At 72.1% G+C, this 55,134-nt stretch carries 55 protein-coding genes (1 of these 55 running past the window's edge); 34 read left to right on the plus strand and 21 right to left on the minus strand.

The window, feature by feature from the left end; genetic code table 11:
• The 3 genes in view from atpD to ABZU32_RS03430 are tightly spaced (at most 52 nt apart) and all read left to right on the plus strand, a layout consistent with a single transcriptional unit that may run on beyond the window.
• Positions 1-568, plus strand: the 3' portion of a protein-coding gene (gene atpD, locus ABZU32_RS03420; protein WP_354841854.1) for a F0F1 ATP synthase subunit beta. The gene continues 860 nt to the left of window position 1, outside the view; only the last 568 of its 1,428 coding nucleotides appear in the window; its start codon lies off the left edge, out of view; it ends in the stop codon at positions 566-568.
• Positions 569-620: 52 nt separating this feature from the next.
• Positions 621-1,022: a F0F1 ATP synthase subunit epsilon gene (locus ABZU32_RS03425; RefSeq protein ID WP_354916508.1), complete on the plus strand. Its 402-nt coding sequence runs from the start codon at positions 621-623 to the stop codon at positions 1,020-1,022.
• A gap of 52 nt (positions 1,023-1,074) precedes the next feature.
• Positions 1,075-1,440 carry a DUF2550 domain-containing protein gene (locus ABZU32_RS03430; RefSeq protein ID WP_354916511.1) on the plus strand — a complete coding sequence of 122 codons (366 nt, stop codon included), beginning with the start codon at positions 1,075-1,077 and terminating at the stop codon, positions 1,438-1,440.
• A gap of 355 nt (positions 1,441-1,795) precedes the next feature.
• On the opposite strand, the gene ABZU32_RS03435 is transcribed toward ABZU32_RS03430, so the two are convergent.
• The gene (locus ABZU32_RS03435; protein WP_354916514.1) at positions 1,796-2,386 is read right to left on the minus strand and encodes a cob(I)yrinic acid a,c-diamide adenosyltransferase; all 591 of its coding nucleotides are present in this window, start codon (positions 2,384-2,386) and stop codon (positions 1,796-1,798) included.
• Between the two features lie 176 nt (positions 2,387-2,562).
• Between ABZU32_RS03435 and ABZU32_RS03440 the strand changes: the two genes are divergently transcribed.
• Positions 2,563-2,880: an STAS domain-containing protein gene (locus ABZU32_RS03440; protein WP_354916517.1), complete on the plus strand. Its 318-nt coding sequence runs from the start codon at positions 2,563-2,565 to the stop codon at positions 2,878-2,880.
• A 159-nt stretch (positions 2,881-3,039) separates the two neighbouring features.
• On the opposite strand, the gene ABZU32_RS03445 is transcribed toward ABZU32_RS03440, so the two are convergent.
• The 8 genes from ABZU32_RS03445 to nucS form a co-directional block, all read right to left on the minus strand.
• The gene (locus ABZU32_RS03445; protein WP_354841868.1) at positions 3,040-3,648 is read right to left on the minus strand and encodes a TetR/AcrR family transcriptional regulator; all 609 of its coding nucleotides are present in this window, start codon (positions 3,646-3,648) and stop codon (positions 3,040-3,042) included.
• A gap of 80 nt (positions 3,649-3,728) precedes the next feature.
• The gene (locus tag ABZU32_RS03450) at positions 3,729-5,216 is read right to left on the minus strand and encodes an aldehyde dehydrogenase family protein (protein WP_354916520.1); all 1,488 of its coding nucleotides are present in this window, start codon (positions 5,214-5,216) and stop codon (positions 3,729-3,731) included.
• Between the two features lie 289 nt (positions 5,217-5,505).
• Complete coding sequence (locus ABZU32_RS03455) at positions 5,506-6,123, minus strand: response regulator transcription factor (RefSeq protein ID WP_354841874.1); 618 nt, start codon at positions 6,121-6,123, stop codon at positions 5,506-5,508.
• Positions 6,120-7,499, minus strand: coding sequence for a sensor histidine kinase (locus tag ABZU32_RS03460; RefSeq protein WP_354916524.1), 1,380 nt, complete (start codon positions 7,497-7,499; stop codon positions 6,120-6,122). The genes ABZU32_RS03455 and ABZU32_RS03460 overlap by 4 nt, the downstream gene beginning before the upstream one ends.
• A complete protein-coding gene (locus ABZU32_RS03465; RefSeq protein WP_354916528.1) occupies positions 7,496-8,350 on the minus strand; it encodes an ABC transporter permease in 855 nt (284 codons plus the stop codon). The genes ABZU32_RS03460 and ABZU32_RS03465 overlap by 4 nt, the downstream gene beginning before the upstream one ends.
• Positions 8,347-9,195 (minus strand): ABC transporter ATP-binding protein, encoded by an 849-nt coding sequence (locus ABZU32_RS03470; protein ID WP_354916531.1) that lies wholly within the window; start codon positions 9,193-9,195, stop codon positions 8,347-8,349. The genes ABZU32_RS03465 and ABZU32_RS03470 overlap by 4 nt, the downstream gene beginning before the upstream one ends.
• A 142-nt stretch (positions 9,196-9,337) precedes the next feature.
• Positions 9,338-10,516, minus strand: coding sequence for a glycosyltransferase family 4 protein (locus tag ABZU32_RS03475; protein ID WP_354916534.1), 1,179 nt, complete (start codon positions 10,514-10,516; stop codon positions 9,338-9,340).
• Positions 10,517-11,140: 624 nt separating this feature from the next.
• Positions 11,141-11,800 carry an endonuclease NucS gene (gene nucS / locus ABZU32_RS03480; RefSeq protein ID WP_354841889.1) on the minus strand — a complete coding sequence of 220 codons (660 nt, stop codon included), beginning with the start codon at positions 11,798-11,800 and terminating at the stop codon, positions 11,141-11,143.
• A gap of 116 nt (positions 11,801-11,916) precedes the next feature.
• On the opposite strand from nucS, the gene ABZU32_RS03485 reads away from it, so the two are divergent.
• The 4 genes from ABZU32_RS03485 to ABZU32_RS03500 all read left to right on the plus strand — a co-directional run bounded on the left by ABZU32_RS03485 (position 11,917) and on the right by ABZU32_RS03500 (position 15,448).
• Positions 11,917-13,407, plus strand: a complete 1,491-nt coding sequence (locus ABZU32_RS03485; RefSeq protein WP_354916537.1) for a 3-hydroxybutyryl-CoA dehydrogenase — start codon at positions 11,917-11,919, stop codon at positions 13,405-13,407.
• A 126-nt stretch (positions 13,408-13,533) separates the two neighbouring features.
• Positions 13,534-13,764, plus strand: coding sequence for an ATP/GTP-binding protein (locus ABZU32_RS03490; protein WP_354916540.1), 231 nt, complete (start codon positions 13,534-13,536; stop codon positions 13,762-13,764).
• Between the two features lie 165 nt (positions 13,765-13,929).
• A complete protein-coding gene (locus tag ABZU32_RS03495; RefSeq protein ID WP_354841897.1) occupies positions 13,930-14,634 on the plus strand; it encodes an alpha/beta hydrolase in 705 nt (234 codons plus the stop codon).
• A 55-nt stretch (positions 14,635-14,689) separates the two neighbouring features.
• Positions 14,690-15,448, plus strand: a complete 759-nt coding sequence (locus ABZU32_RS03500; protein WP_354916543.1) for an SDR family NAD(P)-dependent oxidoreductase — start codon at positions 14,690-14,692, stop codon at positions 15,446-15,448.
• A gap of 18 nt (positions 15,449-15,466) precedes the next feature.
• Here ABZU32_RS03500 and ABZU32_RS03505 read toward each other — a convergent pair whose 3' ends face one another.
• The 3 genes from ABZU32_RS03505 to mce form a co-directional block, all read right to left on the minus strand.
• Complete coding sequence (locus ABZU32_RS03505; RefSeq protein ID WP_354916546.1) at positions 15,467-16,933, minus strand: AI-2E family transporter; 1,467 nt, start codon at positions 16,931-16,933, stop codon at positions 15,467-15,469.
• 182 nt (positions 16,934-17,115) lie between these two features.
• Positions 17,116-18,408, minus strand: a complete 1,293-nt coding sequence (locus ABZU32_RS03510) for a DivIVA domain-containing protein (protein WP_354916549.1) — start codon at positions 18,406-18,408, stop codon at positions 17,116-17,118.
• Positions 18,409-18,683: 275 nt separating this feature from the next.
• On the minus strand, positions 18,684-19,112 hold the full coding sequence (mce, locus tag ABZU32_RS03515) for a methylmalonyl-CoA epimerase (RefSeq protein WP_354841907.1): 429 nt from the start codon (positions 19,110-19,112) through the stop codon (positions 18,684-18,686).
• Between the two features lie 188 nt (positions 19,113-19,300).
• On the opposite strand from mce, the gene ABZU32_RS03520 reads away from it, so the two are divergent.
• Positions 19,301-20,488, plus strand: coding sequence for an acetyl-CoA C-acetyltransferase (locus ABZU32_RS03520; protein WP_354916638.1), 1,188 nt, complete (start codon positions 19,301-19,303; stop codon positions 20,486-20,488).
• 305 nt (positions 20,489-20,793) lie between these two features.
• On the opposite strand, the gene ABZU32_RS03525 is transcribed toward ABZU32_RS03520, so the two are convergent.
• Complete coding sequence (locus ABZU32_RS03525) at positions 20,794-21,273, minus strand: MarR family transcriptional regulator (RefSeq protein WP_354916552.1); 480 nt, start codon at positions 21,271-21,273, stop codon at positions 20,794-20,796.
• Between the two features lie 109 nt (positions 21,274-21,382).
• Between ABZU32_RS03525 and ABZU32_RS03530 the strand changes: the two genes are divergently transcribed.
• Positions 21,383-22,216, plus strand: coding sequence for an alpha/beta hydrolase (locus tag ABZU32_RS03530; protein WP_354916641.1), 834 nt, complete (start codon positions 21,383-21,385; stop codon positions 22,214-22,216).
• 53 nt (positions 22,217-22,269) lie between these two features.
• Positions 22,270-23,382 (plus strand): CapA family protein, encoded by a 1,113-nt coding sequence (locus tag ABZU32_RS03535; RefSeq protein WP_354916555.1) that lies wholly within the window; start codon positions 22,270-22,272, stop codon positions 23,380-23,382.
• Between the two features lie 63 nt (positions 23,383-23,445).
• On the opposite strand, the gene ABZU32_RS03540 is transcribed toward ABZU32_RS03535, so the two are convergent.
• Entirely contained in the window at positions 23,446-23,673 is a 228-nt protein-coding gene (locus tag ABZU32_RS03540; RefSeq protein ID WP_354916558.1) for a hypothetical protein, read from the minus strand.
• 178 nt (positions 23,674-23,851) lie between these two features.
• On the opposite strand from ABZU32_RS03540, the gene ABZU32_RS03545 reads away from it, so the two are divergent.
• The gene (locus ABZU32_RS03545; protein ID WP_354916561.1) at positions 23,852-25,123 is read left to right on the plus strand and encodes a histidine kinase; all 1,272 of its coding nucleotides are present in this window, start codon (positions 23,852-23,854) and stop codon (positions 25,121-25,123) included.
• Positions 25,120-25,800 (plus strand): response regulator transcription factor, encoded by a 681-nt coding sequence (locus ABZU32_RS03550; protein WP_354916564.1) that lies wholly within the window; start codon positions 25,120-25,122, stop codon positions 25,798-25,800. Before ABZU32_RS03545 ends, ABZU32_RS03550 begins: the two co-directional genes overlap by 4 nt.
• Positions 25,801-25,836: 36 nt before the next feature.
• Here the strand turns inward: ABZU32_RS03550 and ABZU32_RS03555 are convergent, their stop codons facing one another.
• Positions 25,837-26,529: a DUF4230 domain-containing protein gene (locus ABZU32_RS03555; protein WP_354916567.1), complete on the minus strand. Its 693-nt coding sequence runs from the start codon at positions 26,527-26,529 to the stop codon at positions 25,837-25,839.
• Between the two features lie 31 nt (positions 26,530-26,560).
• The gene (locus ABZU32_RS03560; RefSeq protein ID WP_354916570.1) at positions 26,561-28,045 is read right to left on the minus strand and encodes a hypothetical protein; all 1,485 of its coding nucleotides are present in this window, start codon (positions 28,043-28,045) and stop codon (positions 26,561-26,563) included.
• Positions 28,046-28,447: 402 nt separating this feature from the next.
• Between ABZU32_RS03560 and ABZU32_RS03565 the strand changes: the two genes are divergently transcribed.
• Entirely contained in the window at positions 28,448-29,068 is a 621-nt protein-coding gene (locus ABZU32_RS03565; RefSeq protein ID WP_354916573.1) for a MarR family transcriptional regulator, read from the plus strand.
• A 112-nt stretch (positions 29,069-29,180) separates the two neighbouring features.
• Here the strand turns inward: ABZU32_RS03565 and ABZU32_RS03570 are convergent, their stop codons facing one another.
• Positions 29,181-30,902 (minus strand): S8 family serine peptidase, encoded by a 1,722-nt coding sequence (locus ABZU32_RS03570; RefSeq protein ID WP_354916576.1) that lies wholly within the window; start codon positions 30,900-30,902, stop codon positions 29,181-29,183.
• Between the two features lie 171 nt (positions 30,903-31,073).
• Between ABZU32_RS03570 and ABZU32_RS03575 the strand changes: the two genes are divergently transcribed.
• Complete coding sequence (locus tag ABZU32_RS03575; RefSeq protein WP_354916579.1) at positions 31,074-32,033, plus strand: tetratricopeptide repeat protein; 960 nt, start codon at positions 31,074-31,076, stop codon at positions 32,031-32,033.
• Positions 32,034-32,301: 268 nt separating this feature from the next.
• Positions 32,302-33,711, plus strand: a complete 1,410-nt coding sequence (locus ABZU32_RS03580) for an NAD-dependent malic enzyme (RefSeq protein ID WP_354841940.1) — start codon at positions 32,302-32,304, stop codon at positions 33,709-33,711.
• 154 nt (positions 33,712-33,865) lie between these two features.
• On the opposite strand, the gene ABZU32_RS03585 is transcribed toward ABZU32_RS03580, so the two are convergent.
• The gene (locus ABZU32_RS03585; protein WP_354916582.1) at positions 33,866-34,630 is read right to left on the minus strand and encodes a hypothetical protein; all 765 of its coding nucleotides are present in this window, start codon (positions 34,628-34,630) and stop codon (positions 33,866-33,868) included.
• A gap of 177 nt (positions 34,631-34,807) precedes the next feature.
• Here ABZU32_RS03585 and ABZU32_RS03590 point away from each other — a divergent pair, with 177 nt between their 5' ends.
• Positions 34,808-35,386 carry a YqgE/AlgH family protein gene (locus ABZU32_RS03590; RefSeq protein ID WP_354841945.1) on the plus strand — a complete coding sequence of 193 codons (579 nt, stop codon included), beginning with the start codon at positions 34,808-34,810 and terminating at the stop codon, positions 35,384-35,386.
• Here the strand turns inward: ABZU32_RS03590 and ABZU32_RS03595 are convergent.
• Positions 35,379-36,095, minus strand: a complete 717-nt coding sequence (locus tag ABZU32_RS03595; protein WP_354916585.1) for a TetR family transcriptional regulator — start codon at positions 36,093-36,095, stop codon at positions 35,379-35,381. The two genes, ABZU32_RS03590 and ABZU32_RS03595, sit on opposite strands and share 8 nt — an antisense overlap.
• Before the next feature lie 136 nt (positions 36,096-36,231).
• Here ABZU32_RS03595 and ABZU32_RS03600 point away from each other — a divergent pair, with 136 nt between their 5' ends.
• The 6 genes from ABZU32_RS03600 (at position 36,232) to ABZU32_RS03625 (ending at position 42,990) form a co-directional block, all read left to right on the plus strand.
• Positions 36,232-37,803, plus strand: a complete 1,572-nt coding sequence (locus tag ABZU32_RS03600; protein WP_354916588.1) for an MFS transporter — start codon at positions 36,232-36,234, stop codon at positions 37,801-37,803.
• A gap of 96 nt (positions 37,804-37,899) precedes the next feature.
• Positions 37,900-38,151 carry a DUF3039 domain-containing protein gene (locus tag ABZU32_RS03605; RefSeq protein WP_354841953.1) on the plus strand — a complete coding sequence of 84 codons (252 nt, stop codon included), beginning with the start codon at positions 37,900-37,902 and terminating at the stop codon, positions 38,149-38,151.
• Positions 38,152-38,408: 257 nt separating this feature from the next.
• Entirely contained in the window at positions 38,409-39,305 is an 897-nt protein-coding gene (locus ABZU32_RS03610) for a zinc metalloprotease (protein WP_354916591.1), read from the plus strand.
• A 313-nt stretch (positions 39,306-39,618) separates the two neighbouring features.
• Positions 39,619-40,299 (plus strand): hypothetical protein, encoded by a 681-nt coding sequence (locus tag ABZU32_RS03615; RefSeq protein ID WP_354916594.1) that lies wholly within the window; start codon positions 39,619-39,621, stop codon positions 40,297-40,299.
• 237 nt (positions 40,300-40,536) lie between these two features.
• A complete protein-coding gene (locus ABZU32_RS03620; protein WP_354916597.1) occupies positions 40,537-42,294 on the plus strand; it encodes a DEAD/DEAH box helicase in 1,758 nt (585 codons plus the stop codon).
• Between the two features lie 120 nt (positions 42,295-42,414).
• Positions 42,415-42,990, plus strand: a complete 576-nt coding sequence (locus tag ABZU32_RS03625; RefSeq protein ID WP_354916600.1) for a nicotinamidase — start codon at positions 42,415-42,417, stop codon at positions 42,988-42,990.
• A 276-nt stretch (positions 42,991-43,266) separates the two neighbouring features.
• Here ABZU32_RS03625 and ABZU32_RS03630 read toward each other — a convergent pair whose 3' ends face one another.
• Complete coding sequence (locus ABZU32_RS03630; protein ID WP_354916603.1) at positions 43,267-44,553, minus strand: nicotinate phosphoribosyltransferase; 1,287 nt, start codon at positions 44,551-44,553, stop codon at positions 43,267-43,269.
• 45 nt (positions 44,554-44,598) lie between these two features.
• Between ABZU32_RS03630 and clpS the strand changes: the two genes are divergently transcribed.
• The 5 genes from clpS (at position 44,599) to ABZU32_RS03655 (ending at position 47,291) form a co-directional block, all read left to right on the plus strand.
• Positions 44,599-44,889 (plus strand): ATP-dependent Clp protease adapter ClpS, encoded by a 291-nt coding sequence (gene clpS, locus ABZU32_RS03635; protein ID WP_354916606.1) that lies wholly within the window; start codon positions 44,599-44,601, stop codon positions 44,887-44,889.
• Positions 44,886-45,413, plus strand: coding sequence for a DUF2017 domain-containing protein (locus tag ABZU32_RS03640; protein ID WP_354841972.1), 528 nt, complete (start codon positions 44,886-44,888; stop codon positions 45,411-45,413). The genes clpS and ABZU32_RS03640 overlap by 4 nt, the downstream gene beginning before the upstream one ends.
• A 9-nt stretch (positions 45,414-45,422) precedes the next feature.
• The gene (locus ABZU32_RS03645; RefSeq protein ID WP_354841974.1) at positions 45,423-45,833 is read left to right on the plus strand and encodes a M67 family metallopeptidase; all 411 of its coding nucleotides are present in this window, start codon (positions 45,423-45,425) and stop codon (positions 45,831-45,833) included.
• A gap of 229 nt (positions 45,834-46,062) precedes the next feature.
• Positions 46,063-46,341, plus strand: a complete 279-nt coding sequence (locus ABZU32_RS03650; RefSeq protein ID WP_354841977.1) for a MoaD/ThiS family protein — start codon at positions 46,063-46,065, stop codon at positions 46,339-46,341.
• A gap of 2 nt (positions 46,342-46,343) precedes the next feature.
• Positions 46,344-47,291: a cysteine synthase gene (locus tag ABZU32_RS03655; protein ID WP_354841980.1), complete on the plus strand. Its 948-nt coding sequence runs from the start codon at positions 46,344-46,346 to the stop codon at positions 47,289-47,291.
• Between the two features lie 190 nt (positions 47,292-47,481).
• On the opposite strand, the gene ABZU32_RS03660 is transcribed toward ABZU32_RS03655, so the two are convergent.
• Positions 47,482-49,128, minus strand: coding sequence for a DUF3352 domain-containing protein (locus tag ABZU32_RS03660; protein WP_354916608.1), 1,647 nt, complete (start codon positions 49,126-49,128; stop codon positions 47,482-47,484).
• A 181-nt stretch (positions 49,129-49,309) separates the two neighbouring features.
• Here ABZU32_RS03660 and ABZU32_RS03665 point away from each other — a divergent pair, with 181 nt between their 5' ends.
• The 6 genes from ABZU32_RS03665 to ABZU32_RS03690 form a co-directional block, all read left to right on the plus strand.
• Positions 49,310-50,101, plus strand: a complete 792-nt coding sequence (locus ABZU32_RS03665; RefSeq protein ID WP_354916611.1) for a thioesterase family protein — start codon at positions 49,310-49,312, stop codon at positions 50,099-50,101.
• Positions 50,102-50,352: 251 nt separating this feature from the next.
• Positions 50,353-51,213 carry a glutamate racemase gene (murI, locus tag ABZU32_RS03670; protein WP_354916644.1) on the plus strand — a complete coding sequence of 287 codons (861 nt, stop codon included), beginning with the start codon at positions 50,353-50,355 and terminating at the stop codon, positions 51,211-51,213.
• A gap of 204 nt (positions 51,214-51,417) precedes the next feature.
• Positions 51,418-52,170, plus strand: coding sequence for an MBL fold metallo-hydrolase (locus ABZU32_RS03675; RefSeq protein WP_354916614.1), 753 nt, complete (start codon positions 51,418-51,420; stop codon positions 52,168-52,170).
• Between the two features lie 4 nt (positions 52,171-52,174).
• The gene (rph, locus tag ABZU32_RS03680; RefSeq protein WP_354841991.1) at positions 52,175-52,891 is read left to right on the plus strand and encodes a ribonuclease PH; all 717 of its coding nucleotides are present in this window, start codon (positions 52,175-52,177) and stop codon (positions 52,889-52,891) included.
• Between the two features lie 5 nt (positions 52,892-52,896).
• Positions 52,897-53,511: an RdgB/HAM1 family non-canonical purine NTP pyrophosphatase gene (gene rdgB / locus ABZU32_RS03685; RefSeq protein ID WP_354916646.1), complete on the plus strand. Its 615-nt coding sequence runs from the start codon at positions 52,897-52,899 to the stop codon at positions 53,509-53,511.
• A gap of 148 nt (positions 53,512-53,659) precedes the next feature.
• The coding region (locus ABZU32_RS03690) for a molybdopterin-dependent oxidoreductase (RefSeq protein ID WP_354916617.1) at positions 53,660-55,134 on the plus strand (1,475 nt) is incomplete at its 3' end.

Raw genomic sequence — 55,134 nt, forward strand, 5'->3', positions numbered from 1 at the left:
CGAGATGGGCGTTCTCCAGGAGCGCATCACCTCGACCCGCGGTCACTCGATCACCTCCATGCAGGCGATCTACGTCCCCGCGGACGACATCACCGACCCGGCCCCGCACAACGCGTTCGCGCACCTCGACGCGCAGACCGTTCTGTCCCGGCCGATCTCGGAGAAGGGCATCTACCCCGCGGTGGACCCGCTCGACTCCACCTCCCGCATCCTCGACCCGCAGGTCGTCGGCGAGGAGCACTACCGGGTCGCCCAGGAGACCAAGCGCATCCTGCAGAAGTACAAGGAACTGCAGGACATCATCGCCATCCTGGGCATCGACGAGCTCTCCGAAGAGGACCGCGTCACCGTGCAGCGGGCCCGCCGCATCGAGCGCTTCCTGTCCCACCCGATGTACGCCGCCGAGGCGTTCACCGGCCAGCCGGGAGAGTTCGTGCCGGTCGAGGAGACCATCCACTCCTTCAAGGGTCTGTGCGAGGGCGAGTACGACCACCTGCCCGAGCAGGCGTTCTTCATGGTCGGCGGCATCGACCAGGCCATCGCCAAGGCCAAGGAACTGGCCCGCTGACGACGGAATGCCGGTACGGCCGCGCCGTACCGGCATTCGAGGAAGGTGTGTGATGGCAAAGCTCCGCATCGGAGTGGTGTCGCCGGAACGTGAGATCTGGTCCGGCGAGGCCGACATGGTGATTGCCAAGACCGTGGACGGCGAGATCGGTATTATGCCGAATCACGCGCCCGTGCTCGGTGTCCTCGTCGAGGGCGGCGTCCTGCGCATCCGGCGCGGCGACGGTGACGACGTCATCGCCGCCGTGCACGGCGGTTTCATCTCGGTGGCCAACAACGACGTGTCGGTGCTGGCCGAGACGGCCGAGCTCGGCTCCGAGGTGGACGTCGCGTCGGCGCGCGACGCGCTCCAGCGGGCGCTCGCCTCCGTCGAGGCCGACAACGAGGACGCCGAGGCCCAGATCGAGGCCAAACGTGCTCGGGCCCGGCTGCGTGCGGCCGGCGAAGAGGTCTGATAAATACACCGACATGAACGTGGGGGCGGCAATGGCGGCGCTTGACATACTGGTGAGCGTTGTGGTCATCGCCGCCCTGATCGTTCTGCGCGGGGTGCTGCTGGCACGATCCCGCGGGAACGTCGTATGTAGTCTGCGGACCAAAGACCGCGCATGGAGGAGTGGAGTGGCCCGCTACGCGGGCGGAGAGCTCCATTGGATCCCTTTCCTGGGACTGCGACTGAGGCCGCGCCACGCTATCGCGAGGCGCGGCCTCACCGTTTCCACCCGCCGCCCCCTCGCCGGCGACGAGGGCCCCGCCGGCTACTGGACCGTCGACTGCGCGGGCGTGTCCCTCGCCATGAGCGAGGACGCCCTCACCGGCTTCCTCGCCTGGGTCGAGTCCGCCCCTCCCAGCGCCCACCTCGACGCTGCCTAGTCTGGCTGTGCTTATTGGCCTCGCTCCGCTCGGCGGGCTCGGGGCGCCCTTGAGGCGGCGCTCTTCGTCGTCGTTCACGAGCGCTCGTACCTCGCACTCGCTCTCTCCTCCTCACAGCACCGCCGCGCCCCGAGCTGTGCTTCTTGGCCTCGCTCCGCTCGGCGGCTCGGGGCGCCCTTGAGGCGGCGCTGTTCGTCGTCGTTCACGAGCACTCGTACCTCGCACTCGCTCTCTCCTCCTCACAGCACCGCCGCGCCCCGAGCTGTGCTTCTTGTGGCCGATCCGCTGGAAGCGCTCGACGGGCTCGGAGTGCCTTGAGGGATGGGGCTGTGGTCGTCTTGACGGGGGGGAGGGGTCAGCGGGTGGCGCCGGGTTTCCAGAGGAGTTCGGTGCCGTCCGCGGTGATGCGGCACAGGATGAACATCAGGTCGCTCAGGCGGTTGAGGTAGGTCGCGGTCAGCGGGTTGACGTCGTCGTGGGCCGCGAGGGCCGCCCAGGCCGTGCGCTCGGCCCGCCGGACGACGGTACGGGCCACGTGCATGAGCGCCGTGCCGGGGGTGCCGCCGGGAAGGATGAAGCTGCGCAGGGGCTTCAACCGCTCGTTGAACCGGTCGCACTGGGCTTCCAGCCACTCGACGTACGACGGCTCGACGCGCAGCGGCGGGAACTCCGGGTCGGGCGTGACCGGCGTGCACAGGTCGGCTCCGACGTCGAACAGCTCGTTCTGCACGCGGGACAGCACCTCGGCGACCTCGGCGGGCAGGTTTCCCATGGCCATGGCGACGCCGATCGCGGCGTTGGCCTCCTCGACGTCGGCGTAGGCGGCGAGCCGGGGGTCGGTCTTGTGCGTGCGGCTCATGTCGCCGAGGTTCGTGCTGCCGTCGTCTCCCGTGCGCGTGTAGATCTTGGAGAGGACGACCGGCTTGTCGTTGTCAGCTCGCGTCATGCCGCCCAGCGTAATCCGGGTGCCCGATCCGCATGCCCGCGCGGGCCGCGCGCGTGCGGCGGTGCTCGGCCGGACGCCCGCGACGTGCGGTTTGACCAGGATCGAGGCATGGGGGGCGCCGAAGCGGGCAGGGAGACGATGCGGCCTCGACAGGTCGCCGGACATGAGGAGGCGGCATGCGAGGCCGGATGGGTCCGGGTTGCCAGGAGGTCCACGTCGGGTCCCGGCTCGATGTGGGTACCGTCGCGGAGCTGCGGCCGCGCCTGCACGAGGCGGTCGAGAGCGGCGAGGGTGACATGTTCGTCGATCTCTCCGGCCTGGAGATGATCGACTCGGCCGGCCTGGGCGTTCTCGTCGGCACGCATCGCCGTGCGCTACGCGCGGGTCGCCGCCTTGTCCTGCGGGGAGTGCCGCCGCGGGTCATGCGGGTGCTCGCCATCACCCGGTTGCACCGGGTCCTGCGAGTCGAGTTGCCCGTGGCCGCGGTGGCCTAGTCACGCGTCGGTGGCCTGGTCGCGCGTGGGTGGCCTGGTCACTCTTCGGTGGCCTGGTCACGCGTCCGCCGCGCGTCGGGGCCGACGGGCCCGGGCGCCTGGGCAAGAGAGCGGGTCGGGGGGGGCCGGGCGGGCACGGCTCGGGCGTTCGCCGGGCGCTCAGGTGCCGAACGAGCGGCGGAAGATGTGGACGGCCGTCTCGATGAGGTGGTCCAGGGGCGGGCGTTCCTCGGCCAGCACCCACTCGATCAGCAGCTCCTGCAGCGCGCCTACGACCCCGAGGGCGAGCAGGTGGGTCAGGTTCGGCAGGCCGTCCGGCAGGTCTCCCAGGCTCTGTTCGATGATCTCGGTGAAGCCCTTGACCGCGCGCTGCCGGTGGGCGGTGAGGATGTCGCCCGCCCGCCGCACCTCAAGGTGCATGATGCGGGCGCGGCGCAGGTCCCGGGTGACGAAGGTGATGTACTCCCTGATGCCCGCGCAGATCCGGCTGTCGGGGTCGGGCGGCGCCTCGCCGATGGCCTTGGAGACCGCGAGGATGGTCTCCTCGACGCAACGGTCGTACACGGCGCGCATAAGATCTTCGCGTCCCGTGAAACATTCATAGAAAGCACGGTTGGAGATGCGCGCCGAGGCGCACAGCCGCTCGATCGTGGTCGCGGTGAAGCCCGCGCCGGCGAACAGCGTGTAGGCGGCGGTCAGCAGCCGTTCTCTGCGGTCGGCTAATCGCTGCTCCGCTGTCATTCCGCGGTAGTCGCGTCCGGTCGCCACTGCTCACCTCGCGTCCTGCTGGCCCCGTAGGAACCCATCATTATGGACGCAAGATCGTTTTTCTGGAAGTATCAGGACAACTACCTTCTGCGTCGACCATGCAGGAATGTGATCAGCTTCACAAGGCGGTCCATCTCCGCGGGGGTCCGGCGGAAGGAGGTGATGGTCATCCCGGGCAACGGGAACCGCTGGCGGGCGATGGCCTTCGGCCGGGCGAACTCGCGCAGCCCGTCCGCGCCGTGGATGCGCCCGAACCCCGAGTCGCCCACGCCGCCGAAGGGCAGCGACGGCACACCCGCGAACGAGATGACCGAGTTGATCGCCGTCATCCCGCTGAGCATCGCCCGCGCCAGCTCCATGGCCCGCCGCGCGTTGCCCGAGAAGACCGTGCCTCCCAGGCCGTAGGAGACCGCGTTGGTCCTGCGCATCGCCTCCTCGGCGCTCGCGACCTTGCGCACGGTGACCGTCGGCCCGAACGTCTCCTCGCGCACCGCGCTGGAGTCCTCCGGCACGTCCGTCAGCACCACGGGATCGACGTAAGGGGGCCGCACGGACTCGGCGCCGCCGACGACGGCCGTGCCGCCCTTGGCGAGGGCGTCGTCGACGTGCCGCCGGATCACCTCGGTCTGGGCCGGCATGGTGATCGGCCCGTAGTCCTCACCGGTGCGCACCGCCCGCGCCCGCTCGGTGAGCTCGCGCATGAAGGCGTCGTAGACCCCCTCGACCACGTACACGCGCTCGACGCCCACACAGGTCTGCCCGGCGTTGGACATCGCCCCCCACAGCGCGGCGTCGGCCGCGGCGGCGACGTCGGCGTCCGCGTCCACGATGAGCGCGTCCTTGCCGCCGCACTCGGCCACCATCGGCGTGAGGTTGGCCGCGCAGGCGGCCATGACCCGCTTGGCGGTGGCCGTCGAGCCGGTGAAAGCGATCTTGCGGACGCCGGGGTCGGCGGCCAGCGCCGCTCCGGTGTCGCCGAGCCCGGTGACCACCTGGAACACCTCGTGCTCGGGCACGCTCTGGCGGAACAGCTCCGCCAGCAGCACGCCGACGCCGGGGGTGAGCTCGCTGGGCTTGAACACCACGGCGTTCCCCGCGGCGAGGGCGTAGGAGATCGACCCCATCGGGGTGAAGACGGGGTAGTTCCACGGCCCTATCACCCCGACCACGCCGAGGGGCAGGTACTCCAGGGTGGCGGCGAGGTTGGCGCCGAGCAGGCCCGGCGAGACGCGGCGCCGGCTGAGGACCTTGCGGGCGTTGCGCGCCGCCCAGTCGAGGTGGGTGATCGTCAGCACCGTCTCCAGCGTGGCGTCGCCGATCGGCTTGCCGGTCTCCTGCTGGACGAGGTCGGCGATGCGGCCGAGATTGGCGACGAGCACCGCCTTGTAGTCGAGCAGCCGGCGCCTGCGCGCCTCGAAGCCCAGCCCCGCCCACCAGCGGGCCGCCTCTCCGGCGCGCTCCACGGCCGCGTGGACGGCCTCGGCGTCGTGCCGCGGGTGGGTGCCGACGACGGCGCCCGTAGCGGGGTTCAGTGAGTCGAAGGCGGCCTGCTCGGTGGCGGTTGTCATGGCGTCTCCTCCTCGGGCCTCACGGCCGCGCTCGCGCCCGGATGCGCCCGTCCGGGACCACGCTGGTCCCTACCCGGGACCTGTGGTCACCTTAGCCGCGCCGCCACACCGGATACCATCTGCCCCGAACATTGTTCCGCGTCCGTGTCGCTCCTGTGCCCGGCCGGATCCGCGCCAGCGCCCGGGTCGGCTCCGCGTCCGTGTCGCCCCCATCCCGGTCGGCTCCGTGTCCGTGTCGCACCCGTGTCCGGGCGGCTTCGCGCCTGTGCCCCAAGGGGCCGGTGCGGGGCTAGAGGAGGCCGCGGGTGAGTGCGGTGGTGACGGCGGCGGTGCGGTCGGAGACGCCCAGCTTGCCGAAGATCCGCAGCAGGTGCGTCTTCACCGTCGTCTCGCTGATGAACAGCTCCCTGCCCACCTCGGCGTTGGTGAGGCCGCGCGCCACCAAGGCCAGCACCTCGGTCTCCCTGGGCGACAGCGACTCGGCGGCCGGCGCCCGCATGCGGGTCACCAGCCTGGTCGCCACGGCCGGCGACAGCACGGTCTCGCCCCGGGCCGCGCCGAAGACGGCCGCGACCAGGTCGGCCCGCGAGGTGTCCTTCAGCAGGTAGCCCGCCGCGCCGGCCTCGACCGCGCGCACGATGTCCTGGTCGGTCTCGTAGGTCGTCAGGACGATCACCCGGGTCTCCGGGCGGGCGGCCAGGATCGCCGGGATGGCACCGGCGCCGTCGCCGCCGGGCATGCGCAGATCCATGAGGATCACGTCCGGGGACAGCTCGCGGGCGCACACCACCGCCTCGCGACCCGAGCCGGCCTCGCCCGCCACCTCGATGCCGGGATCGGCCTCCAGCATGCCCCGCAGGCCCTCACGGACCACCGGATGGTCGTCGACGATCAGCACGCGTATCACTCGATGCCGCCCTTCTGGGGGAGCCGGACGGTGAGCGTGGTGCCGCGCCCGGGAGCGGTGTCCAGGTCCACGGTGCCGCCCGCCTGCTCGACGCGGCCCCGCATGGCGCGCAGGCCGAACCCGGCGGAGGGGGACAGGCCGTCGAACCCCGTCCCGTCGTCGCTCACGCGCAGGACCACCTCCTGGTCGAGATAGGTCAGTCCGAGCGCGGCCGACGCGGCCCCGGCGTGCTTGCGCACGTTGGCCAGCCCCTCTTGCGCCGCGCGGATCAGCACGACCTCCGCGCCGGGCGGCAGCGCCCGTGAACGGCCCTCGACGCCGAAGGACAGCGGGATGCCGAGCTCTTCGCCGACGCGCGAGGCGATGCGGCCTAGAGCCTCCTCCATGCTCGACCCGTCCAGCGGAGGCGGCCGCAGGACGGTGATCAGCCCTCGCGCCTCGTCCAGGCCCTCCTGGGCGGTGCGCATGGCCAGCGCCAGGTGCCGGGAAGGGTCGGGCTGCGCCTCCGCCGCCTGGAGCAGCATGATGATGCTGGTGAAGCCCTGGGCGAGGGTGTCGTGGATGTCCCCGGCCAGCCGTTCGCGCTCGGCCAGGGCGCCGCGCTCGCGCGAGAGCCGCTCCACCTCGGCCCGGCTGGCCGACAGCTCCTCGATCAGCTCGGCCCGGTCGGCGCTCTGGTTGACGATGCGGGTGATCCACCGCCCGGCGATGATCGAGAAGACCGCCGCCACCACGCCGGAGGCCACGAAGCCGACCAGGTCGTCCATGCGGACGCCGGGCGTCATGACGAAGCGGATCGCCGGAGCCGTGTTCAGCAACAGCACGGTGGTGACCGCCCACCGCACGGGCAGCGCCATGAACATCTGCGGGCACAGGGCGAACAGGGCGAACGTCGACGGTGGGGCGATCACCGTGGCGGGGACGAACGTCACGATCGCGAAGCCGGCGTAGAGCAACCCGAAACGGCCGTAGTGACGCTGGGCCTTGAGCGCGCGCCGCCCGACGAGCACGTAGGCGACGGCGCACGCGCACAGGGAGCCGATGGCCACGGCTTTGGCGGCGTCCCCCGCGCGCCTGTCCATGATCACCAGCGCGAGGGTCACCACGAACGCGAGCAGATAGAGCGCCTCCCACCCGCGCAGGATCTGCCAGGCGTTGGCCACCGGCCCGTTCGCGCCGCCCGACGCGCCGGGTCTGGGGCCGGCCGTGACCGCCGGCCCGCCCGGGGCCGTGACCGCGCGGCCGCCGGGGGATGTGTCCACGGGGCGGCCGGGGGAGGTGTCCACGGGGCCGCCGGGGAGCGGCATCGTGAGGCGGTCAGGGGGCGGGCCGCCCGGGCGGGTGGGGAGAAGGCCGGTGAGAGTCCGTCGCGTCATCCGTCGCGGCGGCTCTTCCAGCGGAACGTCATCAGGCACAGGGCAAGACCTCCGACGACCCACGCTGCCAGGACCATGGCCACGCGGTCCAGTTCGTAGGTGCCCGTGATCTCCAGGGCGGCCCCCGAATCGCCCAGGAAGACCGATCTGAAGCCCTGGCACATCCATTTCAGCGGGAAGAAGGAGGAGATTCCGACCAGCCACTGCGGCAACTGCGTGAAGGGGATGTAGACCCCTGAGATGAACTGCAGCACCACGAACGGCAGGCTGATCACCGCCGAGGCGCTGCGGGCCGAACGCGGCAGGCCGCTGACCGCGATGCCGAGCAGCGAGGAGGCGGTGATGCCGAGCACGAAGACCCAGGCGAAGGTCGCCCAGCGGACCGGGTCGGAGGGCAGGCGCACGTCGTAGGCGGCCACGCCGATGGCCAGCAGGATCGCGACCTCCAGGAAGGCCACCAGGAGCACCTGCAGGATCTTGCCGACGAAGTAGGCGCTGTGCGGGATGGGAGTGCCGGACAGGCGCTTCAGCGTGCCGTCGTCGCGGTCGACGGCGATGCCGATGCCGAGGTTCTGGAAGCTCGCGGCCATGACCCCCGCGCCGATGAGCCCCGCGGTGTAGAGCTGGGAGGCGGTGATGGAGGTGCCCCCGAGCCGGTCGGAGAAGATGGAGCCGAAGATCGCCAGCAGCACGATCGGGAAGGCGAAGGTGAAGACGACGGCGTCCCTCTCGCGGAAGAACATCCGGGTCTCCACGCCGGCCCTGGACCAGCCGAGCGCGAGCGCCGAGGGCAGGCGGGGCGGTGCGGCCGGGGGAGCGGCCGCGGTGGGGGCGGTGACGGCGTCGGTCATCGGGTCGTCTCCGCGATGAGGTTCATGTAGACGTCCTCCAGGGACGGTCGGGTCACGGTCAGCTCGGGGACCTCGCCGCCGAACCGGCCGGTGAGCTTCAGAATGGTCGCGGTCGGCGTGCCGGTCTCCAGGTGCCGGCGCTCGCCGTCCTCCAGCCAGCCCACCGTCGCGCGGGCGGCGGCCCGGCCGCCGAGGGTGGAGGGGCGGTCCTGCGCCACGATGCGGCCCCTGGCGATCACCGCCACCCGGTCGGCCAGCGCCTCGGCCTCGTCCAGATAGTGGGTGGTCAGCACGATCGTCGTGCCGTCGCGGGCCAGGTCCTCGATCAGCTCCCAGAACGTGCGCCGCGCCTCGGGGTCGAAGCCGGTCGTCGGCTCGTCGAGGAACAGCAGCTCCGGGCGGCCGACGACGCCGAGCGCCACGTCGACGCGGCGCCGCTGGCCGCCGGAGAGCTGCCTGATGCGCTTGCCGGCCTGCTCAGCCAGCCCGACCCGGGCGATCACCTCGTCGGGGTCCCGGGCGCCGGGGTAGTAGCCGGCGAAGTGGCGGACGGTCTCGCGCACCGTCAGCTCGGCGGTGTCGTTGGAGGTCTGCAGGACGATGCCGACCCGGCTCCGCCACTGCCGGGTGGGATGGCCGGGGTCGGCGCCGAGCACGGTGACCTCGCCCGCGTCCCGCTTGCGGTACCCCTCCAGGATCTCGACCGTGGTGGACTTGCCCGCGCCGTTCGGGCCGAGGATGGCGAACACCTCTCCCGCGGCGATGTCCAGGTCGATGCCGTCCACCGCCCGGACCTCGCCGTAGCGCTTGGTCAGCCCGCGGACCCTCACAGCTGTCTGCGTCATGCCCTCGAGCATCGTCCGCCCGGACCCCGCGCGGCACCACCGGACAACCGACCCCGTGTCCTCCGTTCGGTGGACACCGCCGCGCGACGCCGGTGCGCGACGCCGGCGCCCGCGGGGCCGGTTCCGGGGCGTCAGGGCGGGGTCAGACCGGCGTGCCGAGGGAGCACTCGGGCTGCGGCCGGCGCTCGTCCAGTTCGGCCAGCAGGGCCGTCCACTGGGCGCCGATCACCTCCATGTCGTAGGACGCGGCGGTCTTGAGCGCGTTGGCGCCCATCTCGCGCCGCAGTTCCTGGTCCTCGATCAGGCGGCAGATGCCGGCCGCCAGCGCGGCGGCCTTCTTGGACCGGACGAGAAGCCCGTCGTGGCCGTCGGTGATGATCTCCTTGGGGCCGTGCGGGCAGTTGAAGCTGACCACCGGCACGCCCTTGCTCATCGCTTCCAGGATGGTCATGCCGAATCCCTCGTAGCGGGAGCTGACGGCGTAGATCGACGCCTTGGACAGCTCGACGCCGATCTCGGGGGTGCTGCCCATGAGGAAGACCTTGTCCGACAGCCCCGCCGCGTCGATGCGGTCGCGCAGCTTCTCCTCGCGTTCGGGGGTGCCGCCGCCGTAGATGCGCAGCACCCAGTCGGGGTGGGTCTCGGCGACGCTCTTCCAGGCGTTGACCAGGCGGTCGAAGCCCTTGGCCCACACGACGCGGCCGATGCCGACGACCACCTTCTCCTCCAGGGAGGACACCTCGCCGGCCAAGTCGGGGATGGCGTTGGGGATGCGCAGCAGACGCCCGGGCGGGTTCCCCTTCAGTAACCTGGTGTACTCCTTCAGATCGGCCCTGGTGAGCGTGGTGAAGGCGTCGAGCTTGCCGTAGCGCCTCTTGATCTGGGTCTGGAGCTGCGGGCCGTGCGACTCCAGGGTGACGTGTTCCTGGCCGATGGTGAGCACCTCCGGCGGCGCGAACAGGCCCATGGCCAGGTTGAAGGCCGGCCGCGTGCCGATGACCACCCCGCCCCGCAGCGAGCGCAGGTAGCGGGCCAGCCGCAGATCGGTCAGAAGGCTCATGTTGAGGTAGGCCTTCTCCTCCTCGGGGACCAACCTGCTCGGACGCCGGGCGAGGAACTCGGCGAGCCGTCCTCGGGGGGCGATGCGGTCGTCCAGGAAGCGCAGCCGCACACCGGGCGGCATCGGGAAGAACGGCTCCTCGTTGGTGCGGGTCAGGCTGACGATCTCCACGTCGTGCTCGCGCGCCAGGTAGGCGGCCAGGTTGAGCACGGTGCGGATCGTGCCGCCCATCCCGTAGGCGTGCAAAAGCAGAATGTGCACCGATCGAGTGCTCCGTGGCGGAGCCTTCCGCGCCCGCCGCGCGTTCACCAGGTCGAGCAGCTTCACCGCCCCACGTGCGACGGCCTTGCGTCCCCTCGTCAACACCCCGAAGACCCCTCAAATCATGCGGTCATGGACATGCCCCTCGTATCCCATGTGCCATCTCGGCCGGGAAGCATCCGTGACCGCGGGTGAGAATAATGAACTACCCCGTGGAAGGTAAGGATTGCGTTAGCGCGGCCCTTACCTTGCCCTCACTCGCATGATCTAGACGCTCTCAAGGGGTGCTTCCGTTGCATCTGGTTCACAGGTAATTCACCGAGTAATGCACCGATAGCGGAACGTATGGCCACAGGGGCGGCGTGGGGTGCGGTGTCCGGTTCTGTGAAGGTGAACGGCCTTACGGTGCGGACCTCTGGCAAGGCCGGGCGGGATGTGGAGGAGGGGACTGGTCGTTCTGCGCCATTCCTTCTATGAACTGTCCCGACAATTGGCGGCGTTCTGGGTGAATGACGGGTTTCGCGATATATGTACAGATTGGGGGTTTAGTTCAGTCCGGTCGGGCGCGACCGGAACAGGGCATGGCTCCGCCCGGACGCGACCGGCGGTGACGAACGGCGCGGGTCAGAAAAGGGTGTCGGTGCGCTCGATGCCACGCAGGGCGTCGTAGTCGAGCGTGACGCAGTCGATGCCGCGGTCGGTGGCCAGCACCCTGGCCTGCGGCCTGATCTCCTGGGCGGCGAAGATGCCCTTCACCGGCGCCAGCAGGGTGTCGCGGTTGAGCAGCTCCAGATAGCGGGTGAGCTGCTCGACGCCGTCGATCTCGCCGCGCCGCTTGATCTCGACGGCGACGGTGCCGCCCAGATGGTCGCGGCACAGGATGTCCACCGGCCCGATGGCCGTCGGGTACTCCCGCCGGACCAGCGTCCAGCCGGAGCCGAGCGTGGCGATATTGTCGGCCAGCAGCTCCTGCAGGTGAGCCTCGACGCCGTCCTTACGCAGGCCGGGATCGACGCCCAGCTCGTGCGAGGAGTCGTGCAGGATCTCCTCGATCGTCAGGACGAGCTGCTCGCCGGTCTTACCGTGGGTGACCGTCCACAGCCCCTCCTCCTCGCGCAGCTTGCACGGGGGGTTCATCCAGTTGAGCGGCTTGAACGCCCGGTCGTCGGCATGGATCGACACCGAACCGTCCGCCTTCAGCAGGATGAGCCGGGGCGCCATCGGGAGGTGCGCCGTGAGCCGTCCCACGTAATCCACGCTGCAACGCGCGATGACCAGCCGCATGACGGCCAACCCTACCGCCCGTCCCGCCGTGGGGGGCGCGTTCTCGGGGCCGTCGGACGGGCGAGGGGACGCCTCTGGGAGACTTGCGGCCAGAACAGGGACGGCAGGAGGGCAGGATGGCACGCACGTTCCACACCGTCGGCGTCGTCGGTCTCGGCACCATGGGCGCGGGCATCGCCGAGGTCTTCGCCCGGGCCGGGCTGAGCGTGATCGGCGTGGAGGTGGACGCCGCGGCGCTCGAGCGCGGCCGGGACAACCTCCGGCGGTCCACCGAGCGGGCCGTCGCCCGCGGCCGGATGACCCCCGGGGAGCGCGACGACATCCTCGCCAGGGTCGGCTTCACCGGCGCCCTCGCGGACCTGCGCGACGCCGACCTGGTCGTCGAGGCCATCCCCGAGGTGATGGACTACAAGCGCGCCCTGTTCGCGGACCTCGACCGCGTCTGCCGGCCCGGCGCCGTCCTGGCCACCAACACCTCCTCGCTGTCGGTCACCGCGATCGCCGCGTTCACCTCCCGGCCGGGCCAGGTCGTCGGCATGCACTTCTTCAACCCGGCCCCGGTCATGCGGCTGGTCGAGGTCGTCGGCACGGTGGTCACCGAGGACGGGCTGACCGCGGACGTCGCGGAGCTCGCGCGGCGCGTCGGCAAGACGCCGGTCACCGTGGGCGACCGGGCCGGGTTCGTGGTCAACCGGCTGCTGCTCGGCTACCTCAACCACGCCGTCACGCTGCTGGAGCGCGGAGTGGCGGCCAAGGACGACATCGACACGGCCATGAAGACCGGAGCCGGCCTGCCGATGGGCCCGTTCACGCTGCTCGACCTGATCGGCCTGGACGTCTCCCACGAGATCTGCGAGGTGCTGTTCCAGGAGACCCGCGACCGGGTGCACGCCCCCGCCCCCCTGCTCAGGGAGCTGGTGACCGCCGGGTTGCTCGGGCGCAAGAGCGGCCGGGGCTTCCACGACCACGCCGGCGCCGCCCGGCCTCCCGCCTCCGCGCCGGCAGGGCCGGCAGGGCCGGCAGGGCCGACGGTCGGGTCGGTCCACGTGCTCGGCGACGGCGCCGGGGATCTGGCCGCCCGGCTCGCGGCCGCGGGCGTCAAGCACACCGAGGCGGAGGAGGCCGACGTGGTGATCGCGCTGTCCGGCACGCCGGTCGTCGAGCACGCCGCGCGGCTGCCGCGTCCCGAGCGCCTGGCGGGGCTCCACCTGGTGGGCGACCGGGTGGCCGAGGTGGTCTCGACGGCGATCACCGCCCCCGAGACGGCGCGCGCCGTCGCCGGCCTGATGGAGGCGCTCGGGCGCACCCCGGTGCCCTGCGCCGACCGCGCCGGGTTCGTGGTCGACGCGCTGCTCTACCCCTACCTCAACGACGCCGTCCGGATGTACGACTCCGGCTACGCCTCCATCGAGGACATCGACACCGCCATGCGCCTGGGCTGCGGCTACCCGGCCGGGCCGTTCGAGACCCTCGACGCCATCGGCCTCGGCACGGTACGCGACGGCCTGCGGGCGCTGTACGCCGAGTACCGCGAGCCGTTCTTCGCGCCCACGCCCCTGCTCGACCGCCTGGTGACCGCCGGTGTGACGAGCATCCGGGGCCGGTGACGGAAGAACACCCGCCACACCGACGTTCGTGCCGATATGAGCCCCCGCCGCGCCCGCCGTCCCGACCCGAGAGACAAGGGTCGCGGCTCCGTCGCGCCACGCCCGCTCGACGGAGTCCTGCGCGGCATGGAGCAGGTGGAGGAGGGACCTGACGGGGAGTGGAAGGTCCGCAACGTCTCCGGCGCGGGCTCTGACAAGATGTACCGCTGCCCGGGGTGCGACCAGGAGATCCGCGCGGGGCTGCCCCACGTGGTGAGCTGGCCCAACTGGAGCGGCGGAGAGGGGGAGCGCCGCCACTGGCATACCGCCTGCTGGCGCAAGCGGGTGGACCGCGGCCCCGGCCGCTCCCGCTACTGAGCCCGCCCCGTCTTCCCCGGCTCCCGCGCCGCCTGAGACGCCCCGTTCGTCACGCCCTGTCCGTCACGCACCGCCCGACATGTCCCGCCCGTCACCGCCCCGACGGAGATGCATCGCCCGTCGCCCGCCCGGTCGGCCTTTCGACCGTTACCTGAGGAGTACGCATTGGAGATCCGCTCGTCGACGGTGCTGCCCGCCGTGCGGGAGGACATCGAGCTGCACACGGCCGACGGCCTGACCCTGGTGGGGGAGCTGGCGCTGCCCCCCGAGGGGCGTCCCGCGGCCACGCTCATCTGCCTGCACCCGCTCCCGACGGCCGAGGGCATGATGGACAGCCACGTGCTGCGCAAGGCCTCCTACCGGCTGCCCGCGCTGGCCGGTGTCGCCGTGCTGCGCTTCAACACCCGGGGGACCTCCTCCGCGCGCGGCACGTCGGAGGGCGCCTTCGACGAGGGCGAGGGCGAGCGGTACGACGTGGCCGCCGCGCTGGAGTACGCCGAGTTCCACGACCTGCCCGCTCCCTGGCTGCTCGGCTGGTCGTTCGGCACCGAACTGGCGCTCAAGTGGGGCCACGACCCGCTGGTCCAGGGCGCGATCCTGCTGTCGCCGCCGCTCAAGCGGGCCGGTGACGCCGACCTCGCGGCGTGGGCGGAGTTCGGCCGTCCCCTGGTCGCGCTGGTGCCGGAGTTCGACGACTACCTGCGCCCGGAGGAGGCCCGCCGGCGCTTCGCGGCCGTCCCGCAGGCCGAGGTGGTCGGCGTGGAGGGGGCCAAGCACCTCTGGGTCGGCGAGCCGTACGTGCGCATCGTGCTGGACGAGATCGTCAAGCGGGTCAACCCCTCGGCCTTCCCGCTGCCGACCGAGGCGTGACGCCGGGCGCGCCCGCCCCATAGAATCTTGTTCGGTTCGAGCAGAGGAGGCGGTCGTGCGGGCGTTCGATCTATCAGGGCGGAAGGCGTTCGTGACCGGGGCGTCGCGGGGCATCGGCAGGGCGATCGCCCTGGCCTACGCCGAGGCGGGCGCCGACCTGGTCCTGGTCGCGCGCTCGCCCGAGCCCCTGGCCCAGGTCGCCAAGGAGGTCGAGGCGCTGGGACGGTCGGCGCACGTCATCCCGGCCGACCTGTCCGACCGGGACGCCGCCGCCGCGGCCGTGCGGCAGGCGCTCCAGGCGTTCGGCCACCTGGACATCGTGGTGAACAACGCCGGCGGCTCCAACTTCATCGTCCCGTTCAAGGATCTGCGGCTGTCCGGCTGGGACAAGATCATGAAGCTCAACCTGGACTCGGCGATGGCGGTGTGCCACGCCGTCGCGCCGCACCTGCTGGAGCGCGGGAGCGGCTCGGTGATCAACGTGGCGTCCATCGCCGCCCAGGGCGCCCCGTTCATGGCCCCGTACGCCGCCGCCAAGGCCGGACTGGTGGGGCTCACCAGGACCCTGGCGCTGGAATGGGCCGGCAGCGGGGTGCGGGTCAACGCCCTGTGCCCGGGCTGGACGGCCACCGACCTCAACCGCAGCCTCCGCGAGGACGAGAACGCCGGGCGGGCCATGGTGGCGAACGTCCCCATGGCCCGCTGGGGCACGCCGGAGGAGATGGCCGGGCCTGCGCTGTTCCTCGCCGCGCCCGCCTCCTCCTACATGACCGGGCAGGCGCTCTTCGTCGACGGCGGGCTCACCACCGCCTGAGCCGTCCAGGGGCGGCCGCTACAACCGGGCCTGGCGGGGGAGGACGACCTCCCTGATGATCAGGGCCACCGCGGCCGCCACCGGGATCGCCAGCAGGGCGCCCACCGCGCCGAGCAGCGCGCCCCCGAACAGGGCGGCGATCACCGACACCGCCGGCGCCACGTCGACCGAGCGGCTCATCACGCGCGGGTAGATGACGTAGTTCTCGACCTGCTGGTAGACCACGAAGAAGATCACGCAGGCGATGCCCAGCGGAGCGGACTGCAGGAACCCGACCGCCGACACCAGCACCGCGCCCACCGTCGCGCCGACCAGCGGGATCAGGTCGGTCACGGCGACGACCAGCGCGAGCGCCAGCGCGTACTTGGCCCCGGCGACCGTCAGGAACAGCCACGACAGCCCGCCCGCGATCACCGAGATCAGCACGTTGCCCGCGACGTACCCGCCGATGCCGTCGAGGATCTCATCGCCGATGGCCCGCGTGCGGGGGCGGCGGCTCGACGGCACCAGCAGGAGCAGGTACTCCTTGATCGTCGGCAGCGACCCGAGGAAGTAGAGCGTCAGCACCAGCAGGGTGAAGCCGGAGAAGAACGCGTCCAGCACGACCGCACCCGCGCCCAGGATGCCGCCGGCCACGGTCGCGCCGAGACCTCCGCTGGTGATGTAGCTCTGCAGGTTGGCGAGGATCTGGTAGTCGGCGTCGAGCTGCTTGATCGTCGGGTTGGCCAGCAGGCCCTGCACGTACCCGGGCACCGCCCCGACGAAGTCGCTGGTCTCCTGGCTGACCGGTGGGACGATCGCCAGGCCGAAGAGCGCGAACAGCACGATCACGCCGAGGAACACCAGCGAGATGGCCCACCGCCGGTGCATGCCGCGCCGTTGCAGCGCCTCCACGACGGGGTTCAGCCCCACCGCCAGGAACGCCGCCACCACGATCAGCACGATCACGCTGCGCGAGCTGACCAGCGCCTGCGCCAGCCCCCAGGCCGTGAGCACGCCCAGCGCCGCCGTCAGGCCCCACAGGAACGGGCCCCGGGTGAGCGGCTTGCCCGGCGCGCCGAACGGCAGGTCGGGCCCCGTCATGCCGTCGTCCGCGCCGTCGGCGTCGGCCATCTCGCGTCCTCGACGCCCGGGCGACGCCACGGCCCGCCCCGGCGACCCCATGCCCCGCCCGGGCGCCCCCTCGCGCGCGGAGAACGACTCCCGAGAGAGGGACGACTCCCGCGAGAGGGACGACTCGCGCGCGGAGGACGACTCGCGTGCGGGAACCGACTCGGGCGAGGGGGACGCCGTACGGCGTGGCGGGGCGTACTCGCGTCCCGGGGACGCCATGCTCTGCGCGGACCGTCCCCTGCGGCCGCCGGACGGCGCCGCCGCGGGCATGATGTCGGTCACCTCCGAGGCGTCGGCACGGGCGTCACGCGCGCCCTGGGCCCTCCCTGGAACATCGGACGCCGACCTCGCGTCCGGAGGAAGGTCACGCACGGTCTGCTCCTCGCCGTCGGGGGAAGTCGGGGTCGTGGAAACGGGCGGACAACAAAGGAGAGCCTAGCGACCCGTGATCGCCAGGCTCTCCCACACCGTCCTGCATCCCCTTCGCCGGCCTCGCCCCGCTCGGCGGACTCGGGCGCCTTACCCGAACCGCCGGTCTCGGCCAGGTGGGCTGGTTACTCCTGCCACCACTCGGAGTCGTCCTCGGCCGGGGCCGCGGCGCGCTGAGGAGCGAGGGCCGGGCTCGGCTTCTCGCTCACCGAAGGCGTGGCCGCCAGCGCCGGCTTGGGCGCGGGGGCCGCGACCGCCGGGGCCTCGTCCATGCCCGGCAGGGCGGCGCCGCCGAGGAGCTGGCGGAGCTGGGCGAGGTGGCTGGTGATGCTGTCGCGCTGGCGGGTCAGCTCGTCCACCTGGCGCTGGGCGACGGTCCGGTTGCGCTCGGCCTCGGACTTGGCCTCAGACACGATGGAGTCGGCGCTGGCCTTGGCGTCGGCGACCATCTGGTCGGCGTTCTTGCGCGCGTTGGCGAGCAGCTGCTTGGCGTGGGTGTCGGCCTCGCGGCGGGTCTGCTCGGCCTGCTGGGTGGCCTTGCTGGCGCGCTGCTCGGCGGTGGCGGCCCGCTGCTCGGCCTCGGCCACCATCTTCTGGGTGTTGGCCTGGGCGGTGGCGTGACGCTCGGCCTCCAGCCGCTCGGCCTCCTCGCGGCGGGCGGCGAGCTGGATCTCGAACTCGGCCTCGTCCTGGGCGCGCTTGGCCTCGGACTCCTCCAGGACGCGCTGGGCCTGCGCCCGCATCTCGTCGGCCTGGCGCTTGGCCGTGGTGAGCACCTCGTCGCGCTCGCGCTTGGTGGAGGCGCGCAGCTGGGCGACCTCGCGCTCGGTGGTGGTGCGCAGCTTGGCGATCTCGCGCTCGGCGTCCGCGCGCTTCTCGGCGACCTCGTGGTCGGCCGTGGCGCGGAGCTTGGAGACCTCGCGCTCGGTGGTCGAGGTGAGCTCGTCGGCCTCGCGCTTGGCGGTCGAGCGGATCTCCTCGGCCTCCCGCTCGGCCATGGTGCGCATCTCGTCGGTCTCACGGGTGGCCAGCGCGCGCTTCTCGGCGGCCTCGTGCTCGGCCGCCGCCCGGACGTCCGCCGCGTCCACCTTCGCCGCGGCCTTGATCTCGTTGGCCTCGGCCCGCGCGGCCTGGACGAGCTCGGTGGCCTGCTCCTCCGCGAGACGCAGCAACTGCTCGATGCGGGCGCCGAGACCGGAGTAGGTCGGGCGCTCCTGCTCCTGCAGCTGCCGCTGGGAGTCGGACAGCTCCCGTTGCAAGGCGGAGAGCTGCTCACGAGTCTGCCGCAGGTCGGTGTCGAGCTGCTTGAGGTGGTCGTGAACCTGGTGCCGGTCGTAGCCACGGAGAACCACGTCGAATTCCCGCGTGGGGGCGTCTTCAAAGAAATTGTTCAGCTGGGCGTCGATGTCGGACTGCATGAGGCTCGATCCTGGGTTGTCGAGACGGCTACACGGGCCGGACGGGGGGCGGACATCCGATGCGGGGGCCGGTGCCGGCGGGCGCGCGCGCCCAGGCACTCGCTCGCAAGGGCGCGCTGCCGCTCGCCCCTGATGTCCTCGTGCCCGGCTCGCCCGTCCACGGCGGGTCCACGTACCGGATGGTAGGCCAGCGTACTCCGGTGTTGCCGAATTGGAGGTCCCGTCCGACTTTCTGCGCGACTTGTTACGAATAAGCCATTGTTAAGTTTCGTCAGCTAGGACGGACGAGGAGGGGACTCGACCAGCTCTGTCAAGACTCCTCCCACATCTTTCGGATGAAGAAACGCGATTGACGTGCCCATTGCGCCGTGCCGCGGGTGCAGGTCGATCAAACGCACCCCCGTGGCGCCGATGGCCTCCAGTGCGGCGGTGACATCGCTCACACCATAGGCGACATGATGGATGCCCTCACCCCGCTTGGCCAGGAACTTGCCGACCGGCGTCCCGGCGTGCAGCGGTTCGAGCAGCTGGATGTAGGACCCCCCGCCCTCGCCGTCCGCCACGTGCAACATGGCCTCTTTCACCCCCTGCTCCTCGTTGACCTCCCGGGCGACCACGGTCACGCCGAAGGCCGACTCGTAGAACGCGATCTTCTCCTCGAGATTCTCGCAGGCTATGCCCACGTGGTCGATTCTCAGCAGCATTGCGTGTCCTCCGTCCGTGACCGGCCGCGAAAGCCGGAATGCCCGGCGGGTCTCTCGCGAGCCGCGCGGCGCGCGCTCCGAGAGACCTGCCTTGGGGGCGGGTGGTGCGTCGTAGGTATGGTGGCAAAGTCGCCGAAGACCCCATCATGGAGGCCCTGGTGTCCAGTTCTCCCGCCACCCCGCCCGGCATGTCGCGATCGGTCATCGTCGCGGGGGCCCGCACGCCCATCGGCCGCCTGCTCGGTTCCCTGTCCGGCCTGTCCGCCGTCGAGCTGGGCGGCCTGGCGATCAAGGCGGCCCTGGAGCGTTCCGGCGTGGCGCCCGAGCAGGTCCAGTACGTGATCATGGGCCAGGTGCTGCAGGCGGGGGCCGGCCAGATCCCCTCGCGCCAGGCGGCGGTGAAGGCCGGCATCCCGATGAGCGTGCCGTCACTGACGATCAACAAGGTGTGCCTGTCCGGCCTGGACGCCATCGCGCTGGCCGACCAGCTCATCCGGGCCGGCGAGTTCGACATCGTGGTGGCCGGCGGCATGGAGTCGATGACCAACGCCCCGCACCTGCTCCCCGGCCTGCGCAAGGGCGTCAAGTACGGCGGGGCCGACATCGTCGACGCGATGGCGTTCGACGGGCTCAGGGATGTCTTCGACCAGGTGTCGATGGGGGAGTCCACCGAGCGGCACAACACCCGCCTCGGCATCGGGCGCGAGGAGCAGGACGCCTTCTCGGCGCGCTCCCACCAGCTCGCGGCGGCCGCCGCCAAGGACGGCACGTTCGACGACGAGATCGTCCCGGTGACCCTGCCCCAGCGCAAGGGCGACCCCCTGGTCGTCTCCGCCGACGAGGGCGTGCGCGGCGACACCACCGTGGAGACACTGGCGCGGCTGCGGCCCGCGTTCACCAAGGACGGCACGATCACGGCCGGCTCGGCGTCCCAGATCTCCGACGGCGCCTGCGCGGTCGTGGTGATGTCCCGGGCCAAGGCCGAGGAGCTGGGCCTGACCTGGCTGGCCGAGATCGGCGCGCACGGCAACGTCGCCGGCCCCGACAACTCCCTGCAGTCGCAGCCGGCCAACGCCATCCGCCACGCCCTGGACAAGCAGGGGCTGACCGTGGACGACCTCGACCTCATCGAGATCAACGAGGCGTTCGCGGCGGTCGTGCTCCAGTCCTCCAAGGAGCTCGGCGTGGCCGAGGACAAGGTGAACGTCAACGGCGGCGGCATCGCGCTGGGCCACCCCATCGGCGCCTCGGGCGCGCGCATCGTGCTGGCCCTCGCCCACGAGCTGCGCCGTCGCGGCGGCGGCACGGGCGCGGCCGGCCTGTGCGGCGGCGGCGGCCAGGGCGACGCGCTGATCATCACCGTCCCCGCCTCCTGACCTCCCGTGGACGCGGGCGTCGATCGGCGGCCCGCGCAGGCGTGGGCCGTCCGTCCCATCGGCGCTCGAGGTTCGGCGGTTCTCGATGACCCCGGCCGCTTGAGAGATGGTCCATCTTTAAGGTGTCCTGCCGGGTGCAGTGAATATGGGAGTCAAGTCTCGCGGGTGCGCGCGCATTGCGCGCGGGATGCCGCGCCGGGCCCGTCCTCGCCGTGTTTCCGCGTGTCCGTGTTCGCGCTCCGGTGCGCGCGGCGTGGGCGGCCCCGGCCGCGACGACCGGGGAGTGACCTCCTCGGCGGGGGGCGTCAGGCCTTGCGGGCGGCGTACGCGCTCGCCGAGGCCGTGACTTGGCGCAGGGTGCGCTGGAGGACGGCGATGGTGGCGGCGTCGATGCCCACGGCCTCGCCGATGGCGGCCGGGATATGGCAGACCGCGGCTCCCAGGGCGCGGCCCTCGTCGGTGAGCGCGAGCTCCACCGTGCGCTCGTCGTCGGCCCGGCGCCGCCGGGTGAGCAGGCCCCGCGACTCCAGGCGCTTGAGCAGCGGCGAGACGGTGTTGTAGTCGAGCTGGAGCTGGTCGACGATGTCGCGGATGGTGCTGCCGTCGTGCTGCCAGAGGACGACCATCACCAGATATTGCGGGTAGGTGAGTCCTAGGGGCTCCAGCAGCGGGCGGTAGACGGCGGTGAGGCTGCGCGAGGCCGCGTAGAGGTCGAAGCACAGCAGCTCCGACAGGGCGCCCGGCGCGGTGTCGGCTGGTGCCGGGCCCGGTGTGCCTGGTGTCATGGAAGGAGTTTACGCCAGGCCCGGCGTTCCCGATTATCTCGCGCACGAGGTAATCGTGTACGATGCGATGACAGGCGAATGGAACAGCACCTACCTCGAAGGAAGCGTCATGGCGTACATCACCGTGGGCAACGAGAACTCGACCCCGATCCAGCTCTACTACGAAGACCACGGCTCCGGGCAGCCGGTCGTGCTCATCCACGGGTACCCCCTCGACGGGCACTCCTGGGAGAAGCAGACCGCGGCGCTGCTCAAGGCGGGCTACCGCGTCATCACCTACGACCGCCGCGGCTTCGGCAGGTCCAGCCAGCCCACCGCCGGCTACGACTACGACACCTTCGCCGCCGACCTGGACATCGTGCTCAGTGAGCTCGACCTGGACGACGCCGTGCTCGTCGGCTTCTCGATGGGCACCGGCGAGGTCGGCCGCTACCTCGGCACCTACGGCTCCACGCGGGTGAGCAAGGCCGCCTTCCTGGCCTCGCTCGAGCCGTTCCTGCTCAAGACCGACGACAACCCGACCGGCGTCGACAAGTCGGTCTTCGACGGCATCCTCGCCGCCGTGACCGCCGACCGATACGCCTACTTCGACGCCTTCTACGCCGACTTCTACAACACCGACGAGAACCTCGGCACCCGGCTGAGCGAGGCCGCGCTCAAGGCGAGCTGGAACGTCGCCGCCGGCGCGTCGGCGTACGCCTCGTCGGCCTGCGTGCCCACGTGGCTCACCGACTTCCGCGCCGACATCGCCAAGATCGACGTGCCCACCCTGATCCTGCACGGCACCGCCGACCGCATCCTGCCCATCGACGCCACGGCCCGGCCCTTCCGCCGGCTGCTGCCGCAGGCCACCTACGTGGAGATCGAGGGCGCCCCGCACGGCCTGCTGTGGACCCACGCCGACGAGGTCACCGAGGCCCTGCTGGCCTTCCTCAAGAGCTGACCCGTTCCCAGCGGGAGCCGAGTCGTTCACGCGGCGCGGATAGCATGGAAGACATGCGACGTCGATCTTTGACGTTGTTCCTCTGCGGTGACGTGATGCTCGGCCGGGGCGTCGACCAGATCCTGGACCACCCCGGTGATCCGGCGCTGCGGGAGGCGTCCGTCCGGGACGCGCGCGACTACGTCGGGCTGGCCGAGGCGGTCAACGGCCCGGTTCCCCGCCCCGCCGGTGACCGCTGGCCGTGGGGCGACGCCCTGGCGGTCCTTGAGGAGTCGTCGCCCGGCGTTCGCATCGTGAACCTGGAGACCAGCGTCACGCGCAGCGATGACTTCTGGCCCGGCAAGGCCGTCCACTACCGGATGAATCCCGCCAACCTTTCCTGTCTCGCCGTCGCCCGTCCCGACGTCTGCGCGCTGGCCAACAACCATGTGATGGACTTCGGCCGCAGAGGCCTCGCCGAGACGCTGGACGCCCTGACCGGCGCGGGGTTCCGCGCCGCCGGGGCCGGGCGGGAGATCCGCGAGGCCCGGCGGCCCGTGGTGCTCACCCCGGACGGAAGCGGCCGGGTGCTGGTCTTCTCCTGCGGGATGGAGTCCAGCGGCGTTCCCGCGAGCTGGGCGGCGACCGCCGACCGGTCAGGCGTCGACCTGGTCCCCGAGCCGGCGCACATCGGCACGGCGGAGATCGCCGGTCGGGTGCGCCGGGCCAAGGGCCCCGGTGACCTCGTGGTCGTGTCGTTGCACTGGGGTTCCAACTGGGGCTACCACGTTCCTCCGGCGCAGCGGCGCTTCGCGCACGCGCTGGTGGACGCGGGCGTGGACGTCGTCCATGGGCACTCCTCACACCACCCCCGCCCGGTGGAGGTGTACCGGGACCGGCTCGTCCTGTACGGCTGCGGCGACCTCATCGACGACTACGAGGGCATCGCCGGCTACGAGCGCTACCGGGACGACCTGAGACTGCTGTACCTCGCGTCGCTGGACGCGGACACCGGAAGCCTGCTCGGCCTCACCATGATCCCCATGCGGGCTCGCCGCCTGCGTCTCGACCGCGCCTGCGACCAGGACGCCGAGTGGCTCAGGGCCGTCCTCGATCAGGAGAGCCACGCCTTCGGCGCCGCCGTGGCCCACACCCCGGACGGCACCCTCACCCTTCATTCCCGATAGGCCTGCCTCGCCTCCCGTGCCGCGCGCTCGCCTGATCGTGCATGGCCCCAGCGTGCGGAGCGCTCACGGTGAGCGGGGAGCTGCGGCGATGACGACGATGATCCCGAGCGCGGCCAGCGCCAGGTTGGCGTACAGCTCGTAGCCGGTCAGGAAGCCGATGCGGGGGACCACCACGCGGTTGAAGAAGTTCAGGAAGATCGCCATGAAGGGCTGCACGGCCACCCGGTCGATGGCCCCGCTGATGCCCTCGGCCGCCAGCACCAGCCCGGCCACCTCGATGTTGTTGCGCATGACGGAAAGCTATGGAGCCGCCGGCCCGCCCCGTAACGGCCATGCGGATCGCCGTCCCAGGACCGCCGTATCCGGTCTCGGCGCTCTCTCCGGCGAAAGTCTCGTCCCCGCTGACTTCCGTATCGCCCGGTTCGTGGGGATGGGCGGTGCGCGGGGTCCGGTCGTAGGCTCGCGGCAGATGAACCGATCAGCCATCGCCTCCGCGCCACGGCGGCCCGTCCGCGACGCCCTCGTGGACATCGCCGTCTTCCTGCTGGCGGCGGGCTTCGGCCTGCTGACCATGGCCGAGCGCCTCGACGCGGTCATGCCCTCACCGGCGTGGCTGTTCACCCTCGACCAGGTCATCGGCGCGCTGAGCTGTGCCTCGCTGTGGCTGCGCCGCCGATGGCCGGTGGAGCTGGCGCTGGTGCTGGTCGTCCTGTCGGCGTGGTCGGAGATGGTCGCGGGCGCGATGCTGGTGGCGCTGTTCACCGTCGCCGTTCACCGGCCTCCGCGCGTCTCCGGCGGCGTCTTCGCCCTCAGTCTGGTGTCCGCCCTCATCTACACGTTCCTGCGTCCCGAGCCCGACCTGCCCTTCCCGCTGCTGTTCGTGCTGGGGCTGGCCATCCAGGGCGCGGTGGTGGGCTGGGGACTGTTCATTCACCAGCGGCGCAGCCTGGTGCTGTCGCTGCGCGACCGCGCCGTCCGCGCCGAGACCGAGGCCCACCTGCGCGCCCTGCAGGCCCAGCACCAGGCGCGCGAGGCGATCGCGCGGGAGATCCATGACGTGCTCGGCCACCGGCTGTCGCTGCTGAGCGTCCACGCCGGCGCCCTGGAATACCACCCGGGCGCGTCCCCCGACGACGTCGCCAGGGCGGCCAAGGTCATTCGCGAGAGCGCCCACCAGGCGCTCCAGGACCTGCGCGAGGTCATCGGCGTACTGCGCGCCCCCGTCGGTGAGCTGGCCCCCCTGGGCCTGGCCGACGTGCGCGACCTCGTCGCCGAGTCGCGCCTGGCCGGGATGCGGGTGAAGTTCACCGAGGAGCTGCCGGGCCCGGCCCCCGACCGCGCGGGGCGCACCGCCTACCGCATCGTCCAGGAGGGCCTCACCAATGCCCGTAAGCACGCGGTGGGCGCCGAGGTGCGCGTCCGGGTGCGCGGCGCGCCCGGGCGCGGGCTGGAGGTGGAGATCCGCAACGCCCTTCCGGCGCCGTCCGCGCGACCGGCCCCGTCAGGAGCGGGGCAGGGGCTGGTGGGGCTGGCGGAGCGGGTCGCCCTGGCGGACGGACGGCTGGAGCACGGGCCCGCCCTCGGAGGCGACGGGCGGCTTGAGCATGGGCCAGCCGCCGGAGGACTCGCCGTCGAAGGGCCCGCCGCCGAAGGACCTGCCGCCGACGGTGACCGGCCGCTGGGGCTCCGGGCCACCGGAGGTGACTGGCGGCTGTGGGCCTGGTTACCGTGGCCGCCATGACCTCGATCGAGTCGTCCCCGGTGCGCGTGCTCATCGCCGACGACGATCCCTTGGTACGGGCCGGGCTGGTGATGATGCTGGGCGGCGCCCCCGACATCGCCGTCGTCGGCCAGGCCGGTGACGGCGCGCAGGTGATGCCCCTGGTCGACCGGCACGCTCCCGCGGTGGTGCTGATGGACATCCGCATGCCGGTGATGGACGGGCTGGCCGCCACCAGGGCGCTGCGGGCCCGGCCCATGGCGCCGGAGGTCATCGTCCTGACCACCTTCGACGCCGACGACCACGTGCTCGCCGCACTGCGTGCCGGGGCCGCGGGCTTCCTGCTGAAGGACACTCCGCCCGCCGAGATCGTGGCCGCCGTGCGTCAGGTGGCGCAGGGGCGTCCGGTGCTGTCGCCCGGGGTGACCCGGCGCCTCATCGCCCGGGTGGCCGAATCGGGCCACGACCGGCGGCGTGCCCAGGCCAGGGAGCGCCTGACGTCGCTGAACGACCGTGAACGCCAGGTCGCCCTCGGGGTCGGTCAGGGCAGGTCCAACGCGGAGATCGCCGCCGCGCTCTACCTCGGCGTCCCGACGGTCAAGACCCACGTCTCCGGCATTTTCACCAAGCTGGGCCTGAACAACCGCGTCCAGATCGCGCTCCTCGTCCACGACGCGGGGCTGCTGGACGAGGAGTGAGACCCATGCCGCGGGCTTCGGCGTGTGGCGGCCGGGTCAGGGCTCGTCGGTGTAGGCGACGGTGACCTTGGTGAAGCCCAACGACTTCAGCATGCCCTGCAGCATGAGCTTGGTGTTCTGATCGGCGCGGTTGCGCAGGTCGCTGGCCTGAGCGGCCTCGGCGATCTTCTGCTCGGCCAGGACGTACAGCTCCTGCTGGTTCTGGGGGGAGTTGGAGAGCATCTCCTGCACGCGGTCGAGCAGCCCGCGCTGCTGGGCGTAGACGTAGGACTTCTTGTTGTCCAGGTTCGGCTTCTCCAGTTGCGCGTGCGGGATGCGCACGGTGACCTCGGTGCGGTCCGCGGAGACGGTGATCGCGTCCTTGGGCAGGCGCGAGAAGTCGACGTAGGCGTTCACCCCGCCCGCGCCGACGAACAGCGTGCGCGATCCTTTGACGGCGTCCGGCAGGAACGGCGCGTCCTTCTCCAGGTCCACGATGACCTGGAAGTTGCCGGTGGCGGACTGGAATCGGCTCATGTTCTGGATCGACTGCAGCAGCACCGGCTGGCTGCGGTCGATGGTGGTCTCCCCGAACGGGTTGAGGTACGACCAGGTCAGCTTGGCGCCCACGGTCAGCAGCACGAGCACGGTGAGAACCCCTGCCAGGATGCGCCAGCCGCGGCGGGATCGGCGTGGTGCCGGTTCCGCCGCCTCGGCGGCCGTCCGGGGGGTCGACGTCTGGCGGTTCACGGCCGTTCTCCTTCCCGGGATGCGAGGTTTCTCACCTTGCCGAGGCCACCGACGTCCGTGCGGGCGAAGAAGGACCGGACGAGGAAGGAGTGGACGAGGAAGGACCGGACGTGGAAGGGCCGGGCATGGTCGGGTACGGCGAGCCGGGGACCGGCGACCGGTCGGAGTAGAGCGTGGCGCCGGCCGGCCCGGCGGGCGGAGTGGCGTCCCCGCCGCGTGACATCCGCCGCGTCGCCGCCCCGCCGCCGCCGTCGCCGCCGTCCCTGCCGTCCCTGCCGTCCCCGCCGGGAACGGCCGGCGTGCCGCCACCGCCCGCGACGGCCGCCCCGCCGCCGCCGAAGTGCGACGCCTTCAGCCGGCAGGTGGCGAAGTCGGTGTAGAACATGCGCAACCAGTCGCGGCGCTGGCTCTCGCTGAGCGCGGAGAACCACGCGGCGGCCGCTTGATGGCCCGGCAGCGGCCCACTCGGCAGCGGCTCGCCGCGCAGCCAGGCGCTCACGATGGCCCGGTAGCCGTCGGCGCGGGCCTCGCCGCACCGCGGGGCCAGGCGCTCGACGAACTCCGCCGCGGCCCTCGACGCGTAGCCGGGGGTGAGGTCGTCCACATGGATGGCGACCGCGCCGGCCGCGCCCCCGGGGGCCGGGCGGACGTCGTCACGCGGTCGCTGCTCGACCCGGGAGAAGGCGGCGGGCGTGCCGGTGAGCCGGGCGGCGATCGTGGTGAAGGCGGCTCCCAGCTCGGTCAGGCCGCTGCGCATGCCGGGGTGGACGCACACCGTGATCGGCCACTCCTGGCAGCTGTAGACCATCGTCTCGGTGGCGGCGACGGCCTGCGGCTCGCCGAGGACCCGTGCCATGCCCGTGCCCGCCGCGAGCACCGCCAGCAGCGCGAAGGCCAGCGCGAGCGCCCTGCGGGTCACAACGGTGGTCCAGATGAGCAGCAGGGCGGTGGTCAGCCCGAGCAGCCACAATGACTGGTCGGCGAACGCCGCGCGGCTCAGCCCCTCCAACGGGTCGTACGGCTCGGGCGTGGCGGGCGCGAGCTTGACGATCCAGCCCGACCCCGCCGACAGCGACGCGAACAACGCGTAGCTGCCGACGCCCGCCGCGAACGGGGCGAGCGCCCAGGGCGCGGCCCAGCCCGTGACCCAGCCGATCACCGCGTACAGCGCGAGACCTGCGGCGCCCACGGCGAGGCCGCTCGGCGCCAGGTGGCCGGCCTGCTCGGTGAGGACGGCCTTCATGGCGAGCATGGTGACGGTGGCGCCGAACGCGCCCACCACGACCGCCAGCACCGCCAGCGGCGCGCGCAGCACCCGCCAGCCGCCCGGCAGCCGGCCGCGGGCGGCGCGGCGCTTGCGCACGGCGACCCACGCGGCGAACGCGGCGGCCACCGGCCCGGTCAGCCGGAGCGACCCGATGACCGCGACGACGATGTTCTCCCATGCGGAAATGCCCGGTACAAGGACGCTCCACGCCGCGAGCAGGCCCAGCGCGAGCAGCATCCCTACCGCCACCAGCGCGCTGTGCTTCAGCTCTTCGCGCGAAACGCCCCTTTGCTCAAGCACGGCCCCGCGCGGGCCGGAGACCCGGCCGCGCGGCCCGTGCCGTCGCGCACATGCTCTTCATTTGAAAAACCCCCGTGCCTGGATGAGCGGCGCGTTTCGGCACCGGTGCCGGCCCCTTGGCACCCGGCACCCGACCCTGCTCGCCACGCCGCACACCCGCGGGGATCGCGTAGCCGCGCCTCGCGTCGTACGGCGCGGCTTTTCCCCTTGCTTTGGGTCGGGCTTTGCCGCGCCTCACCTCTTGACATGCACACCATAACGGAGCGTGATGTTTGGCGTCCCGGTTCTTGGGCATGCCATGGAACTCAGTGACCCTGCGTCAATGGCGGCGACAGGCGCTAGCGTAGCGTTGTGTCCATCGGTGTACCGAAGCCGCTTAACCTGCCGTTCGACCCCATCGAGCGTGCCGCTGAGACCTGGCGCGTCCGTTTCGGGCCGTCCTCCGCCATGGCCGCCGTCACATCGATCATGAGAGCGCACCAGATCCTCATCGGGCAACTGGACACGCTGCTCAGGCCGCACGACTTGACCTTCGCGCGCTACGAGGCGCTGGTCCTGCTCACCTTCAGCAGGACCGGCGCGCTGTCGCTGTCGCGCATCGGCGAGCGGCTCATGGTCCACCCGACGAGCGTGACCAACACCATCGACCGGCTCGAGCGCGCGGGGCTGGTCCGCCGCATGCGCAACCCCAAGGACGGCCGCGGCGTCCTGGCCGAGATCACGGCCAAGGGACGCGAGGTGGTCGAGCGGGCGACCGCCGATCTGATGGGCGCCGACTTCTGCATGACGATGTACGGCGACGGCGAGAAGACCGAGATCTTCGGCCTGCTGCGCACCATGCGCGTGGCCGCCGGCGACTTCCCCGCCTTCGAGGAGGAGGACGAGGTGCTGGTGCCGGGGCGGTCCGGCGCCGGACCGGCGCGCCGCGGCGGCGACGCGAAGAGGCCCGCCCCGAAGGACGGGCCCCTGTGAACCGGCTGACGCCGGGCGTGCCGTCACCCGTGCGGCCCCATGGCGGGGGGCGATCTACGGGCGTGGCGCTCCAGCTCCCGCTCTAGCTCTAGCGCTGGTTCTGGTTCCGGCTCTAGCGGCCGACGGCGCGCAGGGCGTCGACGATGCCCTTGCCGTAGAAGCCGTTGGACGCCGTGGTGCCCTCGCACACGTGGGTGGCGGTCACCGTGCTGCCGGTCGGCAGGATGCGGGTGTAGGTGTAGGCGGGCGGGTTCGGGCAGGCCGTCTTGGTGGCGGTCGCCTTCAGGATGCTCTCGACCAGGTCGGGCGAGAGGGTCTTGCCGCCGTTGCGGAAGTCCCGGTGGCCGTACTTGCTGACGATCAGCGCCGCGACGCCGACCGCGCGGGGCGAGGCCATCGAGGTGCCCTGCAGGTACTGGTAGTACGCGCAGGTGGCGCCGGCGCAGTCCTTGACGACGTAGTTCACGGTCGGGTTCCCGTCGGCGTCGATCTCACCGTTGGCCACGGCGAGCGACTTGGGATAGGCCGACAGCGTCGCCTTGGTGATGTCGCGGGTGTTGTCCGGGGTGTCGTAGACGTCGCCACCGGGGGAGGCCACGTCGATGTACCCGTTGCCGTGGTCGGAGTAGTACGCCTTGCGCTTGCTGATGCCGGTGGAGGACACCGAGATCACGTGCTGGCCCTCGCTCGGCATCGAGACGCAGCTCGGGGGGATGGTGCGGGTGCGGGGCGCCTCGCCGGGCACGTCGGCGAAGTCCGGGCTGGTGGCGTCGACGAACGTCTTGGTGTAGTCGCTGGCCTGGTTGCCGGCCGCGGAGATCAGCGTCACGCCGCGCCGGTGGGCGTAGTCCAGGGCCCGCTGGGTGGCCTTGATGATCGTCGCCTGCTCCATCTGGTCGGAGGGCGAGTCGGCCGGGTTGTCGACGCAGTTGAACAGCCACGGGTCGATGTAGTAGCTCATGTTGACCACGTCGACGCCGATGTCGCCCGCGTACGTCAGGGCGTCCACGGTGGGTTGCAGGAAGAAGTAGCCGGAGTCCTGGCCCGCGCGCAGGTTCACCAGCGTGACCTTGGGGGCCACGCCCGCGATGCCCAGCTTGTTGATCGGCGAGGCGATCGAGGAGGCCACGTGCGTGCCGTGCCCGTCCTCGTCCACGTCGTTGGGGTCGTTGCAGGACTTGTCGGGCTCGTCCTCACAGGGGCCGTCGATCGGCTCGCCGTTGGCGTCGGCGGGGACGTCGACGGTGAAGTTGCGGCTCAGCGCCTTGTCGAAGTTCGGGGCGATGTCGGGGTGGGAGCCGTCGATTCCCGTGTCGAGCACGCCGACCAGGACCTTGGGGTCGCCCTGCTCGTACTTGTGCGCCTCTTCGGCGTGGATCTGCTTCATGTCCCACTGCAGGTCCGAGAGCGGCTCGGCCTTCACCGCATGGCCGTGCTTGAACGGCCCGCCGCCGCGGCCCTCCTTCTCGACGGCCTTGGCGTCCTTGGCCGCCCGCCCGGTGAGGGCGGTCCTGGCGGCGCTCTTGGGAACGCTGCCGACGGCGCGGTCGCGGGCCACGCCCTCGATCGCGGCGGAGCTCGTCACCGCGGAGACGAAGCCGGCGTTCGTGGTCGTGACCGTGGCCAGGCCCACGGCCTGGTTCACCTTGACCACGCTGCCGCCCGCGGCCTCGACGGCCTTCTGGGCGTCCGCCGGCGCGACGCCTTCCTTGTACAGGACGACGTACTGGGTCGCCGTCGCGGGTTCGGCCGTCGTTCGGACGGCCTGCGCCGGGAACGCCAGGGTCGCGGCGATCACGGCTGCTGCGGCGGAAACGACGATGACGCGTCTCACACCCACCTCCAAGTGAGCTGAATTCATGCCGACAGCCATCGTTCGGGATATCCGTGATTTATGACAGATCCGTGCGAATTCGCGATAAAGGCGTGACATAACGGGGCCGAGTCTTCCGAGGGGTGCGCCCGCCGACCATGAGCACACGCCGGATGCGGCAGGATTGGACGTATGAGCCCAGCGGACTTCACTCGACCGGCTTCGTTGCAGGGGGCCGTGGATCTCGGTGCGCGCAAGCAGGCGCTCGAAGCCCAGGCCCGTCGCGAGGCGGCGGCGCAACAGGCCGCCGCGGGAGGCGCCCCCGCGGCGCCGGCGGCCGGCACGGTCATCGACGTCACCGACGAGACCTTCGCCACCGACGTCATCGAGCGCTCCATGCGCACCCCGGTCATCCTCGACCTGTGGGCCACCTGGTGCGAGCCGTGCAAGCAGCTCAGCCCGATCCTTGAGAAGCTGGCCGCCGAGGCCGCCGGCCGCTGGGTGCTGGCCAAGGTGGACGTCGACGCCAGCCCCCAGATCAGCGGCGCGCTCCAGGTGCAGAGCATCCCCACCGTCCTGGCCGTCTTCCAGGGCCAGGCGGTGACCGGCTTCCAGGGCGCGCTGCCCGAGGCGCAGGTGCGCCAGTGGCTCGACCAGCTCATGCAGGCGCTCGCCCAGTACCTCCCGCCCACCCCGGACGCCCCTCAGGACGAGCAGGGCGCGGAGCCCCAGCCGCAGACCGACCCCGACCTGCTCGCGGCCGAGAAGGCCATCGAAGAGGGTGACCTCGACGCGGCGGCGGCGGCCTACGAGCGGCTGCTCGCCCGCTCGCCGGCCGACCCGGACGCCAAGATCGGCCTGGCCGGCGTAGGGCTGGTCCGCCGCACGCAGGACCTGGACGCCGGCGCGGTCCTCCGGCGGGCCGCCGAGAACCCGTCCGACGTCGAGCTCCAGAGCCAGGCGGCCGACATCGAGATGCTCAGTGGCCAGGTCGACGAGGCCTTCGAGCGGCTGGTCCAGACCGTCCGCCGCACCTCGGGCGACGACCGCGACCGCGTCCGCCGCCACCTCCTCGGCCTGTTCGACGCCCTCCCCGCGAGCGACCCCTCCGTCGCCAAAGCCCGCCGCAGCCTCGCCAGCGCCCTCTTCTGACCCCTCGCCCCCCTCAAGGCACCCCGACCCCTCCCGGGCCCGTCAAGCCATTCCCGCGGATCGGCCACACGGCCCCGCTCGGGGCGCCGCCTCAAGGGCGCCCCGAGCCCGCCGAGCGCAGCGAGGCAAAGAAGCACAGCATGAGGCGGAACAACCTGCTCGGGTCTGGCACGATGGATGTCCCGGAAGGGGAGCAGGCGAGCCGGGATGCACCAACAGCGGCACCCGAGCGAGCGCGACCACCACACCCGCAAAGGAGCGGATCGACGTGGCCACCGTGCCGAGCGTGTCGTACTCCATCACCGTCCGTCTTGAGGTCCCGGCGGGCGGTAAGGCCGTCAGTCAGCTCACCCATGCCGTGGAGACCGCCGGCGGCGTGGTGACCGCCCTTGACGTGACCAACGCCGGTCACGAGAAGCTGCGCATCGACGTGACCTGCGCGGCCAAGGACACCGACCACGCGCAGACGATCGTCGACAGCCTGGACGCCGTCGAGGGCGTCGTCATCCACAAGGTCAGCGACCGCACGTTCCTCATGCACCTCGGCGGCAAGATCGAGATGCAGTCGAAGGTGCCGCTGCGCAACCGCGACGAGCTGTCGATGGCCTACACGCCGGGCGTGGCCCGGGTGTCGCTCGCCATCGCCCGCAACCCCGAGGACGCCCGCCGCCTGACCATCAAGCGCAACACCGTCGCGGTGGTCACCGACGGCTCGGCCGTGCTGGGCCTGGGCAACATCGGGCCGGCGGCGGCGCTGCCGGTCATGGAGGGCAAGGCGGCCCTGTTCAAGCGGTTCGCGGGCATCGACGCCTGGCCCATCTGCCTGGACACCCAGGACGTCGACAAGATCGTCGAAGTGGTCCAGGCCATCGCCCCCGGGTTCGGCGGCATCAACCTGGAGGACATCTCGGCGCCGCGCTGCTTCGAGGTGGAGCGGCGGCTGCGCGACCTGCTGGACATCCCGGTCTTCCACGACGACCAGCACGGCACCGCCATCTGCGTGCTGGCCGCGCTCACGAACGCGCTGCGCGTCGTCGGCAAGTCGCTGCCGGACGTGAAGATCGCGATGGCGGGCGCAGGGGCGGCGGGCACGGCGGTGCTGCGCCTGCTGATGGCCGCGGGCGCGCGCAACGTCGTCGTCTGCGACTACCTCGGGGCCGTGCACCAGGGCCGTGACGACCTGGACGCGTCGCTGCGGTGGATCGCCGAGAACACCAACGCCGAGGGGTACGCGGGCGACCTGCGCGGGGCGGTCAAGGGCGCCGACGTCTTCATCGGGGTCTCGGCGCCGGGCATCCTGACCGGCGACGACATCGCCGCCATGGCCGACCGCGCCGTGGTGTTCGCCCTGGCCAACCCCGAGCCGGAGGTCTCGCCGGACGACGCCCGCGAGCACGCGGCCGTCGTGGCCACCGGCCGCTCGGACTACCCGAACCAGATCAACAACGTGCTGGCCTTCCCGGGCGTGTTCCGCGGCCTGCTGGACGCGCAGTCGCGCATGGTCACCGAGGGCATGCTGCTGGCGGCGGCCAACGCCCTGGCCAACGTCGTGGCGGTGGAGGAGCTCGGCCCGAACTACATCATCCCGAGCGTGTTCCACCCCGATGTCGCCACCGCGGTCGCCGCGGCCGTCCGCGAGTCGGCCGGCGGCCGGGCACGAGGCTTCACCGAGGCGTGACGCCGAGGACCCACGCCGACCCGCGCCCGTGGCGTTGTGAAGGCGTGGGCCGTCACCCTGACGTGAGGGCGTGGGCGCCACTCCGGACTTGAGGGCGTAGGCCATCACCCCGACGTGGGGCGCGGGCCGTCAGCGGGGTGTGCTGGCGCCGGCGTCAGCTTGGCGTGAGCGGGCGGCGGCCGGTGGCGTAGAGGGGGCGGGGGCGCAGCAGGGGCTCGACGGGGGTGCGGCGGGGCCAGATGACCGCGATGCCCCACAGCATGCCGCCGAAGATGACCATGCCGACGGCGGTGGCCATCTTGCCGTACAGGTCGGCGGGCGGGCCGGTGTAGGGAAGGCGGTCGATGCCCTGTCGGCGCAGCAGCGGGTTGTACCGGTGGGCGCGCAGGCCGTTGACGTGCCGCGCGCCGTGCTCGCCGCTGGAGTGGGAGGCGCTGTCGCCGTCGCTCTCGCTGTAGACGCTCTCGCGGTACTCGCCGTAGGACTCCTGCGAGTCACGGGAGGCCGGGGTGGCCGTCGAGCCGGTGGAGCCGGTCGGGGTGTCGTCCTCGCAGCCGGAGTAGACGCGGAAGGTCGTGGTGCCCTGGCCCTGGATGGTGACGGTGACCCGTTCGCTGGTGCGCGGTTCGAGGTAGACCGGGATGTTGCGCTGGACGCCGGGCCAGAGCACGCCGTTGCGCACCAGCGAACCGCCTCGGTAGACGGAGTACTCCACGACGTCGCGGTGGCGGGGGGCGGTCATGATGACGTCGGCCCGCCCGGACGGGCATTCGACCTTGGACATGGTCACCTCGACGCGCCCGTCGCGAAGATCGCGCGCCTCACGCCCGGTGACGCCCGCGGCGTACGAGGCTCCGGCGGCCGGGACGCCGGCGGCCACGCCCGCCGCCACGAGAGCCAGCATCATGAGGCGGTACATGAGGCCCCTTCCTTTCCTCCCGTGCGCGGTGTTCGCGAGCCGATCGGATCCTCCAGTCATCGATACTACATACCGACAGTGCCCGGTTGAGCGCGTTGAGTAACATATCGCGAGGTGGCGGCCCTGTCTGCCCGGGGGCGGGCGCGCGTTCCCCACATCACGCGTCATGATGGATGCATGGCGGAGGCGATCTACGTCGGCGGGCTCCTCGTGGCGACGCCACTGCTTGACGACCCGAACTTCCGGCGCGGCGTCGTGCTGATCCTCGAGCACGACGAGGACGGCGGCACCCTCGGCGTCATGCTGAACCGGCCGAGCGAGGTCACCGTGACGCAGGTGCTCCCTTCCTGGGACTCTCTGGTGTCCGGCCCTCCGGTGCTCTTCGAGGGCGGGCCGGTGCAGACCGACAGCGCGCTGGCCCTGGCCTCGGTGCCGAGCGGGCAGGAGCCGCTCGGCTGGCGCAGGCTGCACGCGGGCTCGTCGGCCGTCTCCAAGCTCGGCACGGTCGATCTGGACGCGCCTCCGGAGATCCTCGCGGGCGAGATCACGCAGATGCGCATCTTCGCCGGGTACGCCGGCTGGACGGCGGGCCAGTTGGAGAGCGAGATCCGCGAGGGCTCGTGGTACGTCGTCGAGGCCGAACCAGGCGACACCTTCGACTCGCGGCCGGCCAACCTGTGGCGGTCGGTGCTGCGGCGTCAGCCGGGCGAGCTGGCGTTCGTGGCGACCTGCCCGGACGACCCCAAGCTCAACTGACCGCGGCCGCGGGCGGCTCGGCGCCCGGGTCCTCGCCCGCGCACGGCTCGCGGCCGGTGCGGTGGCCGGAGGGCGGTGCTGCCGACGGTGCCGCAGGCGGGCGGTCCCAGCCGGGACGCAGCGCCTGCTCGGCCAGGTCCAGCGCGTGGTCGACGTTGGCGACCAGGCTGTGGAGATAGCTGTCGTCGTCCACCGAGCAGTCCATCCCGACGCGGACGGCCGAGGTGGCGAAGGCCACCAGCAGCCGGGGGCGCGGGTCGGTGGCGGGGTCGGTGCCCTGGCGCCTGGCGATCTCGACGGTGAGCTTCTGCTCGATGTCGGCCATGCGGGCGAAGCTCGTGCACAGCAGCGCCGGGTTGGCGTCGACGACGCGGCGGTGGCGCAGGAAGCGCTCGGTCTCCTCGGCGGCGTCGCTCTCCATGGCGTGGACGAATTCGCGGAAGGCGCGGGTGAGGGCGGTGAACGGCGGCTCGTCCTCGGGCCGGGCGGCGAGGGCGGCGTTGATGCGCTCGTCGTACTCGAGGGTGAAGTCCAGGGCCAGGTCTTCCTTGCTGCCGAAGTAGCGGAAGAACGTGCGCGGGGAGACCTCCACCGCGGCGGCGATCTGGTCGACGGTCGTGGCCTCGTACCCCTGGGCGAGGAACAGCCGGAAGCCCGCGTCTATCAGCGCCAGCCGGGTCTGGTGCTTCTTGCGCTCCCGAAGACCCATGCCGGTCACCTCCTCGAAATGTTCACTTCACATTGTGCCACAAGTCATGATCTGTCGTATAAAACCGTTTGTCATCTGTCATGGTCTGCCATAAATTACTAGAAGTCGACTAATCTTTCGAAACGGGGGATCTTCCATGGCACAAGCGCTGGCCGCGCCCGCGGACGCGCCGGTCCGACGCGGGCACGGCCATCCTTGGCTCACATTGCTCGCCGTCGCGCTCGGCGTGATCATGGTGATGCTCGACGGCACGGTGGTCTCCATCGCCAACCCGGTGATCGGCAAGGACCTCGGGGCGTCCCTGTCGGACCTGCAGTGGATCACCAGCGGCTACCTGCTCGCCCTGGCCGTCTTCCTCATCACCGCCGGCAAGCTGGGCGACCTCTTCGGCCACAAGCGGGTCTTCCTGGTGGGCATCGCCGGCTTCGCCCTCACCTCGCTCGCCATCGGCCTCACCTCCTCCATCGGCGTCCTGATCGCCCTGCGGGTGCTCCAGGGCCTGTTCGGGGCGCTGCTCCAGCCGGCCGCCCTCGCCCTGCTGCGCGCCGCCTTCCCCGCCGAGCGCCTGAACATGGCCATCGGCATCTGGGGCGCGGCGATCGGCGTCTCCAGCGCCGCGGGCCCGATCATCGGCGGCCTGCTCGTCGAGAACGTGAGCTGGCAGTCGGTCTTCTTCATCAACGTGCCGGTCGGCGTGGTCGCGCTGCTGGTCGGGCTGTGGGTCATCAAGGAGAGCAGGTCCGAAGCGCTGTCCAAGGTGGACGTCCCCGGCGTGGTGCTCCTGTCCGGCGCGATGTTCTGCCTGGTGTGGGCCATCATCAAGGCGCCCGGCTACGGCTGGGGAGACGCCCGGACGATCGGGTTCTTCGCCGGCGCCGTCGTGCTGGGCGCCGCCTTCGTGTTCTGGCAGACCCGGGCCACCGAGCCCCTGCTGCCGCTCACCCTGTTCCGCAACGCGTCGGTCTCCATCGGCACCGTCCTGATGGTGCTCATGGCCTTCTCCATGTTCGGCGCGATGTTCTTCCTGACCTTCTACTTCCAGGGCGTGCACGGGCTGTCCCCGCTGGAGTCGGGCATGCGCATGCTGCCGATGAGCGCCGGCATGATCGTCGCCTCCCCGCTGGCGGGCGCGGCGCTGAGCAGGTTCGGGCCCAAGGTGCCGATCGCCATCGGCATGCTGATCACCGCGATCTCGATGTTCCTGCTCTCGCGCCTCGGGCTGGAGGCCGGCTACCTCGACACCGCCGTCCCCTTTGCGCTGCTCGCGTTCGGCCTGTCGCCGGTCATGGTCGGGGCGACCGAGGTCATCGTCGGCAACTCGCCCGAGGAGTACAGCGGCGTCGCCGGAGGCATGCAGCAGTCGGCCATGCAGGTGGGCGGGTCCCTCGGCACCGCGGTGCTCGGCGCGCTGATCACCGCCCGCGTGGCGGACGTCCTGCCGGGCAATCTCGCCGCCGCGCACATCCCCGCGACCCCCGCGCAGGTCGAGGCGATGAAGAACCTCGTCGCGATCGGGGTCGCTCCGGTGCAGCCGGGCACGCCCAAGCCGATCGCCGACGCGCTGACGCACGCGGCGCACAGCTCCTTCCTTTCGGGCATGCACTTCGGCTTCACCGTGAGCGTCATCGTCGCCGTCCTGGCCGCGATCCTCGCCCTGTTCGTCCGGGCCGGGCGCAAGACCTACGACGCCGCCGTCCACGTGGGCTGAGGCCCGGTCCCGGCCGGCCCGCGCCGCGAGCGAGGGCCGGCCGGAACACGGGTTCGTCCGCCGCGCCGCTCCCCGGCGCACGTAGACTCGGATGTCGTGAGCACGAAGATCCTTCCCGAGAGCGAAGTACGGCCGAACCTCTCGCACGGCGACGAGGGAGACCACGAGCGCTTCTCGCACTACGCGGACAAGAACAAGATCACCGAGAGCATGGTGACCGGCACGCCGATCCGGGCGCTCTGCGGCAAGGTCTGGGTCCCGAGCCGTGATCCCAAGAAGTACCCGGTGTGCCCCGAGTGCAAGGAGATCTACGAAGGTCTTCCCCTGGGCGGCGGCCCCAAAGAGTGACCCCGCGAGGCCGCGCGTCCGCGTCCTCGTACCTCGCGCCGGGCGATGAGCCGTCCAGGCTCGCGCGCGACGGCTCCGTGACGCCGTAACGCACGTCCGGGTGGGCGGGTGAGCCGTTCATGCTCGGGCGGGCGAGCCTGAGTGAACCCTTGGCCGGGGAGCGAGTGTTGCTCCCCGGCGATCGGCGCGGCGGCGGCTAGCGTCAGCACTCTGACCTGATCGAACCGGGGGAGTGCATGGTGCGGCGCACGGTTGCCGTGTCTCTGGGGTCTCTGGCGTCTCTGGCGTGCCTGTTCACGATCGCGGGCGCGCCCGGCGTGCCGGCCCGTGCCGCCGCAGCGCGCCCGTGCGGCGGGCACGCGGGTCCCCCGCGCATGGACGGGCGCGGCCCGGAGCCGTACGCGCCCGACCGCCGGGACACCGAGCGCATGCTCTCGGAGATGCGGCGCCGGCTCGGCGCCCTGCGTCCCGGTCTCCGGGCCCACACGGTCACCGTCCCCTTGTGGGTCCATGTGATCACCGACGGGCAGGCGGGCGCCCCGGAGGCCGCCGTCACGGCCCAGGTCGAGACGCTGAACGCCGCCTACGGAGGACGGCTCGGCGGCGCCGACACCGGCGTGCGGTTCGCGCTGCGCGGCGTCACGCGTACCGACAACCAGGTGTGGTTCCACCAGCCGCTCGCCAACGAGGCCGCCATGAAGCAGCGGCTGCGCAAGGGCGGCGCCGAGACGCTGAACCTCTACGTCGCCCAGTTCGGCGAACTGGTGCTCGGCTATGCCACCTATCCGCACTGGTACCAGAACAACCCCAAGTTGGACGGCGTCGTGGTCGACTGGCGCAGCCTGCCCGGCGGCAGCTTGCGCGACTTCGGCAAGGGGTACACCGCGGTGCACGAGATCGGCCACTGGCTCGGGTTGTTGCACACCTTCGAGAACGGCTGCGGCTCGCCCGGGGACTCGGTCGACGACACCCCGCCCGAGGCCACCTCGACCCAGGGGTGCCCCGATCGCAAGGACACCTGCCCCGACCTCGGTGACGACCCGGTGCACAACTACATGGACTACTCCCACGACCGCTGCATGTCGGAGTTCACCGCCGGCCAGGCCGCCCGCATGCGCGACATGTGGACCGCCTACCGCGTCCCCACCCCCTGACCGCCTACCGCGTCCCCGCCTCTGTCCCCGCCCCTGACCGCCTACCGCGTCCCACCCCCTGGCCGCCTGCCGCGTCCCCGCCCCCTGGCCGCCGCGCGCCGGATCGCCGTTCCCGCGGTGGTGTCAGGAACCCGGTGACCTCGCGGCCCTGACGCCGGATCGCCCGCGCTTCGGTGCGCCCCCACATCCGCCCGGGCCGGTCTCCGGCGGGGCGTCCGGACGGCCCATTGCGGTCATCGGCGTCATTATTCAAATGTTTCGTTGACGGAAGGGCCGCCCTGGAACGGATACTCGGTGCACGGGAGGAGGCGCTGTGGACAAGTACCGCACCGGGCGACGGCCGTACGGCGAGCCCGTGTGGCCTCCGCCGGAGGAGGAGGGGCTGCCGCCGTCGGCCCGGCTGTACGGCGCTCCGGCCGCCCCCTCGCGGGTCAGGGTGCCTTCCTGGGCCCGCCGGGTGCTCGTGTTCGTCGTGGCGGTGGTCGTGGGCGCCGCCCTGGTGGCCGGAGTGGTCGCCTTCGCCGTGAGCCGCCTGAACGCGAGCCCGGGCCCCGTCCCGGTGGACGACGGCGTCGCCGGAGTCGGCTACACGCTGCCGTCCGGCTGGACGCCGGGAACGGTCCCGCCGGTCACCGGGTTCACCTCGGTCGCCACCGCGGGCGACTCCGCGCTCGTCATGGCCCGCCCGGCCGGCCCGCTTCCGGCCGCGGGCCCGCGTGCGGCCACGCTCGACCTGGCCGAGCTGTACGGGCGGCTGCTGCTGCACGGCGACGAGGTGGAGGTGGTGGACGACCGCCCGGTCGCGGTGAACGGGTTCACCGGCCACACCCGCGCCCTCCGCGCGACCTACACCGACGTGGTCAACCAGCCGGCCTATCTGCGTGTGACACTTCTCACCAAGAACGGCGAGAGCGTCGTCCTGCTCGCCGTCGCGCAGCCGGACACCCCCCGGCGCCGTGCCGAGATCGACGCCATCATGCGCGGAGTCACCTAGCCCGGCCGTCCTCCGCCGGCGTCCCTGGGGACGCCCCAGGGGTGTGCCGCCGGTCCCTGGGCGGGGCGATAGCACGGGAGGGGCGCGATGGCGAGCATCCTCGGGGGCGGCACGTCCTGTCGGTGTCCCCCGCTATCGTGGCTTCACTGTGAGGGAGCGAAGCGAGCGCGACGACAAGATCATCAGTGTGGGGCACCGCCCCGAGGTCCGGAAAGGTCCTCTGACAAGGAGGTCGGCGTGAGCTCGTTTGCCGCGTCCCATCTGTCACCTTCCTATCCCGACCGAGCCGCGTGGGGCACCGCGCCCAAGCTCCGCGCGTGGCAGCAGGAGGCGCTCGACCTCTACTTCCGGCGCGAGCCGCGCGACTTCCTGACCGTGGCGACCCCCGGCGCCGGCAAGACGACGTACGCGCTGCGCATCGCCAGCGAGCTGATCAGCCGGGGCATCGTGCGGGCGGTCACCATCGTGTGCCCCACCGAGCACCTCAAGCGCCAGTGGGCCGACGCCGCGGGCCGGGTCGGCATCGCCATCGATCCGGAGTTCAAGAACAGCCAGGGCGCCACCTCCCGCGACTACGTCGGTGTCGCGGTGACCTACGCCCAGGTGTCGATGCACCCCGCGCTCCACCGCGCCCGCACCGAGGCCCGCAAGACGCTGGTCATCTTCGACGAGATCCACCACGCGGGCGACGCCAAGTCCTGGGGCGACGGCGTGCGCGAGGCGTTCGAACCGGCCGCGCGGCGCCTGGCCCTCACCGGCACCCCCTTCCGGTCCGACACCAACCCCATCCCCTTCGTCACCTACGCCGAGGACGGCGAGGGCGTGCGGCGCAGCGTCTCCGACTACTCCTACGGCTACGGCCCCGCGCTCGCCGACGGGGTCGTCCGCCCGGTGATCTTCCTGGCGTACGCCGGTGAGATGCGCTGGCGCACCCGCGCCGGTGACGAGATCACCGCCACGCTCGGCACGCCGCTCACCAAAGACCAGATGGGCCAGGCGTGGCGGGCCGCCCTCGACCCCAAGGGCGACTGGATCCGCCAGGTCCTGCGGGCGGCCGACAAGCGCCTCACCGAGGTGCGCAGGCACGTGCCCGACGCCGGCGCCATGGTCATCGCCACCGACCACGAGACGGCGCGCTCCTACGCCAGGCACCTGCGCGCGATCACCGGCGAGGGCGCCACGGTCGTGCTGTCGGACGACCCCGGCGCCTCCGACAAGATCAAGCAGTTCAGCGCCTCGGAGGAACGCTGGCTGGTCGCCGTCCGCATGGTCTCCGAGGGCGTCGACATCCCGCGTCTCGCGGTGGGCGTGTACGCCACCAGCGTCTCGACGCCGCTGTTCTTCGCCCAGGCGGTGGGGCGCTTCGTCCGTGCGCGCAGGCGGGGCGAGACGGCCTCGGTGTTCCTGCCTTCGGTGCCCACCCTCATGGGCCTGGCCGGTGAGATGGAGGCCGAGCGCGACCACGTCCTGGATCGCAAGCTTCCCGAGGAGGGCCTGGACGACTTCCTCGTCGAGGACGCCCGGCAGAGGAAGGACAGCCCGGACGTCCTGGGCGACGAGCTGCCGTTCGAGACCGTCGAGGCGTCGGCGACCTTCGACCGGGTGCTGTTCGACGGCGGCGAGTTCGGCACCTCGGCCGAGCCCGGCTCCCCCGAGGAGGAGGACTTCCTCGGCCTGCCGGGGCTGCTGGAGCCCGACCAGGTGGCGGTGCTGCTGCGCAAGCACCAGGCCGATCAGCAGGCCGCCCGGCGGCGCAAGGTGGCCGACGCTCCAGCCCCGGTGGCGCTCGCACCGCACGAGGAGATCGCGGCCCTGCGCAAAGAGCTGAACGGCCTGGTCGGCGCCTGGAACCACCGCACCGGCCAGCCGCACGGCGTCATCCACGCCGAGCTGCGCCGCGCCTGCGGAGGCCCGGCCATCGCCCAGGCCTCCGCCGACCAGATCCGCGCCCGCATAGAGACCATCCGCAAATGGGCCACTCAACGCTCCCGCTGACTCCGCACCCGCTGGCTCCGCACCCGCCCGGGTGACCGGCACCACCATGAGCACGCGGCGCACCGGCGCTCCGGCCCGAGCGTCCGACATTCCCGTCCCGTCATCTCCAGGGAGACCGGCTTGAAGAGCGCGCTTGTCATCGTCGATGTGCAGAACGACTTCTGCGAGGGCGGCAGCCTCGCGGTGGGCGGCGGCGCCGAGGTCGCCGCCGCCATCGGTCCGCACGCCGCCACGGGCGGATACGACCACGTCGTGGCGACCCGCGACTACCACGTCGACCCCGGCGACCACTTCGCCGAGCACCCCGACTACCAGCGCACCTGGCCCGCCCACTGCGTCGTGGGCACCTCCGGGGCCGACTTCCACCCGGCGCTCGACACCTCCGCCGTGGAGGAGGTGTTCAGCAAGGGCCGGCACAGCGCGGCCTACAGCGGCTTCGAGGGCGCCAGCGGCGCGGGCACCGGGCTGGCCGAGTGGCTGACCACGCGCGGGGTCGAGCGGGTGGACGTGGTCGGCATCGCCACCGACCACTGCGTGCGCGCCACCGCGCTCGACGCCGCGAACAACGGCTTCGCCGTGCGCGTTCTGCTGGACCTCACGGCCGGCGTCGCCCCCGCCACCACCGAAGCGGCCCTCACCGAACTCACCACCGCCGGCGTCGCCCTGAGAGGCACCCCCATCCTCCGAACGGCCTGACCCGGCCCAGGGCGTCCGGGCCGGGCGCCGTACAACGGCGCCGGCTTCGCCGTACCCCACCCCGCCGACCCGGCGCCGATGAAGCACGCCTGGTCGGGCGGGGGAACCGGGGACGGGCGTCGCGGTGAGGGGCGCCCCGTTCTGGGGATCTGGCCCTGCCGGGGTGCTCTGTGCGGTACGGATCCCGTCGACCCGGCGCCGATGAAGCACGTCTGGTCGGGCGGGAGGGCTCCGCCGGTGGTGAGGTGAGACGGGAGGTCGTGGTGGGGCTGCGGGTCAGGAGAAGAGGGTGGGGATGACGGGGTCGCCTTGGGAGAGTTGGTGGGCGAGGACGGGGAGTTCGGCGACGGAGGCGCGGTGGCGCTCGCGGGCGGCCTCCAGCGGTTCCCCGCCGACGATCTCGCCGCCGCGCACCAGCGTGTGCAGCAGCGGCCGCGCGCCCTCGGGAGCGGGGGCGCCGGGCGCGGTGGTGACCAGTTCGGCGGCGGCGACGCCGTCCTCGACGAGGCGGAAGGCGTCCTTCCTGCCGCCCCGGCTCGGCTTGCCGACCGACTTCTTGGCCACCGGCCGCAGCACGCCCTCGCCGTCCTCGCGGGCGACGAGCTTGTAGACCATGGACGCCGTGGGGGCGCCCGACCCGGTGACCACCGAGGTGCCGACGCCGTACCCGTCGACGGGCGCGGCGGCGAGCGCGGCGATGGCGTACTCGTCCAGGTCGCTGGTGACCACGATGCGCGTCTTGGTGGCGCCGAGCCCGTCGAGGAGCTTGCGCACCTCGCGGGCGACCACCGCGAGGTCGCCCGAGTCGATGCGCACGGCGCCGAGCCCGGGCCCTGCCAGCTCCACCGCCGTGCGCACGGCCTTGGCGACGTCGTAGGTGTCCACCAGGAGCGTGGTGTCGTGGCCGAGGGAGTCGATCTGCGCCTGGAAGGCGTCGTACTCGCTGCCGTGCAGCAGGGTGAAGGCGTGCGCGCTGGTGCCGGCCGTCGGCACGCCGTACACGCCGCCGGCCATCAGGTTGGAGGTGGAGGAGAAGCCCGCCAGGTAGGCCGCCCGCGCCGAGGCGACGGCGGCCCGTTCGTGCGTGCGCCGCGAGCCCATCTCGATGATCGGCCGGTCGCCCGCGGCGTGCGTCATGCGGGACGCCGCCGAGGCGACCGCGGAGTCGTGGTTGAGGATCGACAGGATCAGCGTCTCCAGCAGCACGGCCTCGGCGAACGTGCCGTCCACCACCATGATCGGCGAGCCGGGGAAGTAGCACTCGCCCTCCCGGTAGCCGTACACGTCGCCGGAGAACCGGTAGGAGGCGAGGAAGTCGAGCGTGCGGTCGTTCACCACCCGCCGCTCGCGCAGGAACGCCAGCTCGGCCTCGCCGAAGCGGAAGTCCGCGAGGGCGTCCAGCACCCGCCCGGTGCCCGCGACGACGCCGTACCGGCGACCCAGGGGGAGGTGGCGGGCGAAGACCTCGAACACCGCCCGATGGTGCGCCGCCCCGCTGTCCAATGCCGCCTGCAGCATCGTCAGCTCATAGTGATCGGTGAGCAACGCGCTGCTCATGGCCATCTTCACAAGTCGAAGACTACGACTGGCGTAGGGCAGGATGGGAACGTGGGTAGTACCGCTCCAGCCGAGGTCGAGCGTCCGTCGACGGACGTCCGTCCCGACCTTCCGTGGCTGACGATCGTGTGGAACGACCCGGTCAACCTCATGTCGTACGTGACCTACGTCCTGCAGACGGTCTTCGGCTACCCCAAGGTCAAAGCCGAGAAACTGATGCTCGACGTGCACCACAAGGGCAAGGCCGTCGTGGCCAGTGGCACCCGTGAGGAGATGGAACGCGACGTGCAGATCCTGCACTCCTACGGCTTGTGGGCCACCGTCCAGAGAGATTCGGCGTGAGCACGGGCTTCAGCGCGACGCGTGGCGGTGGGGTCGCCATCCTGCTGGACGCCGGGGAGGCCTCGATCCTGCGCTCGCTGGTGTCGCAGGTGCTCGGCCTGGTGGAGCCGGGCGCGACGGGGGACGACCCGCTCGAGCGGGCGCTCGGCATCGGCTCGGCGACGGCGCCGTCCGATCCGGTGCTGGCCCGGCTGTTCCCCTCCGCCTACGCCGACGACGACGAGGCGGCCGCCGACTTCCGCCGCTACACCGAGGCGACGCTGCGCGAGGGCAAGCGGGCCGACGCCGAGGTGCTGCTGAAGACCGCCGAGCAGGGCAAGGTCGAGCTGACCGGCGAGCAGGCGCAGGCGTGGCTGCGCGCGCTGAACGACGTGCGCCTGGCGCTCGGCGTGCGGTTGGAGGTCACAGAAGAGGTGCACGAGGAGCTGGCCGGGATGGCCGAGGACGACCCGCGCTACCCGGCGTACGTTACCTACGACTGGCTGACCTACCTCCAGGACACGCTGGTCCGCGCCCTTTGGTAACTTCCAGGCATGCTCACGATCTCACGGGAACTGGTCGACAAGATCATCGCCCACGCCTGGGCCGATCACCCGGACGAGGCCTGCGGGGTGATCGCCGGTCCGGCGGGCTCCGACCGGCCCGAGCGTTTCATCCCCATGGAGAACGCCGAGCGGTCGCCGACGTTCTACCGCTTCGACTCGATGGAGCAGTTCCGCGTGTGGCGCGAGATGGACGACCGCGACGAGGAGCCGGTGGTCGTCTACCACTCGCACACCTCGACCGAGGCGTACCCGTCCCGCACGGACATCAGCTACGCCTCCGAGCCGAACGCCCACTATGTGCTGGTCTCCACGGCCGATCCCGATGATGTGCAGTTCCGCTCGTTCCGCGTGGTGGACGGGGTCGTGACCGAGGAGCAGGTGGAGATCGTCTCCTCGTGAGGCTCGCAGGGGAAGCGGTAGAGTTGGGAACATGCTGATGACCGATCCGGTGTCGCCGAGCGCCCGCGTGCGCCCCGGCCGGTCGTCACCCGTGCAGAACCATCTTTTCGCGCACACTCCGTTCACCGTCGTCTACGACTGTTCCTGAACGCAGGAATCCCAGCCCCGCCCCGCGTGTTCGCACACGTTGGGTGTCCCGTGACGACCACTGACCAAGGAGAAACACGCGATGGCCATCGAGGTTCGCATTCCGACCATCCTCCGCACCTACACCGACGGCGCCAAGTCGGTGAACGCCGCGGGTGCGACTCTCTCCGACCTGATCGGCGACCTCGAGTCCCGCCACCCCGGGCTCAGGGAGCGCATCGTCGACGACTCCGGCCTGCGCCGGTTCGTCAACGTCTACCTCAACGACGAGGACGTGCGGTTCCTCGGCGGCCTGGACACCCCCGTCGCCGACGGGGACACCGTGACCGTCCTGCCCGCCGTGGCCGGAGGCATGCGCTAGTCATGCGCTTCGACTCGCTGATCGACTCGGTCGGGAACACCCCTCTGGTGGGGCTGCCGCGCCTGTCCCCGTCCGCGGACGTCCGCGTCTGGGCCAAGCTGGAGGACCGCAACCCGACCGGGTCGGTCAAGGACCGCCCGGCGCTGTGGATGATCGAGCAGGCCGAGAAGGAGGGCCTGCTCACGCCCGGCTGCACGATCTTGGAGCCCACCTCCGGCAACACCGGCATCTCGCTGGCGATGTCGGCCCGGCTCAAGGGCTACAAGCTGATCTGCGTGATGCCGGAGAACACCTCCGAGGAACGCCGCCAGCTGCTGCGCATGTGGGGCGCCGAGATCATCCCCTCGCCGGCGGCGGGCGGGTCGAACGAGGCGGTGCGGGTGGCCAAGCGGCTGGCCGCCGAGAATCCGTCCTGGGTGATGCTCTACCAGTACGGCAACCCGGCGAACTGGCGCTCCCACTACGAGTCGACGGGGCCGGAGATCCTGCGGGACCTGCCCTCCATCACCCACTTCGTGGCCGGTCTCGGCACCACGGGCACCCTGATGGGCGTCGGGCGCTACCTGCGCGAGCACGTGCCCGGCGTGCAGATCGTGGCGGCCGAGCCGCGGTACGGCGAGCTGGTGTACGGGCTGCGCAACGTGGACGAGGGGTTCATCCCCGAGATCTACGACGCCGACGTGCTGACCACGCGTTTCTCGGTGACCTCGGCGGACGCGCTGCGCCGCACGCGCGAGCTGCTCGGCTCCGAGGGCATCTTCGCCGGCATCTCCACCGGCTGCGCCCTGCACGCCGCGCTCGGCATGGCGGCCAAGGCGGTCAAGGCCGGGGAGCGCGCCGACATCGTGTTCATCGTGGCGGACGGCGGCTGGAAGTACCTGTCCACCGGCGCCTACGAGGGCACGCTGGACCAGGCGGAGGACCGCCTGGAGGGCCAGCTCTGGGCCTGAGGCCCGATCTTCTCGCTCACGAGTGCGGGCCCCCTCTCCCTGGAGAGGGGGCCCGCGTTCGTCTTCCCGCCCCCGCGTCGGACCGTCCCGGCCCGGACCGCGTCCTGGCCGGTCCGGCGTCCCACCGGGTCGGTCCGGCTTTCCTGGTCGGCAGGGCACCGCGGTCCCGGAGGTGCCGCGGTCCCGAAGCTCAGTTGAACAGGACGCGCAGGCTGAAGGACGTGATGTCGCCGGACCGCCGGGCGCTGAGGCCCACCGCGCGCAGCACCTGGGCGTTGGCCCGCTCCTCGCCGCTCAGGTCGTCCAGGTAGTACTTCTCGATCTTGTCCAGGTCGATGTAGAGCGCGGCCGACGCGGAGTCCGCGTCCGGGACCGCGGTGGTGAAGGTCTCGCTGTCGCCGAGCGCGCCGTCCTTGGCGAGCTCGGCGGCGTACTCCTGGGAGCTGGCCAGGACGAGCCGCCCGTCGGCCGCGACCTTGGCGATCTGCGGCGCCGCCGTCCCTGAGTCGGCGACGAACTTCTCGATCTTGGCGACGACCGCCTGCGCCTTGGCAGGGTCGGTGGTGAGCACGGCGCCGGCCTTGGGCAGCTCGCCGTCCAGGCCGCGCTGGTCCACGGCCACGGTGAGGTTCTGGCCCAGCAGCGTCACCAGGTCCTCGGGGAGGGAGATGCCGTAGGTCTGCCGCGCCTGCTGGACGAAGTCGGAGAACGACCGGCCGCCCGAGGCGCCGTCGGCGGCCTCGGTGATCTGCGGCCACTGGCCGGCCAGCAGCTCGCCGAGGCCGGACACCGACAGCGCGCCCACGGTCGAGGCGGGCAGCCGCGACAGCCGCGCGCCTTCCACGGCGGCGGGGGCCTGCATCGTCCCGCCGCGGGAGATGCCGGTCAGCTCGGCGTACCCGCCGTCGAAGCGCAGCGCCCCGGCGAAGCGCACGTTCTTCACCATGTCCAGGGTGCCCGCGGGCGGGGTGGCGCCGGTGGCCTGCGCAGCCCTGGCGATCCGGCCGGCGTCGCCCCAGAACGACAGCACGCCCGGCTCGCCCACGGCCTCACGGTCGGCGGCGAAGGCGGCCTCGCCCGACAGCGGCGCGGCCGTGGCGTAGGCGTCGGCCTCCGCCTGCGTCTCGGCGAGGATCGCGTAGCCCTCCCGGAACGCCAGGCCCTTCAGCTCGCCGCCGGTGTTCAGCTTGCGCACCCCGGCGCGGGCCTCGTCCTCGTCGGTGACCTGCACGGCCGCGACCACCCGCGGCGTGCCGGAGCCCGCCTTCGGCGCCAGCACGCCGAGGCCGACGCGGTCGCCGAGCCACGGGGCGACGTCGCGGGCGTAGTCCACCCCGGCCAGGCCGGAGTCCCCCTGGCGCAGCAGCTCGAACAGCGACCGGCGCGGGTCGTCGCCGGTGAACGCGCCCCGCGTCGCGGAGAACTTCCGCGCGAGCTGGAACAGCGCGAGCTTCTGGTTCGCGGCCGGGTCGAGGTCGAGCCGCACGTAGGCCATGGTCCCCGCGGGCAGGACGTCCTCCGGCTGGGCGCCGCCGCCGCTGAGCAGGGTCATCGCGTACACGCCGCCGCCCCCGACCAGCGCCACGACGACGGCGGCGACGATCGCCAGCAGCCAGCCCCGCCCGCGCCTGCGGGCGGGCGGTGGCGGCGGCGCGCCGATCTGCACCTGCTGCCACGCGGGCTCCCCGGCCTGCGGCGGCCCGGCGAGGGGCGGCGCGGCGTAGGTGAAGGACTGGGTCCCCGGAGCGGCGTGCCGGCCGGGCGATGGGTGCCGGTAGGACACCGTCCGGTCGGGGTCCTCGTTGAACGGGTACGGGGGGAGGGGTTGGCCTGCCATGGCTCCGCTTTCGATGGATAGGGGGATTGTCCTCAGGTGGGAAGGGATCCGCCGCGAGGCTAGATCGCCGCGGTAGCGAAGCACTTGCAGGCCGCTTTCCACCGGCTTTGCGGACCTCGGTAGGGTGAGGCTTCCAGAACGAAATTCGGTTCGTTTCGCGCGGGACGGGGCCAGGGAGCAGATGACGAAGTTCGACGAGGCGACGCAGGCGATCAGGGTCGACGCGACCACCTACGACGTCTGCCTCGATCCCGGCTACGCGATCGGCGGGCCGCTCAACGGCGGGTACCTCATGGCCGCCGTGCTGCGGGCCGTCGTCGACGCCTCCCCGTACGAGCACCCGGTGTCCACCGCCGCGCAGTTCCTGCGGGCCCCGAGGCCCGGCCCCGCCCGCGTCCGGCTGGAGCAGCTCAAGGCCGGCCGGACCGCCGCGATGACCCGGGCGACCCTGGTCCAGGACGATGTCTCCTACATCGAGACGCTGGTGACGACCGCCACCCTCGGCGACGGCCCGAGCGAGTGGATCGGCGAGCCCGCGGTCGCCATGCCTGCGGTGGAGGAGTGCCTGCCGCTGCCGTCCCCCAAGGACGAGTCGAACATGACGTTCAACGCCCAGATCGAGACCCGGTTCGACCCGCCCACGATCGGCTGGTTCACCGGCACGCCGACCGGGCGGCCGGAGTCGCGCGCGTACTTCCGCATGGCCGAGCCGCAGGACCCCGACCCCTACATCCTGGCGATGGCCGTGGACGCGCTGCCGCCGGTCGTGTTCTCCGCGGGCGCCAGGGGATGGGCGCCGACGGTCGAGCTGACCTGGCACCTGCGAGGGCTGCCCGCCCCCGGCTGGCTGAAGGTCGTCGGCCACGGGCGCCTGATCAGGGACGGATGGTTCGACGAGGACGTCGAGATCTGGGACTCCGCGGGCAACCTGGTCGCCCAGTCGCGTCAGCTCGCCCGGCTCGGCCGTGGCTGAGCGGCGGATGGGCCGCACGACGGCCGAGCGGCACGCGGGCGGTGCGACGGCCGAGCGGCACGCGGGCGGTGCGACGGCCGAGTGGCGCGCGGGCGGTGCGACGGTGGGCGTGCGCGGGGCCCGCCGGGACGGACGGCCCGGTGAGGGATTACTCCAATGTGAGCATTCTTACCAAGAGCGATTGTCCACGGTCCCTTAATGTTGGGATCATGGTGGACATCGGGAGCGTCGCCCACGCGCCATGGGTCAGCATGATCGACGCCGTGGAAGAGCAGAGGGACGGGCACGGTCCCGCGATCGGGATCTTCGACAGCGGCGTCGGCGGCCTCACCGTCGCCCGGGCGATCATCGACCAGCTCCCGAACGAGTCGATCCTGTACGTCGCCGACACCGCGCGCCAGCCGTACGGGCCCAAGCGCATCGCCGAGGTGCGCGCGTACGCGCTGGAGGTCATGGACCACCTCGTCGAGCACGACGTGAAGATGCTGGTGATCGCCTGCAACAGCGCCAGCGCCGCCGTGCTGCGCGACGCCCGCGAGCGGTACGACGTCCCCGTGGTGGAGGTCATCCAGCCCGCGGCCCGGCGGGCCGTCCGCGCCACGAGGAACGGCCGGGTCGGCGTCATCGCCACCCGCGCGACCATCGAGTCCATGGCCTACCACGACGCCTTCGCGGCGGCCCCCGACGTGCGGCTGACCGGAGTGGCCGCCCCCCGGTTCGTGGAGTTCGTCGAGCGGGGCGAGACGATGAGCGACGAGCTGATCGAGGTCGCCCGCGAGTACCTCCGGCCGGTGGTCGACGACGGCTGCGACACGCTGATCCTCGGCTGCACCCACTACCCGCTGCTGACCGGCGCGATCTCCTACGTGGCCGGCAACGGCGTCACGCTTGTGTCCAGCGCGGACGAGACGGCCAAGGACGTCTACCGTGTCCTGCACGACCGCGGCCTCGCGGCGCGGAGCGGGACGCCCCGGCACAGGTTCCGCGCGACGGGCGACGGCGCCATGTTCGCCCACCTCGGGCGGCGGTTCCTCGGACCGGAGATCGTCGACGTCGAGCGCGCGCCGGTGGGCGACATCTCCGGCGAAGGGGCGCTCGCCGCGCCCAACTGAGACCACACGCGCCCCGATGGGACGGGGCGCGGACGGCGGGCGGGGCCGGCAGGGCCGCGCCCGGCGCCCGCCGTGCCGGGTGCGGCGCCCGCCGTGCCGGGACACCCTGGGCCGGGACACCCGTGCCGGGGCGCGCGAACGAACAGTGCTGACCGCGTCGCGTCAGTGTGACAAGGCGCTACCGCGCCGAGTGAGGAGTCCGCCGTGAGATTGACGATCGTGGGCTGTTCCGGGAGCTTCCCCGGCCCTGACAGTCCCGCGTCCTGCTACCTGCTGGAGGCCGAGGGGTTCCGCCTGCTCCTTGACTTCGGCAACGGCTCCCTCGGAGCCCTGCAACGCCACATCGGCCTGTACGACGTGGACGCCATCTGCCTGTCGCACCTGCACGCCGACCACTGCCTGGACATGTGCTCCTACCACGTCGTGCGGACCTACGCGCCGTCGGGCCCGCTGCCGCGCGTCCCCGTCCACGCCCCGAAGGACGCCCCGCGCCGCCTGGGCGCCGCCTACGGCATGGACGACGAGCCGGGACTGGAGACCGCCTTCGACTTCTCGGCGCTCGCGCCCGGCACGTTCTCCGTGGGGCCGTTCGAGGTGACGGCCGCCCAGATGAACCACCCCGTCGAGACCTACGGCTTCCGCGTCGCGCACGGCGGCCACGCGGTCGCCTACTCGGCCGACACCGGGGAGTCCGCCGAGCTGGTCGAGCTCGCCGCCGGGGCCGACGTGCTGCTGTGCGAGGCGTCGTTCCTCGACCGGCCCGGCAACCCGGAGGGCCTGCACATGAACGGCCGCCAGGCCGCCGAGCACGCCGCCCGCGCCGGCGCCGGCACGCTCGTTCTCACCCATCTGGTGCCCTGGAACGACCCGGAGCAGATCCTGCGGGACGCCGGGCGCGGAGGGTTCGAGGGGCGGGTGGAACTCGCGCGGAGCGGGGCCGTGTATGACCTAAGGTGAGCCCATGGCACGTGATGATGGACGCAGTCCCGACCAGCTCCGGCCGGTCACGATCACCCGCGACTGGCTCGCCCACGCCGAGGGCTCGGTCCTGGTGGAGTTCGGCGGCACCCGAGTGCTGTGCGCCGCCACGGTGCAGGACAACGTGCCGCGGTGGCGCAGGGGCAGCGGTCTCGGCTGGATCACCGCCGAGTACGCCATGCTGCCCCGCTCGACCAACACCCGCAGCGACCGCGAGTCGGTGCGCGGCAAGATCGGCGGCCGCACCCACGAGATCTCACGGCTGATCGGCCGCTCGCTGCGCGCCTGCGTCGACTACAAGGCCCTCGGCGAGAACACCATCGTGCTCGACTGCGACGTGCTGCAGGCCGACGGCGGCACGCGCACGGCCGCCATCACCGGGGCCTACGTCGCCCTCGCCGACGCCATCGCCTGGATGCGCAAGCGCAAGATGTGCCCCGGCGACCCGCTGGTCAACTCCGTCGCCGCCGTCTCGGTCGGCATCGTCGGCGCCACCCCGCTGCTCGACCTGTGCTACACCGAGGACGTCGCCGCCGAGACCGACATGAACGTCGTCATGACCGGGTCGGGGGAGTTCGTCGAGGTCCAGGGCACCGCCGAGGGCATCCCCTTCGACCGCTCCACCCTCGACTCCCTGCTCGACCTGGCCGGCGCGGGCTGCGCCGAGCTCACCGCCCTCCAGCGCCGGGTCCTGTCGTGAGCGTGGTGCGCACGGTGGTCCTGGCCACCCGCAACGAGGGCAAGATCGTCGAGCTGCGGCGCATCCTCGCCGACGCCGACGAGAAGATCGAGCTGATCGGGCTCGAGCGGTTCCCCGAGATCGGCGAGATCGCCGAGACCGGGCTCACGTTCGCCGAGAACGCCCTGATCAAGGCGCACGCCGTCGCCTCGGCGAGCGGGCTGCCCGCCATCGCCGACGACTCCGGGCTGTGCGTCGGCGCGCTCAACGGCATGCCCGGGGTGTTCTCCGCCCGCTGGTCGGGCTCCCACGGCGACGACGCCGCCAACCTGCGGCTGCTGCTCGCCCAGGTGTCGGACGTGCCGGACGGCCGCAGGGGCGCCCACTTCGCCTGCGCGGCGGCGCTCGCCCTGCCCGGCGGCGACGAGCGCGTCGTCGAGGGTACGCTCGCCGGCACGCTGATCCGCGCCCCGCGCGGGTCCAACGGGTTCGGGTACGACCCGATCTTCGTCCCCGAGGGCGAGGACCGCACGACCGCCGAGTTGTCCCCGGCCGACAAGGACGCCGTCAGCCACCGGGGCCGGGCCTTCCGCGCCCTGGTGCCCGTCCTGCACGAGCTGCTCGCGGGCAAGGCCCCGTGACCACTCGCGGGGAAGGCCTTGTAACCGGGGCGTAGGTGCCCGTCCTGCACGAGCTGCTCGCGGGCAAGGCCCCGTGACCACTCGCGGGGAAGGCCCCGTAACCGGGGCGTAAGATCCGGACGACCGGTTCAGGCGTAGCGTTCGTCCTGTGAACCTCAACCAGACGCGCCCGCGCGGGCAGGCATGGGCGGCGGCGCTCATCGGCCTCGTGGCGGGCGCGGTGGCCCTGGGCATCGGCCAGCTCGCCGCCGGGCTGCTCGACCCGAAGGCGTCTCCGGTCATCGCGGTCGGCGACGCGGCGGTCGACCGCACGCCGGCCGCGCTGAAGGAATGGGCCATCCGCACCTTCGGCGCCAGCGACAAGTTCGTCCTCATCTCGGGCATCGTGGTGGTGCTCGCCCTCGTCGCCGCCGGTCTCGGCCTGCTGGCCCGCCGTCGCGCGGGGTACGCCACGGCCGGGCTGCTGGCCTTCGGCGTGGTCGGCGCGGTCGCCGCGGTCACCAGACCCGACGGCGCGGTGCTCGACGTGCTGCCCTCGGCGGCCGGGGCGGCGGCCGGGGCCTGGGCGCTGCGCATCCTGGTCCGGCGGGCGTGGCCTGACGCCGAACCGGGATACGGCTTCCCGCGCTACGACGACCCCGCCGCCCTCTCGGGCGCGGCCACGATCCGGGAGCGGGACCCGCAGGACCTCCACGGGGGCGAGGACCTGCGTGACTCTTCCGCGGCCGGTTCTCCGGCGGGCGCTTCCTCGGCCACCGGTTCCGCCTGGGCCGGTGGCTCGGCCACCGGTTCCGGCGGGGCCGGTCGCTCCGCCACGGGTTCCTCCGCGACCGGTGCCGGGGTCGGCGGTGCGCCGGCGGCGTCCGGCGCGGCCATGGAGCCGCGGGAGCCGCAGGACGCCGAAGAGCGGCCGGCCGGGCGTCCCGCCGTCATGCGGGCAACGGCCGAGGAGCCCGAGTTCGACCGGCGCGCCCTGCTCGGCGGGGTCGCCGCGGGCGTCGTGGTGGCCGGGGCGGGCGGGCTGATCGGACGCGCCCTCGGCGGCCGGCTCGACGTCTCCACCGAACGCGCCAAGCTCGCCCTGCCCAGGGCGGCGACGCCGGCCAAGCCGCTCCCCTCCGGAGTGGACTTCCGCCTGGACGGCCTGTCGCCCTTCACGACGCCCAACCGCGACTTCTACCGCGTCGACACGGCTCTGGTCGTCCCGCAGGTGGACCCGAAGACGTGGACGCTGAAGATCCACGGCATGGTGGACCGGCCCGTCGAGATCACCTTCGCCGACCTGCTCAAGCGGCCCCTCATGGAGGCCGACGTCACGCTGACCTGCGTGTCCAACGACGTGGGGGACAACTACGTCGGCAACGCGCGCTGGCTCGGCGCCCGCCTGGCCGACGTGCTGCGCGACGTCGGCCTCCGCTCCGGGGCCGACATGCTGCTGTCCACCTCCTCCGACGGCTGGACCTGCGGCACGCCGGTGGACATCGTGATGGACGGCCGGGACGCGCTGCTCGCCGTCGCGATGAACGGTGAGGCGCTCCCCGTCTCCCATGGCTTCCCGGTGCGCCAGGTCGTCCCCGGACTGTACGGCTATGTCTCGGCCACCAAGTGGGTCACCGACATCAA

The sequence above is a fragment of the Sphaerisporangium sp. NPDC005288 genome, assembly GCF_040607475.1.
Taxonomy (GTDB): domain Bacteria; phylum Actinomycetota; class Actinomycetes; order Streptosporangiales; family Streptosporangiaceae; genus Sphaerisporangium; species Sphaerisporangium rhizosphaerae.

What these genes read in the sequence shown, in the direction of transcription:
- ABZU32_RS03425 (WP_354916508.1), top strand. Translation starts at nt 621, where the DNA reads ATGGCAAAGCTCCGCATCGGAGTGGTGTCGCCGGAACGTGAGATCTGG.
- ABZU32_RS03435 (WP_354916514.1), bottom strand. Translation starts at nt 2,386, where the DNA reads ATGACGCGAGCTGACAACGACAAGCCGGTCGTCCTCTCCAAGATCTAC.
- ABZU32_RS03440 (WP_354916517.1), top strand. Translation starts at nt 2,563, where the DNA reads ATGCGAGGCCGGATGGGTCCGGGTTGCCAGGAGGTCCACGTCGGGTCC.
- ABZU32_RS03450 (WP_354916520.1), bottom strand. Translation starts at nt 5,216, where the DNA reads ATGACAACCGCCACCGAGCAGGCCGCCTTCGACTCACTGAACCCCGCT.
- ABZU32_RS03460 (WP_354916524.1), bottom strand. Translation starts at nt 7,499, where the DNA reads ATGACGCGACGGACTCTCACCGGCCTTCTCCCCACCCGCCCGGGCGGC.
- ABZU32_RS03465 (WP_354916528.1), bottom strand. Translation starts at nt 8,350, where the DNA reads ATGACCGACGCCGTCACCGCCCCCACCGCGGCCGCTCCCCCGGCCGCA.
- ABZU32_RS03470 (WP_354916531.1), bottom strand. Translation starts at nt 9,195, where the DNA reads ATGACGCAGACAGCTGTGAGGGTCCGCGGGCTGACCAAGCGCTACGGC.
- nucS (WP_354841889.1), bottom strand. Translation starts at nt 11,800, where the DNA reads ATGCGGCTGGTCATCGCGCGTTGCAGCGTGGATTACGTGGGACGGCTC.
- ABZU32_RS03485 (WP_354916537.1), top strand. Translation starts at nt 11,917, where the DNA reads ATGGCACGCACGTTCCACACCGTCGGCGTCGTCGGTCTCGGCACCATG.
- ABZU32_RS03490 (WP_354916540.1), top strand. Translation starts at nt 13,534, where the DNA reads ATGGAGCAGGTGGAGGAGGGACCTGACGGGGAGTGGAAGGTCCGCAAC.
- ABZU32_RS03510 (WP_354916549.1), bottom strand. Translation starts at nt 18,408, where the DNA reads ATGCAGTCCGACATCGACGCCCAGCTGAACAATTTCTTTGAAGACGCC.
- mce (WP_354841907.1), bottom strand. Translation starts at nt 19,112, where the DNA reads ATGCTGCTGAGAATCGACCACGTGGGCATAGCCTGCGAGAATCTCGAG.
- ABZU32_RS03520 (WP_354916638.1), top strand. Translation starts at nt 19,301, where the DNA reads ATGTCGCGATCGGTCATCGTCGCGGGGGCCCGCACGCCCATCGGCCGC.
- ABZU32_RS03525 (WP_354916552.1), bottom strand. Translation starts at nt 21,273, where the DNA reads ATGACACCAGGCACACCGGGCCCGGCACCAGCCGACACCGCGCCGGGC.
- ABZU32_RS03530 (WP_354916641.1), top strand. Translation starts at nt 21,383, where the DNA reads ATGGCGTACATCACCGTGGGCAACGAGAACTCGACCCCGATCCAGCTC.
- ABZU32_RS03535 (WP_354916555.1), top strand. Translation starts at nt 22,270, where the DNA reads ATGCGACGTCGATCTTTGACGTTGTTCCTCTGCGGTGACGTGATGCTC.
- ABZU32_RS03540 (WP_354916558.1), bottom strand. Translation starts at nt 23,673, where the DNA reads ATGCGCAACAACATCGAGGTGGCCGGGCTGGTGCTGGCGGCCGAGGGC.
- ABZU32_RS03545 (WP_354916561.1), top strand. Translation starts at nt 23,852, where the DNA reads ATGAACCGATCAGCCATCGCCTCCGCGCCACGGCGGCCCGTCCGCGAC.
- ABZU32_RS03550 (WP_354916564.1), top strand. Translation starts at nt 25,120, where the DNA reads ATGACCTCGATCGAGTCGTCCCCGGTGCGCGTGCTCATCGCCGACGAC.
- ABZU32_RS03575 (WP_354916579.1), top strand. Translation starts at nt 31,074, where the DNA reads ATGAGCCCAGCGGACTTCACTCGACCGGCTTCGTTGCAGGGGGCCGTG.
- ABZU32_RS03585 (WP_354916582.1), bottom strand. Translation starts at nt 34,630, where the DNA reads ATGTACCGCCTCATGATGCTGGCTCTCGTGGCGGCGGGCGTGGCCGCC.
- ABZU32_RS03590 (WP_354841945.1), top strand. Translation starts at nt 34,808, where the DNA reads ATGGCGGAGGCGATCTACGTCGGCGGGCTCCTCGTGGCGACGCCACTG.
- ABZU32_RS03595 (WP_354916585.1), bottom strand. Translation starts at nt 36,095, where the DNA reads ATGGGTCTTCGGGAGCGCAAGAAGCACCAGACCCGGCTGGCGCTGATA.
- ABZU32_RS03600 (WP_354916588.1), top strand. Translation starts at nt 36,232, where the DNA reads ATGGCACAAGCGCTGGCCGCGCCCGCGGACGCGCCGGTCCGACGCGGG.
- ABZU32_RS03630 (WP_354916603.1), bottom strand. Translation starts at nt 44,553, where the DNA reads ATGGCCATGAGCAGCGCGTTGCTCACCGATCACTATGAGCTGACGATG.
- ABZU32_RS03645 (WP_354841974.1), top strand. Translation starts at nt 45,423, where the DNA reads ATGCTCACGATCTCACGGGAACTGGTCGACAAGATCATCGCCCACGCC.
- ABZU32_RS03650 (WP_354841977.1), top strand. Translation starts at nt 46,063, where the DNA reads ATGGCCATCGAGGTTCGCATTCCGACCATCCTCCGCACCTACACCGAC.
- ABZU32_RS03655 (WP_354841980.1), top strand. Translation starts at nt 46,344, where the DNA reads ATGCGCTTCGACTCGCTGATCGACTCGGTCGGGAACACCCCTCTGGTG.
- ABZU32_RS03660 (WP_354916608.1), bottom strand. Translation starts at nt 49,128, where the DNA reads ATGGCAGGCCAACCCCTCCCCCCGTACCCGTTCAACGAGGACCCCGAC.
- ABZU32_RS03665 (WP_354916611.1), top strand. Translation starts at nt 49,310, where the DNA reads ATGACGAAGTTCGACGAGGCGACGCAGGCGATCAGGGTCGACGCGACC.
- murI (WP_354916644.1), top strand. Translation starts at nt 50,353, where the DNA reads ATGATCGACGCCGTGGAAGAGCAGAGGGACGGGCACGGTCCCGCGATC.
- rph (WP_354841991.1), top strand. Translation starts at nt 52,175, where the DNA reads ATGGCACGTGATGATGGACGCAGTCCCGACCAGCTCCGGCCGGTCACG.